This window comes from Methylobacterium sp. FW102-HT35C08, from assembly GCF_058790235.1.
The window spans coordinates 5,861,312-5,916,883 of sequence record NZ_JBYTCL010000002.1 but is presented as its reverse complement, the minus strand read 5'-3'; the positions used below and the strand labels follow the sequence as shown (position 1 = coordinate 5,916,883).

General features: G+C 68.7%; 50 protein-coding genes and 3 tRNA genes (1 of these 53 running past the window's edge). 30 read left to right on the top strand and 23 right to left on the bottom strand.

All coding sequences use genetic code 11. The annotated features are described in order from the left end of the window. On the bottom strand, positions 1-618 hold the 5' portion of the coding sequence (locus AC3WSN_RS28315; RefSeq protein ID WP_238193924.1) for an orotate phosphoribosyltransferase. 84 nt of this gene lie to the left of the window's left edge; only the first 618 of its 702 coding nucleotides appear in the window; it begins with the start codon at positions 616-618; its stop codon lies off the left edge, out of view. Positions 619-764: 146 nt separating this feature from the next. Then, complete coding sequence (gene aroQ, locus AC3WSN_RS28310) at positions 765-1,214, bottom strand: type II 3-dehydroquinate dehydratase (protein WP_492542482.1); 450 nt, start codon at positions 1,212-1,214, stop codon at positions 765-767. Positions 1,215-1,389: 175 nt separating this feature from the next. Here aroQ and AC3WSN_RS28305 point away from each other — a divergent pair, with 175 nt between their 5' ends. The 3 genes from AC3WSN_RS28305 (at position 1,390) to AC3WSN_RS28295 (ending at position 2,700) form a co-directional block, all read left to right on the top strand. Beyond that, a complete protein-coding gene (locus tag AC3WSN_RS28305; protein ID WP_192706507.1) occupies positions 1,390-2,232 on the top strand; it encodes a 3-oxoadipate:acetyl-CoA acetyltransferase in 843 nt (280 codons plus the stop codon). 44 nt (positions 2,233-2,276) lie between these two features. Further along, a tRNA-Gly gene (locus tag AC3WSN_RS28300) sits at positions 2,277-2,350 on the top strand. Between the two features lie 62 nt (positions 2,351-2,412). Continuing rightward, positions 2,413-2,700 carry an MTH1187 family thiamine-binding protein gene (locus AC3WSN_RS28295; protein WP_192706506.1) on the top strand — a complete coding sequence of 96 codons (288 nt, stop codon included), beginning with the start codon at positions 2,413-2,415 and terminating at the stop codon, positions 2,698-2,700. A 47-nt stretch (positions 2,701-2,747) separates the two neighbouring features. Here the strand turns inward: AC3WSN_RS28295 and AC3WSN_RS28290 are convergent, their stop codons facing one another. Beyond that, positions 2,748-2,921, bottom strand: coding sequence for a metallothionein (locus AC3WSN_RS28290; RefSeq protein WP_492542480.1), 174 nt, complete (start codon positions 2,919-2,921; stop codon positions 2,748-2,750). A gap of 154 nt (positions 2,922-3,075) precedes the next feature. Between AC3WSN_RS28290 and AC3WSN_RS28285 the strand changes: the two genes are divergently transcribed. Next, complete coding sequence (locus tag AC3WSN_RS28285; protein ID WP_492542478.1) at positions 3,076-5,394, top strand: FdhF/YdeP family oxidoreductase; 2,319 nt, start codon at positions 3,076-3,078, stop codon at positions 5,392-5,394. Between the two features lie 45 nt (positions 5,395-5,439). Further along, positions 5,440-6,801 (top strand): pentapeptide repeat-containing protein, encoded by a 1,362-nt coding sequence (locus tag AC3WSN_RS28280; protein WP_492542476.1) that lies wholly within the window; start codon positions 5,440-5,442, stop codon positions 6,799-6,801. Between the two features lie 30 nt (positions 6,802-6,831). Here the strand turns inward: AC3WSN_RS28280 and AC3WSN_RS28275 are convergent, their stop codons facing one another. Beyond that, entirely contained in the window at positions 6,832-7,302 is a 471-nt protein-coding gene (locus AC3WSN_RS28275; protein WP_192706502.1) for a MarR family winged helix-turn-helix transcriptional regulator, read from the bottom strand. Between the two features lie 114 nt (positions 7,303-7,416). Then, entirely contained in the window at positions 7,417-8,820 is a 1,404-nt protein-coding gene (gene selA / locus AC3WSN_RS28270) for an L-seryl-tRNA(Sec) selenium transferase (RefSeq protein WP_492542474.1), read from the bottom strand. Between the two features lie 249 nt (positions 8,821-9,069). Between selA and AC3WSN_RS28265 the strand changes: the two genes are divergently transcribed. The 4 genes from AC3WSN_RS28265 to AC3WSN_RS28250 all read left to right on the top strand — a co-directional run bounded on the left by AC3WSN_RS28265 (position 9,070) and on the right by AC3WSN_RS28250 (position 13,042). Beyond that, positions 9,070-10,500 carry a mannose-1-phosphate guanylyltransferase/mannose-6-phosphate isomerase gene (locus AC3WSN_RS28265; protein ID WP_492542472.1) on the top strand — a complete coding sequence of 477 codons (1,431 nt, stop codon included), beginning with the start codon at positions 9,070-9,072 and terminating at the stop codon, positions 10,498-10,500. A 130-nt stretch (positions 10,501-10,630) separates the two neighbouring features. Continuing rightward, complete coding sequence (locus tag AC3WSN_RS28260) at positions 10,631-11,644, top strand: SDR family oxidoreductase (RefSeq protein WP_492542470.1); 1,014 nt, start codon at positions 10,631-10,633, stop codon at positions 11,642-11,644. Positions 11,645-11,656: 12 nt separating this feature from the next. Further along, positions 11,657-12,556 (top strand): alpha/beta fold hydrolase, encoded by a 900-nt coding sequence (locus AC3WSN_RS28255; RefSeq protein ID WP_492542469.1) that lies wholly within the window; start codon positions 11,657-11,659, stop codon positions 12,554-12,556. Positions 12,557-12,841: 285 nt separating this feature from the next. After that, positions 12,842-13,042, top strand: coding sequence for a hypothetical protein (locus tag AC3WSN_RS28250; protein WP_492542467.1), 201 nt, complete (start codon positions 12,842-12,844; stop codon positions 13,040-13,042). Between the two features lie 41 nt (positions 13,043-13,083). On the opposite strand, the gene AC3WSN_RS28245 is transcribed toward AC3WSN_RS28250, so the two are convergent. Beyond that, the gene (locus AC3WSN_RS28245) at positions 13,084-13,512 is read right to left on the bottom strand and encodes a cupin domain-containing protein (protein WP_492542465.1); all 429 of its coding nucleotides are present in this window, start codon (positions 13,510-13,512) and stop codon (positions 13,084-13,086) included. A 98-nt stretch (positions 13,513-13,610) separates the two neighbouring features. Between AC3WSN_RS28245 and AC3WSN_RS28240 the strand changes: the two genes are divergently transcribed. Continuing rightward, complete coding sequence (locus AC3WSN_RS28240) at positions 13,611-14,234, top strand: ribonuclease D (RefSeq protein WP_492542464.1); 624 nt, start codon at positions 13,611-13,613, stop codon at positions 14,232-14,234. Positions 14,235-14,404: 170 nt separating this feature from the next. Here AC3WSN_RS28240 and AC3WSN_RS28235 read toward each other — a convergent pair whose 3' ends face one another. Then, the gene (locus AC3WSN_RS28235) at positions 14,405-15,043 is read right to left on the bottom strand and encodes a VOC family protein (RefSeq protein WP_492542462.1); all 639 of its coding nucleotides are present in this window, start codon (positions 15,041-15,043) and stop codon (positions 14,405-14,407) included. Positions 15,044-15,282: 239 nt separating this feature from the next. On the opposite strand from AC3WSN_RS28235, the gene AC3WSN_RS28230 reads away from it, so the two are divergent. Beyond that, complete coding sequence (locus AC3WSN_RS28230) at positions 15,283-16,203, top strand: methyltransferase domain-containing protein (protein ID WP_492542460.1); 921 nt, start codon at positions 15,283-15,285, stop codon at positions 16,201-16,203. Positions 16,204-16,300: 97 nt separating this feature from the next. Here AC3WSN_RS28230 and glnA read toward each other — a convergent pair whose 3' ends face one another. Then, positions 16,301-17,710 (bottom strand): type I glutamate--ammonia ligase, encoded by a 1,410-nt coding sequence (gene glnA / locus AC3WSN_RS28225; protein ID WP_192706492.1) that lies wholly within the window; start codon positions 17,708-17,710, stop codon positions 16,301-16,303. 337 nt (positions 17,711-18,047) lie between these two features. Between glnA and AC3WSN_RS28220 the strand changes: the two genes are divergently transcribed. Further along, a complete protein-coding gene (locus AC3WSN_RS28220; protein ID WP_192706491.1) occupies positions 18,048-19,082 on the top strand; it encodes a glutamine synthetase beta-grasp domain-containing protein in 1,035 nt (344 codons plus the stop codon). A 270-nt stretch (positions 19,083-19,352) separates the two neighbouring features. Here AC3WSN_RS28220 and AC3WSN_RS28215 read toward each other — a convergent pair whose 3' ends face one another. Both AC3WSN_RS28215 and AC3WSN_RS28210 read right to left on the bottom strand, forming a co-directional pair. Continuing rightward, the gene (locus tag AC3WSN_RS28215) at positions 19,353-19,532 is read right to left on the bottom strand and encodes a DUF2735 domain-containing protein (RefSeq protein ID WP_492542458.1); all 180 of its coding nucleotides are present in this window, start codon (positions 19,530-19,532) and stop codon (positions 19,353-19,355) included. Between the two features lie 185 nt (positions 19,533-19,717). Beyond that, positions 19,718-20,056: a P-II family nitrogen regulator gene (locus AC3WSN_RS28210; protein WP_003600526.1), complete on the bottom strand. Its 339-nt coding sequence runs from the start codon at positions 20,054-20,056 to the stop codon at positions 19,718-19,720. Positions 20,057-20,250: 194 nt separating this feature from the next. On the opposite strand from AC3WSN_RS28210, the gene AC3WSN_RS28205 reads away from it, so the two are divergent. Further along, positions 20,251-21,753, top strand: a complete 1,503-nt coding sequence (locus AC3WSN_RS28205) for an NAD(P)H-hydrate dehydratase (protein ID WP_492543311.1) — start codon at positions 20,251-20,253, stop codon at positions 21,751-21,753. Positions 21,754-21,757: 4 nt separating this feature from the next. On the opposite strand, the gene AC3WSN_RS28200 is transcribed toward AC3WSN_RS28205, so the two are convergent. After that, positions 21,758-23,236, bottom strand: a complete 1,479-nt coding sequence (locus tag AC3WSN_RS28200) for a multicopper oxidase family protein (protein WP_492542456.1) — start codon at positions 23,234-23,236, stop codon at positions 21,758-21,760. A 148-nt stretch (positions 23,237-23,384) separates the two neighbouring features. Here AC3WSN_RS28200 and AC3WSN_RS28195 point away from each other — a divergent pair. The 7 genes from AC3WSN_RS28195 to AC3WSN_RS28165 all read left to right on the top strand — a co-directional run bounded on the left by AC3WSN_RS28195 (position 23,385) and on the right by AC3WSN_RS28165 (position 30,820). Continuing rightward, a tRNA-Leu gene (locus tag AC3WSN_RS28195) sits at positions 23,385-23,469 on the top strand. A 132-nt stretch (positions 23,470-23,601) separates the two neighbouring features. Beyond that, the gene (tig, locus tag AC3WSN_RS28190; RefSeq protein ID WP_492542454.1) at positions 23,602-25,011 is read left to right on the top strand and encodes a trigger factor; all 1,410 of its coding nucleotides are present in this window, start codon (positions 23,602-23,604) and stop codon (positions 25,009-25,011) included. A gap of 124 nt (positions 25,012-25,135) precedes the next feature. Then, positions 25,136-25,762, top strand: coding sequence for an ATP-dependent Clp protease proteolytic subunit (locus tag AC3WSN_RS28185; protein ID WP_012322036.1), 627 nt, complete (start codon positions 25,136-25,138; stop codon positions 25,760-25,762). A 184-nt stretch (positions 25,763-25,946) separates the two neighbouring features. Further along, the gene (gene clpX / locus AC3WSN_RS28180; protein WP_091712519.1) at positions 25,947-27,218 is read left to right on the top strand and encodes an ATP-dependent Clp protease ATP-binding subunit ClpX; all 1,272 of its coding nucleotides are present in this window, start codon (positions 25,947-25,949) and stop codon (positions 27,216-27,218) included. 246 nt (positions 27,219-27,464) lie between these two features. Continuing rightward, positions 27,465-29,891 carry an endopeptidase La gene (lon, locus tag AC3WSN_RS28175; protein WP_192706487.1) on the top strand — a complete coding sequence of 809 codons (2,427 nt, stop codon included), beginning with the start codon at positions 27,465-27,467 and terminating at the stop codon, positions 29,889-29,891. A 70-nt stretch (positions 29,892-29,961) separates the two neighbouring features. Further along, entirely contained in the window at positions 29,962-30,684 is a 723-nt protein-coding gene (locus tag AC3WSN_RS28170) for an aspartate/glutamate racemase family protein (protein ID WP_492542451.1), read from the top strand. A gap of 60 nt (positions 30,685-30,744) precedes the next feature. Further along, positions 30,745-30,820 (top strand) — tRNA-Val (locus AC3WSN_RS28165). A 151-nt stretch (positions 30,821-30,971) separates the two neighbouring features. On the opposite strand, the gene yddG is transcribed toward AC3WSN_RS28165, so the two are convergent. Beyond that, entirely contained in the window at positions 30,972-31,883 is a 912-nt protein-coding gene (gene yddG, locus AC3WSN_RS28160) for an aromatic amino acid exporter YddG (RefSeq protein WP_492542449.1), read from the bottom strand. A gap of 99 nt (positions 31,884-31,982) precedes the next feature. Between yddG and AC3WSN_RS28155 the strand changes: the two genes are divergently transcribed. Then, positions 31,983-33,209, top strand: a complete 1,227-nt coding sequence (locus tag AC3WSN_RS28155; RefSeq protein ID WP_492542447.1) for a glycerophosphodiester phosphodiesterase family protein — start codon at positions 31,983-31,985, stop codon at positions 33,207-33,209. Positions 33,210-33,427: 218 nt separating this feature from the next. Here AC3WSN_RS28155 and AC3WSN_RS28150 read toward each other — a convergent pair whose 3' ends face one another. The 4 genes from AC3WSN_RS28150 to AC3WSN_RS28135 all read right to left on the bottom strand — a co-directional run bounded on the left by AC3WSN_RS28150 (position 33,428) and on the right by AC3WSN_RS28135 (position 36,552). After that, positions 33,428-33,667, bottom strand: coding sequence for a hypothetical protein (locus tag AC3WSN_RS28150; protein WP_492542446.1), 240 nt, complete (start codon positions 33,665-33,667; stop codon positions 33,428-33,430). A gap of 21 nt (positions 33,668-33,688) precedes the next feature. Next, positions 33,689-34,156, bottom strand: coding sequence for a hypothetical protein (locus tag AC3WSN_RS28145; RefSeq protein WP_492542444.1), 468 nt, complete (start codon positions 34,154-34,156; stop codon positions 33,689-33,691). A gap of 368 nt (positions 34,157-34,524) precedes the next feature. Next, positions 34,525-35,253 carry an acetoacetyl-CoA reductase gene (gene phbB / locus AC3WSN_RS28140; RefSeq protein WP_192706481.1) on the bottom strand — a complete coding sequence of 243 codons (729 nt, stop codon included), beginning with the start codon at positions 35,251-35,253 and terminating at the stop codon, positions 34,525-34,527. 114 nt (positions 35,254-35,367) lie between these two features. After that, on the bottom strand, positions 35,368-36,552 hold the full coding sequence (locus AC3WSN_RS28135; RefSeq protein WP_492542442.1) for an acetyl-CoA C-acetyltransferase: 1,185 nt from the start codon (positions 36,550-36,552) through the stop codon (positions 35,368-35,370). Positions 36,553-36,876: 324 nt separating this feature from the next. Between AC3WSN_RS28135 and phaR the strand changes: the two genes are divergently transcribed. Further along, entirely contained in the window at positions 36,877-37,467 is a 591-nt protein-coding gene (gene phaR / locus AC3WSN_RS28130; protein WP_492542440.1) for a polyhydroxyalkanoate synthesis repressor PhaR, read from the top strand. A gap of 452 nt (positions 37,468-37,919) precedes the next feature. Here phaR and rpmF read toward each other — a convergent pair whose 3' ends face one another. Further along, entirely contained in the window at positions 37,920-38,108 is a 189-nt protein-coding gene (gene rpmF / locus AC3WSN_RS28125; protein ID WP_003601373.1) for a 50S ribosomal protein L32, read from the bottom strand. 226 nt (positions 38,109-38,334) lie between these two features. Here rpmF and AC3WSN_RS28120 point away from each other — a divergent pair, with 226 nt between their 5' ends. Further along, positions 38,335-38,694 carry a helix-hairpin-helix domain-containing protein gene (locus AC3WSN_RS28120; RefSeq protein WP_238194898.1) on the top strand — a complete coding sequence of 120 codons (360 nt, stop codon included), beginning with the start codon at positions 38,335-38,337 and terminating at the stop codon, positions 38,692-38,694. 4 nt (positions 38,695-38,698) lie between these two features. Here the strand turns inward: AC3WSN_RS28120 and AC3WSN_RS28115 are convergent, their stop codons facing one another. Both AC3WSN_RS28115 and AC3WSN_RS28110 read right to left on the bottom strand, forming a co-directional pair. Further along, on the bottom strand, positions 38,699-39,337 hold the full coding sequence (locus AC3WSN_RS28115; protein ID WP_492542436.1) for a hypothetical protein: 639 nt from the start codon (positions 39,335-39,337) through the stop codon (positions 38,699-38,701). Beyond that, positions 39,334-39,636, bottom strand: a complete 303-nt coding sequence (locus AC3WSN_RS28110) for a hypothetical protein (protein ID WP_238194896.1) — start codon at positions 39,634-39,636, stop codon at positions 39,334-39,336. The genes AC3WSN_RS28115 and AC3WSN_RS28110 overlap by 4 nt, the downstream gene beginning before the upstream one ends. 195 nt (positions 39,637-39,831) lie before the next feature. Here AC3WSN_RS28110 and AC3WSN_RS28105 point away from each other — a divergent pair, with 195 nt between their 5' ends. After that, positions 39,832-42,711: a phosphoenolpyruvate carboxylase gene (locus AC3WSN_RS28105; protein WP_492542434.1), complete on the top strand. Its 2,880-nt coding sequence runs from the start codon at positions 39,832-39,834 to the stop codon at positions 42,709-42,711. A gap of 115 nt (positions 42,712-42,826) precedes the next feature. Here AC3WSN_RS28105 and AC3WSN_RS28100 read toward each other — a convergent pair whose 3' ends face one another. From AC3WSN_RS28100 to AC3WSN_RS28090, 3 genes are all read right to left on the bottom strand, one after another. Next, on the bottom strand, positions 42,827-44,299 hold the full coding sequence (locus AC3WSN_RS28100) for a PAS domain-containing protein (protein ID WP_492542432.1): 1,473 nt from the start codon (positions 44,297-44,299) through the stop codon (positions 42,827-42,829). A 215-nt stretch (positions 44,300-44,514) separates the two neighbouring features. Beyond that, a complete protein-coding gene (locus AC3WSN_RS28095; RefSeq protein ID WP_492542430.1) occupies positions 44,515-44,967 on the bottom strand; it encodes an NfeD family protein in 453 nt (150 codons plus the stop codon). A gap of 5 nt (positions 44,968-44,972) precedes the next feature. Further along, positions 44,973-45,950 (bottom strand): SPFH domain-containing protein, encoded by a 978-nt coding sequence (locus AC3WSN_RS28090; protein WP_192706472.1) that lies wholly within the window; start codon positions 45,948-45,950, stop codon positions 44,973-44,975. 351 nt (positions 45,951-46,301) lie between these two features. On the opposite strand from AC3WSN_RS28090, the gene AC3WSN_RS28085 reads away from it, so the two are divergent. Genes AC3WSN_RS28085 through AC3WSN_RS28075 form a run of 3 tightly spaced genes read left to right on the top strand, consistent with a single transcriptional unit; the run spans position 46,302 to position 49,526 of the window. Then, on the top strand, positions 46,302-47,396 hold the full coding sequence (locus AC3WSN_RS28085; RefSeq protein ID WP_492542428.1) for a glycosyltransferase family 4 protein: 1,095 nt from the start codon (positions 46,302-46,304) through the stop codon (positions 47,394-47,396). 1 nt (position 47,397) lies between these two features. Next, the gene (locus AC3WSN_RS28080; RefSeq protein ID WP_492542426.1) at positions 47,398-48,486 is read left to right on the top strand and encodes a glycosyltransferase family 2 protein; all 1,089 of its coding nucleotides are present in this window, start codon (positions 47,398-47,400) and stop codon (positions 48,484-48,486) included. Then, on the top strand, positions 48,483-49,526 hold the full coding sequence (locus AC3WSN_RS28075; protein WP_492542424.1) for a glycosyltransferase: 1,044 nt from the start codon (positions 48,483-48,485) through the stop codon (positions 49,524-49,526). Before AC3WSN_RS28080 ends, AC3WSN_RS28075 begins: the two co-directional genes overlap by 4 nt. Positions 49,527-49,940: 414 nt before the next feature. Here AC3WSN_RS28075 and AC3WSN_RS28070 read toward each other — a convergent pair whose 3' ends face one another. Beyond that, a complete protein-coding gene (locus AC3WSN_RS28070; RefSeq protein ID WP_160533674.1) occupies positions 49,941-50,123 on the bottom strand; it encodes a hypothetical protein in 183 nt (60 codons plus the stop codon). Between the two features lie 300 nt (positions 50,124-50,423). On the opposite strand from AC3WSN_RS28070, the gene AC3WSN_RS28065 reads away from it, so the two are divergent. The 3 genes from AC3WSN_RS28065 to AC3WSN_RS28055 all read left to right on the top strand — a co-directional run bounded on the left by AC3WSN_RS28065 (position 50,424) and on the right by AC3WSN_RS28055 (position 55,502). Continuing rightward, a complete protein-coding gene (locus AC3WSN_RS28065) occupies positions 50,424-51,584 on the top strand; it encodes an efflux RND transporter periplasmic adaptor subunit (protein WP_373622862.1) in 1,161 nt (386 codons plus the stop codon). 21 nt (positions 51,585-51,605) lie between these two features. Then, positions 51,606-54,743, top strand: a complete 3,138-nt coding sequence (locus tag AC3WSN_RS28060) for an efflux RND transporter permease subunit (RefSeq protein WP_492542421.1) — start codon at positions 51,606-51,608, stop codon at positions 54,741-54,743. Between the two features lie 201 nt (positions 54,744-54,944). Then, a complete protein-coding gene (locus AC3WSN_RS28055; RefSeq protein WP_192706466.1) occupies positions 54,945-55,502 on the top strand; it encodes a DUF4337 domain-containing protein in 558 nt (185 codons plus the stop codon). Positions 55,503-55,572: the final 70 nt, after the last annotated feature.

Sequence of the window (55,572 nt, the reverse complement as noted above, 5' to 3'; positions counted from 1 at the left end):
GGTCTTCGGATCGAAGGTGCCCATCTCCTTGGCCACCGCCAGCACGTCCCACCACGTCGTGAGATAGTGGAGCTTGATGCCGATCTCCTCCATCAGCGCGGCGCTGCCGGGGAAGATGTCGTAGTAGAACAACACGAAGCAGTGATCGACCTGGGCGCCGGAATCGCGCAGGGCCTTGCAGAAATTGACCTTGCTGCGCCCGTCGGTGGCGAGATCCTCGACCAGCAGGGTCCGGGCGCCCTCGACGATCTCGCCCTCGATCTGGGCGTTGCGGCCGAAGCCCTTGGGCTTCTTCCGGATGTACTGCATCGGCAGCATCATCCGGTCGGCGATCCAGGCGGCGAAGGGAATGCCGGCGGTCTCGCCGCCCGCGATGTGGGTCAGCTTCTCGTAGCCGATCTCGCGCACGATCGTGGCGGTGGCGAAATCCATCAGCGTCGAGCGCAGGCGCGGGAACGAGATGATCTTCCGGCTGTCGGTGTAGACCGGGCTCGCCCAGCCGGAGGTGAACTTGAACGGCTCGTCCTTGTAGAAGAGCACCGCGCCGATCTCGAGGAACATCTTGGCCGCCTCGCGGGCGATCACTTGCCGGTCGAGGGGCAGGAAGGGGCTGGTCATGCGGCGTGCGCGCTCCGCTTTGGTGCTCTCCGGGGCTTGAAGACCAGTCCGGCCGGAGAGAACGCGTTGAATAAGGGCCTGACCGCCCTCCTCCGCCCTGTCTCCGCCAGCGTCAACCCTGCGCGGCGCGCTATCCGCGCTTCACTTCAAGCGGTCTTGCCGGCCCGCAGATGCGCGAGGTGCCGGATCGCCAGAGCGTAGCCGTGCATCCCGAACCCCGCCAGCACGGCCGTCGCCGCGAGCGAGATGTAGGAATGGTGGCGGAAGGCCTCGCGGCGATGGACGTTCGAGATGTGGCACTCGATCACCGGCACCTCGCAGGTATTGAGCGCGTCGAGGATCGCCACCGACGTGTGGGTGTAGGCGCCGGCGTTGATGACGATGCCGGCCGAGCCGACCCGGAATTCCTGGATCGCGTCGATCAGCACGTGCTCGGCGTTGCTCTGGCGGCACTCGACCGCGAGCCCGAAGCCTGCGGCGGTCTCGCGGCACAGGGCCTCGACATCGGCCAGCGTCTCGCGGCCGTAAATCTCCGGCTGGCGCTTGCCCAGCAGGTTCAGGTTCGGCCCGTTCAGGACCAGGATCGTGTCGTTCATCGTGTGCCTCGCGGCCCGAGAGGTGCGGCAAGCGCCGGCAAGACACAAGGGCAGGATGTCATCCGGCCGGAGATGTCCCGCATACGGACCCGATGCGCACGCCGGTCGGTTCAGATCCGCGACCCGCGGCGCTATCCCGGACGGCGCGAGGGGATGAGGCAGGGAGAATAAACGGATGGCGGCATCCCGAAGCGACGCACCCGTGGTGATCGCGGTGGCGATCACGGGCTCGGTCCCTCGCAAGAAGGACAATCCGGCCGTGCCCGTCACAGTGGCCGAGCAGATCGAATCGACGCATCAGGCCTTCGAGGCGGGTGCCACGCTCTGCCACATCCACGTGCGCAACGACGACGAGTCGCCCTCCTCCGACCCGGACAAGTTCGCCGCCGTGCAGGAGGGGCTGCGCCAGCACTGCCCGGGGATGATCGTGCAGTTCTCCACGGGCGGGCGCGGGCGCGACCCGGCTGCCCGTGGCCTCTCGCTCAGGCACCGGCCCGACATGGCCTCCCTGTCCACCGGCTCGGTGAACTTCCCGACCATCGTCTACGAGAATTCCGCGAGCCTCGTGACCGAACTCGCCAGCCAGATGAAGCAGCACGGCGTCCGGCCCGAGATCGAGATCTTCGATCTCTCGCACCTGCACGGCGCCAAGCGCCTCATCGAGGCGGGCCTGATCGACGCGCGCCCGCACGTGCAGTTCGTGATGGGCGTCCAGAACGCCATGCCGGCCGAAGAGCACCTCCTCGACATCCTGCTCGCCGAGACGCGGCGGATCCTGCCCGAGGCGACCTGGACCGCCGCCGGGATCGGCCGCAATCAGGCGGTGGTGATGGACTGGGCGTTGGCTCGCGGCGCCGACGCGGTGCGCACGGGGCTTGAGGACAACATCCGGGTGGCGAAGGACCGTCTGGCGGCGAGCAACGCCGAGCTGGTCGGGCTCGCCGCCGAGGCCGTGGCCCGCCACGGCCGCCGTGTCGCGACGCCCGCCGAGGCGCGCGCAGCGCTCGGGCTTGGCTGAGCCACCTTCTCACGCGCGGGTCGGCGTGCTAACGCTCCGACCGCGCGGGTGTAGCTCAATGGTAGAGCAGCAGCCTTCCAAGCTGAATACGAGGGTTCGATTCCCTTCACCCGCTCCAGCCCGCGCCGCCGGCCGCGGTCGCCGCGCCGGGTCGCGCCTCTTCCGGATCAGGCACACATCATGAAGGTTTCGGCCGACCTCTGCATCGTGCCGATGGGCGTCGGTCCGTCGGTCTCGCCCTACGTACGCGCGATCAAGGCGATCATCGAGTCGAGCGGCCTGACCGCCACGATGCACCCCAACGGCACCAACATCGAGGGCGAGCTCTCCGAGATCTGCGCGCTCGCCGAGCGGTGCGAGGCGAAGCTCGCGGAACTCGGAGTCCAGCGGACCTTCTTCACGCTGATCTTCTCCACGCGCCGTGACAAGGACCAGTCCATGGCCGACAAGCTGACGGCCGTCTCCTGACGCGGCGCGCGGCGCTCCCGCCGCGCGGTCTGGACGCCCAATCGACCTCAGCCGTGGCAGCTGCAGCCGGCATGGTCGCAGCCGGCGTGATCCGTGTGCCCGTCGGCGCACGAGTCGCAGCAATAGGCCTTCCCGTCCCGGGACACCGCCTTCGCGACCGGGATCACGCAGACGCAGTCCTGGCAGGCACACTTCACCATCTCGACGTCGACGCTGGCCACGATCTCCTCCTGTGCTCTTATGTGGACGAGTCGACGTTAGATCCGGGACATCCATAAGCAAAGCCGGCCCGGCCGCGGTGACGCGCCCGTGATCCGTTTCCCGGCTCGCGCGTTTCCCTCGTCCGGTCGTTGGCGTGCCGGACGGGAGGACGGCATGGCTGAACAAGAAACCGGCGACGTACGGATCGAGCCTTATGACGGCCCGGCGGGCGGCTGGGGCTCGGCCCGCTCCCTCGTCGAGATCCTGACGCGTGAGGGTGTGCCGGTCACCGGCTCGGCGATGCTGCTGAAGCAGAACAAGCCGGACGGATACATGTGCGTGTCCTGCGCCTGGGCGAAGCCCGCCAAGCCGCTCGCCTTCGAGTATTGCGAGAACGGCGCCAAGGCGACCGCCTGGGAACAGACACGGCGGCGTGCGACCCCGGACTTCTTCGCGGCCCACACCGTCACCGAGCTGCTCGGCTGGAGCGATTACGCCCTGGAGGAGCAGGGCCGCCTCACCCATCCCCTGCGCTACGATCCCGAGACCGACCGCTATCGCCCCGTCTCGTGGGCCGAAGCGATGGCGGAGATCGGGCGGGAGCTGAAGGCCCTGCGCGCGGCCGACCCGAAATCGGTCGTGTTCTACGCCTCGGGCCGGGCCTCCCTGGAGACCAGCTACATGTGGGCGCTGCTGGCGCGTCTCTACGGCAACAACAACCTGCCGGATTCCTCCAACATGTGCCACGAGCCGACCTCGGTGGCGCTGCCCCAATCGATCGGCGCGCCCGTAGGCACGGTGCTCCTGGAGGATTTCGAGGACACCGACCTGATCCTCTTCTTCGGCCAGAATGTCGGGTCGAACGCGCCGCGGATGCTCCACCCGCTCCAGGAGGCACGCCGCCGCGGTGCGCAGATCATCACCTTCAACCCGCTGCGCGAGCGCGGGCTGGAGCGCTTCACCGATCCGCAATCGCCGGTGGAGATGCTGACGCGGTCCTCCACGAAGATCTCGACCCAGTACCATCAGGTGAAGGCGGGCGGGGATCTCGCGGCGATCACCGGCCTGTGCAAGGCGTTGCTCGCCATGGACCGGGAGGCTTCCGCGTCTGGCCGGCCCGGCGTGCTCGACCACGCCTTCATCGCCGAGCACACCCACGGGTTTGAGGATTTCGTCGCCTTCTGCGACGGGCAGGATTGGGCCGCGCTGGAGCGGCGCTCCGGGCTCACCCGGGCTGCCCTGGAAGCCGCGGCCGCAGCCTATGCCCGCGCCAAGGCGGTGATCGGCATCTACGGGATGGGCCTCACGCAGCACCGCAAAGGTACCGAGACCGTGCGGATGCTGGTCAACCTGCTGCTCCTGCGGGGTAATATCGGCAAACCCGGAGCCGGGATCTGCCCCGTGCGCGGCCATTCCAACGTGCAGGGTCAGCGCACGGTCGGCATCACCGAGAAGCCGGAACTGGCGCCCCTCGACAAGCTGAAGGAACTCTACGATTTCGAGCCGCCGCAGGAGAAGGGGCTCAACACCGTCGAGACCTGTGAGGGCATCCTCGATGACAGCGTGAAGGCCTTTATCGGGCTGGGCGGCAACTTCCTGCGCGCGGTCCCCGATACCGGCCGCATGGAGCCGGCTTGGCGCCGGCAGCGGCTGACCGTCCAGATCTCGACCAAGCTCAACCGCTCGCATCTCGTGAACGGGGCGGTGGCCTACATCCTGCCCTGCCTCGGCCGCATCGAGATCGACCGGCAGGCGAGCGGCCCGCAGGTGGTCTCGATGGAGGATTCGACCGCGCGCTTCCACGGCTCCCGGGGCGTCTCCGACCCGGTCGGCCCACACCTGCGCTCGGAGCCCTGGATCGTGGCGGAGATCGCGAAGGCGACCCTGCCGCCGAATCCGCGGATCGACTGGGATTCCTGGGTCGCCGATTACGGCCGGGTGCGCGTGGCCATCGAGGCAACCTATCCCAAGGTGTTCCACGACCTGAACGGGCGGATGTTCCAGCCCGGCGGCCTGACCAAGCCCCTGGGCGCCCGCGACCGGAAGTGGGAGACGGAGACCGGCAAGGCGAATTTCGCCGTGCCGGCGGGCCTGGAAGCCGACCCGGACCTGCCGGCCCGCGGCCCGGATGTGCTCGACCTGATCACCCTCCGGTCGAACGACCAGTTCAACACCACGGTCTACGGTTACGACGACCGCTTCCGCGGCGTGAAGGGCACCCGCGACGTGCTGTTCATGAACCGGCAGGACATTGCCCGGCTTGGACTGAAGGATGGCGGCGGCGTCGACGTGGAGACCGAGGCCGACGACTCGGTTCCGCGGCGTGTCGGCGGGCTCCGGGTCGTGGCCTACGATATTCCGGAAGGGAATTGCGGCGGCTACTACCCCGAGCTGAACGTCCTGCTGCCGCTCTGGCACCATGACGAGCAGTCCAAGACGCCCGCCGCCAAGGCGATCACCGTCCGGGTGACCGCAGCGGCCCGCTTGGGCTGAGAGGAGCGTCTGGCGCGCGGTCGCTCCTTCCGGCAAGGAACGATCATGGACCAGGCGACCCCACCCGACGCACGACCGGACGCTTACGCGGATCCGCGTCTGCTCGCCCTCCTGGACCGGATCGCGGCCGAGACGCCCCTGCGGGCGCCGGGGCTGGATCTCTCGCATCTGCGGGCGTGCCCCGATGTGCTGGCCGCTGAGGCGGGGACCGCCGATCCCGAGTCCGGCGGCCTGCCGCTCGCCGGGGCCGATCTCTCCGGCGCCCGGATGGAGGAGGCCGACCTCGCCGGGGCGAATTTGCGCCGGGCCACGCTCCGCGGGGTGGTCGGGCGCTCGACCCGCTTCACGGGCGCCATCCTGGAGGAGGCCGACCTCTCCGAGGCGGACCTATCGGGCGCGGATTTCACCGGGACGGTCGCGGGCCAAGTGAAGTTCGTCGGCGCCATGCTGGAGGATGCGCGCTTCGGCCAGGCCGCGATGCGGTTCGCCGACCTGTCCGGCGCGCTCCTCGACGGAGCGGATTTCGCGGGCGCCGATCTCTGGGGCACAGATTTCTCCGGGGCGGACGCCGACGACACGGTGTTCCGCGAGGCCCGCCTGGACGAAGCCAAGCTCGCGGATGCCAACCTCACCCACGCGGATTTTGCCGGCGCCAGCCTGACGAAGGCGAGTCTGGCGGGCTCGCGGCTGCGGGGGGCGAATTTCACCGGGGCGAAGCTCGACGGGGCCGACCTGTCGGGGGCTGACCTGTCGGATACCGATCTGGTGCGCTTGAATCTCGGCACCTGCCGCCTCCGGCACGCCCGCTTCTCCGGCGCGTGGCTGAACGGCACGCGGATGAGCGTCGAGCAGCTCGGCGGCGCGGTCGGCGAGGAGGTGGCCGGCGCCTACGAAGCCGCACAAGCGAGCTATCTGGCCCTGGAGCAGAACTGGAAGAGCATCGGCAGCCATGACGCGGCGAGCTGGGCCTACAAGCGGGGCCGCCGGATGGGACGTTTCCATGCCGGGCGGCAGGCGCTGGCCGCCTGGACCGAGCGGGACTGGACCGGCGTTCTGCGGCACGGCTACCGCTGGACCGCCGACCGCTTCGTCGAGTGGCTGTGCGATTACGGCGAGAGCCTGTCGCGCATCGCCCGGGCCTTCGCCCTGCTGATCGTCGTGTTCGCGGGCCTCTACGGGCTGACCGGCGGCCTGTTCATCCTGGACGGGCCGGAGGCGGGCCCGACCTACAATCCCCTCGATCTCCTGAGCTACAGCGCGCTCAACATGATGACCGCCAACCCGCCGGAGATCGGTTTGAAGCCCACCGGCCGCGTCACCAACCTGCTGGTCGGCCTCGAGGGCGCGGTCGGCATCATCCTGATGGGGCTCTACGGCTTCGTCCTGGGCAACCGCCTGCGCCGATGATGGGAGGCTGCGGCCCGCTGCGCGGAGCCGTCACTCGCCCACGCTCAGGCGGTCGATGACGAGGCTGAGGTCCTTGCGCAGGGCGCGGATCTCGGGCTCGCTCAGTTCGAGCTGGCACATCACGCTCTCACGGACGGAGACGGCCTCGGAGCGGAGTGCCGAGCCCTTCGGCGTCAGCGCGATCTCGACCTCGCGCTCGTCGGACTGACGGCGGGTGCGGAGCAGGAAGCCCGCGCCTTCCAGCCGCTTCAGCACCGGCGTGAGGGTCCCGGAATCGAGTCGCAGCCGCCGGCCGATCTCGGAAACCGTGACGCCGTCCTGCTCCCACAGGACCAGAAGGACGAGATATTGCGGATAGGTCAGGCCGAGCCGCTCCAGGAACGGGCGGTACGACTTGGTCATCCGGTGTGCGGCCGCATAGAGCGCGTAGCAAAGCTGATTATCCAGGAGGAGCGGGTCCGACTCTCGCTCCGCCTCTAACGTGTCGGCAGTGTACGCCATATCGTTCGCCCATCGCGGTCCAGGCACCGCCACTCTCGACCGCGACCGCGGGTTTGTCATCATACCATAACACGCGAAGCCGGCGCACAAGGTCCAGCCGAGCGTTACGATTTCCTAACAACCGGGTTGGGATCGTGACTCACTATTTGGCGACGCGAGCGCCGCCAGGGTGTCGAGGAGCCCGGTCTCGTCCTCCAGGGTCCGAAGGTCGAGGACGATCGTATCGTCGCTGATCCGGCCGATCACCGGTATCGGCAGCCCGCGCAGGCGCTCGGCCAGCCGCTTGCACCGACCGCCGGCGCCGCGCCGGCCCGCTCCGCCCCCCGGATCCGGATGGAGAACCAGCGCGGCGCTGGGCAGCGTCTCGACCGGCAGGGCGCCGGAGCCGATCTGGCTGATGCACGCTGCCACCGAGACCGTCGCGCTGCCGGCGAGCCGCTGCGCCACCGCGGGCGCGAGCCGCTCCGCCTGCTCGGCGATCGCCGCGCGGTCGCGGGTCAGCAGCCGCAGGGTCGGCAGCTCCGCCCGCAGCCGCTCGGGGTGGAGATAGAGGCGCAGCACCGCTTCAAGGGCCGCGTAGGTCATCTTGTCGACGCGCAAGGCCCGCTTCAAAGGGTTCTTGCGGACGCGGGCGATCAGGTCCTTCCGGCCGGCCACGATGCCGCATTGGACCGCACCGAGGAGCTTGTCGCCGCTGAACGTCACCACGTCGGCCCGCGCCAGGGCCGCCCGGACGGTGGGCTCGGCCGGAAGGCCGTAGGCGGTGAGATCGACGAGACTGCCGCTGCCGAGATCGTCGGCAAGCGGCACACCGCGCTCGCGGCAGAGGGCGTGCAGGGCGGCCGGGTCGGCGGCGGCGGTGAAGCCCGCGATCGCGTAATTGCTCGGATGCACCTTCATCACCAGGCCGGTGCGCGGGCCGATCGCCTCCGCGTAGTCGCCGAGATGCGTGCGGTTTGTGGTACCGACCTCGCGGAGACGGCATCCGGCGCGGATCATGACGTCCGGCACCCGGAAGGAGCCGCCGATCTCCACCAGCTCTCCGCGCGAGACCACCACCTCCTTGCGCGTGGCGAGCGCGTTCAGCACCAGCAGGACCGCGGCCGCGTTGTTGTTCACCACCACCGCGGCCTCCGCACCGGTCAGGCGGCAGATCAGGCCCTCGACGTGGTCGTCCCGCTCGCCCCGGCCCCCGGTTTCGAGATCGAATTCCAGGTTGCTCGCCTGCACCATCACGGCGGCGACCGCCTCGGCGGCCGAGCGCGGCAGCAGGGCGCGACCGAGATTGGTGTGGAGCACGGTCCCGGTGAGGTTGAACACAGGCCGCAGGGAGGGGCGTCGCTCGGCAGCGAGGCGCGCGCACGCGGCAGCCCGGATCTCCGGCTCGTCCGGCACCGGGCCACCCGCGGCGCGGAGGTCGGCCAGCACGGCCCGGATCGCGTCGGTGAAGGCTGTCCGCCCATAAACTTCCAGATCGGCCGCCGCCGCACTGCCGACCAAGCGCTCGACGGATGGCATCCGGCGGGGTGTTCCGACGGCGCTCGGGTGGATCTGGGCGGATGAGCTCATGCAGAAGAACAGATAACGATCCGCCGGCGCCGGGCCAGCCCGGCCGGACGCGGACAATCCGCGCAGGATTGTTCCGCCCCGGGTCCGACGTTAAGGCCACATCCGGAAAACGGTCGCCGATGGCGTGCCAAAGCTTTACGAAGCGGCCCGGGCCCAGGCCATGCGGGCTGCCCGCCGATCCTATCGGGAGACGTCATCATGTCCCGGGCCTCTGCTGTCATCCACCCGATGATCCTGTGCGGCGGGACGGGGACGCGGCTGTGGCCGGCCTCGCGGGAGAGCATGCCCAAGCAGTTCGCCCGGCTGGTGGACGCGGAGCGCTCGACGTTCCAGGCGACCCTCGCGCGGGTGTCGGACGCGGCCGTGTTCGCGAAGGCGACCGTGATCGCCTCGGCCGAGGCCCGGTTCATCGTCGCCGAGCAGCGCGATCAGCTCGGCCTTGCCGCCGACATCCTGCTCGAGCCCCAGGGGCGCGACTCGGCCGCCGCGGTGGCGGTGGCGGCGCTGCACGCGGCGGCGGCCGACCCGCAGGCGGTCGTGCTGATCATGGCCGCCGACCATGTCGTGCCCGACACGGCCGCCTTCGTGGACGCCGTGGTGCGCGCGGCCGCCGGCGCGCAGGCGGGCTACACCATGACGCTGGGCCTCGAGCCGGACCGCCCCGCCACCGATTACGGCTACATCCGCCGCGGCGAGCCGATCACGGAGGCGCCGGGCGCGGCCCGCGTCGCCCGCTTCGTCGAGAAGCCCGACCGGGCCGGCGCCGAAGCGCTGATCGCGGAGGGCGCGCTGTGGAACTCCGGCTACTTCCTCTTCCGCGCCGACCTGATGCTGGCCGAGCTGGAGGCGTTCGTGCCGGACGTGCTCGCGGCCGCGCGCGCGGCCCTGGAGGCCGCGGTCACCGACCTCGATTTCGTGCGCCTCGATGCGGCGGCCTTCGCCCAGGCCCCCAAGATCTCGATCGACTACGCGGTGATGGAGCGGACCGCCCAGGCTGGCGTGCTGCCGGTGTCGTTCCCCTGGTCGGATGTCGGCACCTGGGACGCGGTCTGGCAGGTCCTGGACCACGATGAGGCGGGCAATGCGGTGCGGGGCCGGGTGTCGCTGATCGAGACGAAGAACAGCCTGGTCCACAGCCAGGGCGACGGCGTGACCGCCGTGGTGGGCCTGGAGGACGTGGTGGTGGTGTCCACGCCCGACGCGGTGCTGGTGGCCTCTAAGGCGCGCTCGGGGCAGGTGAAGGAGCTGGTGACCGCGCTGCGGGCGAAAGGTGAGCCGGAGGCGGACGCGCATCTACGGATGTACCGGCCGTGGGGCTGGTACCAGCGGATCGACATCGGCGAGCGGTTCCAGGTGAAGCGGATCCAGGTGGTGCCGGGCGGACGCCTGTCCTTGCAGAAGCACTACCACCGGGCGGAGCACTGGGTGGTGGTGCGCGGCACCGCCGAGGTCACGATCGACGAGCGGGTGGTTCTGGTCCACGAGAACGAGGCGGTCTACCTGCCGATCGGGTCGATGCACCGACTGGCCAATCCGGGGAAGATCCCGCTGGAGCTGATCGAGGTGCAGGTCGGCTCCTATACCGGCGAGGACGACATCATCCGCGTCGAGGATATCTACGGGCGCTGACCGAAATCGCGCCCTGCGACGCAAACACCCTCCCAGTATCTGGAACCATGAAGCCCTCCCGGTGAATAGCAGGTGTGTGGTCGCGTCCCTCGCGGATGGCAGCCGCATATCGAGACACCGGGGGAGACTCATGAAGCACAAGCCGCTCCGCGAGCAGGTCATCGTGATCACCGGCGCATCGTCGGGCATCGGGCTGGCCACAGCGCGGATGGCGGCCGAGCGCGGCGCCCGCGTCGTCATGGCGGCGCGCAGCGGCGATGCCCTGGCGCGCATCCGGGCCGAGATCGAGGGAATCGGCGGCAAGGCGATCGACGTGGTCGCCGATGTCGGCCGCCGGGCGGACGTCCAGGCCGTCGCCGACCGCGCGGAGGCGACCTTCGGCGGCTTCGACACCTGGGTGAATGTCGCGGGCGGCTCGATCTATGGCCGGCTGCGCGAGATCAGCGATGCCGACCATGAGCGTCTGATCCAGACCAACTTCTGGGGCACGGTCTACGGGTCGCTGGTGGCGACCGAGCACCTGCGCCAGCATGGCGGCGCGCTCATCAACGTTGGCAGCATTGCCTCGGACCTCGCCTTCCCGTTCCAGGGCATGTACGCGGCCTCGAAGCACGCGGTGAAGGGCTTCACCGACGCGTTGCGCATGGAGCTGATGTACGAGAAGGACCCGGTCTCGGTTACCCTGATCAAGCCGGCCTCGATCGACACCCCGTTGCCCCAGCGCGCGCGCAACTACATGGACCGCGAGCCCAGCCTGCCACCGCCGATCTACCCGCCCGAGGAGGTCGCGAACGCCATCCTGCACGCGGCGGTGCACCCGCAGCGCGACATCTTCGTGGGCGGCGCCGGCAAGGCCTTTACGGCCGGCAAGGAGTTCGCGCCCGGCGCCTACGACTATCTCGCCCCGGCGATCATCGCGCTCCAAAAGCGCGCGAGCGCCCCCCGCAATCCGGATGGGGCCCTGCACGCGCCGGTGGCGGCGGGCGAGATGCGCGGCGACCCGCCGCTCCCCGTCATGCGGACCAGCGCATACACCCGGGCGACGCTGCACCCGCTCGCCGCGGCGGCAGGCCTCGTCGGCATTGGTGCGGCCACCGCGCTGGCCGTGCTCAGCAACGCGCCCGGTCGCCGTCGGCCTCTGTAGTTGACCCTTGTGATGGACACTCTGCCCGGTCCGAGCCGACCTGCGTCGGACGCGCAACGCGACCCGCGGGTCGTCCCGCGCCGGATCGTCCAGCTCTCCGAAGACCGGACCATCGCCTACGCGGAAACCGGGCGCGGCCCCGATCTCGTGGCGATCCACGGCACGCTGATGTGCCTGGAGGACATGTGGCTCGGGCCGGTGCCGGCGCTGGCGGAGCATTTCCGGGTGATCGCGGTCGACCGTCCGGGGCACGGCTTCAGCCTGCGCCCTCGCGGACGCGCGGCCGATATCTGGGATCAGGCCGCCCGGATCCGGGACGCGGTGCAGCGCCTGGATGTGCACCGTCCGGTGATCGTCGGCCACTCGTTCGGCGCGGCGGTCGCCCTCGCCTACGGAATGCTTCACCCGGAGGAGATTGCCGGCGTCGTCGCCGTCGCACCGATCTGCTTCCCCGAGCCCCGCCTGGAGCACGTGCTGTTCGGCCCACGGGCGCTGCCGTTCGGCGGCGATCTCCTGTCCAGACTCCTGAGCGCCGGAAGCGACAAGGCGCTGCTTCCGCTGCTCTGGAACGCGATGTTCTTCCCCAAGGCGATGCCGGACACGTTCGCCCGCCGCTTCCCCTTCGACCTCGCCGCACGGCCCGCGCAGATCACCGCGGAAGGCGAGGATGCCGGATGGCTCTGGCCGGCGCTCACGCGCAGCGTTCTGTCCTACCCGACCGCGCGCGCACCGGCGCGTTTCGTGTGCGGCAGCGCCGATCTGGTCGTGAACACGTTCGTCCACGGGCGGCGCGCCGCCGGCCTGATGCCGCCGGCCACGTTCGAGCTCCTGCCGGGAGCCGGCCACATGCTGCACCATTTCCACGCCGACGCGGTGGTGCGTGCGGCGTTGTCGCTGCGTCCGGCGGCATAGGTCTGCCGACGCTCCGGGGCTCCCGCGTGCCGCTGCATGCACGGCGCGGCGCGATCCGAACATCTCGACCCGACCCGGGCGCGATGCCGCGCCTCAGGTATGATCCTCGCGCGGCAGCGCCCCTGCGCGTGCCCGCGAGCGGCCGTATGCCCGCCTGTGCTCTGCGGGGATAGCGGGCACAAGCCTTCGCTTAGCCGACACAGGTTGTTGCGCAGGCCAAGCCATTAACGCGTCGAGCCTTTTCGCGGTGCATCATCGAAGCATGACGTAGCTCGCGAGCCCGCCATGCACTTCAAGATTCGCGCGACCGGCCGGCATCTCTGGACCTGGGTGCTTCTGGATGACACCGACGCGACGGTCGCCGAGTCGGACCGGGCGTTCCCGACGCAGACCCAGGCCTCGGCTGCCGCGATGGCGTTCGCGCAGCTCGTGGCGCGAGCAGGCCGATCGCTGAACGCGGGATCGCCCGGGGGAAGCCTGATCTGACCGGATCCTTCGGTCCCTTGTCTTTTGGTCTGCCTGGACAGCTATGCGCGCGGCGTCGGCCGCCAATCGGGCGCGGCCATCTCGAAGCCCGCGAAGTCGAAGCCCGGTGAGACCGTGCAGCCCACGAGCGTCCAGGCCCCGAGGCTGGTGGCCGTCTGCCAATGGCCGGCACGCACCACGCATTGCGGTCGCTGCCCGGCGGCGAGATCCGGCCCGAGATGTTGCGCGGCGGCGTCATGGCCGTTGGGGCTCGTGGTGATCACCAGCGGCGCGCCGGCATGCCAGTGCCAGATCTCGGTGGCGTCCACCCGGTGCCAGGCCGAGACCTCGCCGAGATCGAGCAGGAAATAGATCGCGGTTCCGACGGAGCGACCGTCCACGATCCTGGGGTCGCGAAAGGTCTCGCGGTAGTGGCCGCCTTCCGGATGGGGCTTCAGCCCCAGCATCGCGATCACCTCGGCCGCCGTCATGTCCGCCTCTCCGTCCTCGGGCCGGGCGCGAATTGCCTCGGGCTTGCCGGCACTTGGCACCGATGGTACCGGCCGAAAACCCTCAAGGTCTGAAAAACATGCCGAGCCCCACTGTACGCCTCCACCGCGGCGACCTGCCCGCCACCTACGACGCGGGTCGCGCGGTCGCCATCGACACCGAGACGCTCGGGCTCAATCCCCACCGCGACCGGCTCTGCGTGGTGCAGATCTCCACGGGTGACGGCACCGCCGACGTCGTACAGATCCCGCAGGCCGGCCCGGAGCCGGTCGTTCTCAAGCGCGTCCTGGCGGATCCGGACGTGCTGAAGATCTTCCACTTCGCCCGGTTCGACGTTGCGGTCCTGTACAAGGCCTTCGGGATCATGCCGCAGCCGGTCTACTGCACCAAGATCGCTTCGAAACTCGCCCGCACCTACACCGACCGGCACGGGCTCAAGGATGTGGTCCGCGAACTCGTCGGCGTCGATCTGTCCAAGCAGCAGCAATCCTCCGACTGGGGCGCCGAGAGCCTGTCTCAGGCGCAGCTCGACTACGCGGCCTCCGACGTGCTCCACCTCCACGCCGCCCGCGAGAGGCTCGACGCGATGCTGGCTCGCGAGGGCCGGACCGAGCTCGCCGCTTCCTGCTTCGCCTTCCTGCCGACCCGGGCGCGCCTAGACCTCGACGGCTGGCCCGAGACCGACATCTTCGCGCACACGTGACGTCGTTTCGGCGGGATCCGGCGCGATTCCCGTGCGGGGTGAGCCTTTCCTGCCACCGCATCGCGGAACGCCGCTGCTAGTTTGCCCGTGCCGCGGCTTTCGAGTCTCGGCCAGGCCCTCCTCGCCGGTCACTTTCCCGATCAGGCCGGCGAGGAGGGTCCGTCGACGCTTCAGGTCAGCGTCCGGACACCGGATGGTGTCGTGATCCGTGCGCTCCAGCGCGGGCCAGGACCTGCCACGACGGTCGGGGGAGCGGCGAGGCCGAGGGCGGCGTGAAGCTTCGCCACGCCGTCCGGCTCCGGATGCGTCAGGACGATGGCTTCGAGGCGGGCGCCGAGATCCGGCATAAAGGCGGCGGGGTTCCCGCGAGGCCCCCAATCCATCACGTACGGCGCGGCACCGCCCGCCGGCCAAGCCCCGTCCGGACGCACGCCGAAGCGCCACGACAGCGCGCCGCGGGTCATCGTGGCGGCCTGCCCGAGGAGGTCACCGTGGGCGGCGAGCACGCCGTCGAGCACGTCGGTGCGGGCGACGAACCCACGCAGCCGCCGGCCCGAATCCCAGTCCGCCCGTACCTGCGCGGCGTCGCCGAGGCCGAACCAGCGGGCGCGGGGCGGGACGGGTGCCTCCGGATCGACGGCGATCACCTCTAGGAACGTCGCCTCGCCGAGGCGCAGCAGGTGGTTGCGGGTGCCCATCTCGCGGTGGCGCCCGCCTTCCGGAATGCCGAGTCCGAGGCAGTCGCGGACATGCGCTACGCCCTTCGCAAGATCCGGCGCGACGACGACGAGGTGGTCGAGGGAGAGCATTTATAGATCAGGCCTCCAAGACGATTCGGCATTTAATCTTGCGCGAGTCTTACTGCATATAGTGCTGAAATCAGACAAAAGTATTCTGCGGATGTCTGTGCCGCCGCCGTGAAGAGGCATGTCTCATTGAGAACAACCGCGTCTCGCATAACCTGCGAAAGCTACGTATTATCGTAAAATTGTGCCGCCACACAAAAAGGCGGACGAATTGGCCCATACTGAACTCGGAAAATGCTTTAATGTCGGTGGAGTACGCGAAAAGTTCTCAACGTATACCAATAAAAATATGGCAAAATCCTCCGATTGTGCAAAATCCGCCCGCGGATAACGTCATAGTCGATATCATGCAGCGTTGGCAGCGCTATTCATCATCATTTATTGATCCTTCCGTCGCTCAAAACGACGACATGCATTTCAAATCTGATGATGGACTTGAAGAATATCTGAAGGTTGGCCGATCGGCGGTGAGAATCATTGCCGAGGCCATGCTGTTGGCGGGGCGGGGTGATTTTGGGTCTGTGCTCGACTTGCCCTGTGGCGGAGGACGCGTCACGCGGCATTTGACAAAATTCCTACCCGATAGCGAACTATTCGTGGCGGACATCGATCAAGAAAAAGAAAAATTTGTTATTGATAGATTTAACGTAAGAAAATTTTCTTTTCAGAAAGATTATGTAGGCATGTCAAGTCAAAAATTCGATCTGATATTTTGTGGATCATTGCTTACGCATTTCGACCGACCCATGTTTGATTGGGCCTTGAACTACTTCATAGAGGCGCTGAGCCCGTCGGGGCTCGCTGTCGTGACGCTCCATGGACGAAGCTGCGTCAGTCACGATCTGCTACAGTATAATCATGCTCATAGCTTGCGGAGGCAATATATTAGGCGACATCTCCTTAGGCACTTATTTATGAAATTTGAATACACAACTACGTTAGATCAGAAAAAGGCGATAAACAGGCATTTCATGCGTCGCGGCTTCGGCTATTTTTCTTGCCCGTTGTGGTCGCGGATGTACGGTCAAAGCTACGGTGGCTCCTACACAGCGCCGTCCTGGGCTATCAATCGAGTCGAGGCCCGAGCTGACTGCCGTATATTGGGCTACAAAGAAATGAGCTTTGCCGATTACCAAGACGTTCTGATTGTTCAGAAGATCTGAGATTGTCTGAGCCGTGAACCACGGTAGCCGAGCTATTTGCCAGACTCAGCGTCTTGACTATTAGAGGGGCCGAGCATCGCGCCCGGCCCCGCTCACCTCACAGCGAGTAGTACTGCACGAACTCGATCGGGTGCGGCGTCATCTCGTAGCGCAGCACCTCGGTCATCTTCAGCTCGATGAACGAGTCGATCTGGTCGTCAGAGAACACCCCGCCCTCCTTGAGGAAGGCCCGGTCCTTGTCGAGGCTGGTCAGCGCCTCGCGGAGCGAGCCGCACACGGTCGGGATCTTCTTCAGCTCCCGCGGCGGCAGCTCGTACAGATCCTTGTCCATGGCCGGGCCCGGGTCGATCTTGTTGCGGATGCCGTCGAGGCCGGCCATCAGCAGCGCCGAGAAGGCGAGGTAGGGGTTTGCCATCGGGTCGGGGAAGCGGACCTCGACGCGCTTGGCCTTCGGGCTCTTCGTCCACGGGATGCGGCAGGAGGCCGAGCGGTTGCGCGCCGAGTAGGCGAGCAGCACCGGCGCCTCGTAGCCCGGCACCAGGCGCTTGTACGAGTTGGTCGACGGGTTGGTGAAGGCGTTCAGCGCCTTGGCGTGCTTGATGATGCCGCCGATGTACCAGAGGCACTCCTGGGAGAGGCCGGCATACTTGTCGCCCGCGAAGACCGGCTTGCCGTCCTTCCAGATCGACTGGTGGACGTGCATGCCCGAGCCGTTGTCGCCGTAGACGGGCTTGGGCATGAAGGTCGCCGACTTGCCGTAGCTCTGCGCGACGTTGTGGATGCAGTACTTGTAGATCTGCATGTGGTCGGCGAGCAGGGTCAGCGTGTCGAACTTCATGCCGAGCTCGTGCTGGGCCGAGGCCACCTCGTGGTGGTGCTTCTCCACCTTCACGCCCATGGACTGCATGGCCGCGAGCATCTCGCCGCGCATGTCCTGCGCCGAATCCTGCGGCGGCACCGGGAAGTAGCCGCCCTTGGTCTGCACCCGGTGGCCGAGGTTGCCGCCCTCGTAATCCGTGAAGCCGTTGGTCGGCAGCTCGGTGGAATCGAGCTCGAAGCCGGTGCGGTACGGATCGGCGCCGAATTTCACGTCGTCGAACACGAAGAACTCGGCCTCGGGACCGACATAGATCGTGTCGCCGATGCCGGTCTGCTGCAGGTAGGCCTCGGCGCGCTTGGCGGTGCCGCGGGGGTCGCGGCCGTAGGGCTCACCGGTGGCCGGCTCCAGCACGTCGCAGACGATCGACATGGTCGCGGCCGAGAAGAACGGGTCCAGCGTGGCGGTCACCGGATCCGGCATCAGCAGCATGTCGGACTCGTTGATCGCCTTCCAACCGGCGATCGAGGAACCGTCGAACATGGTGCCCTCGTCGAAGATCTCCTCGTCGATGAGCGACACGTCGAACGTGACATGCTGCCACTTGCCGCGCGGGTCGGTGAACCGGAAGTCCACGTAGCGCACATCGTTGTCCCGGATCGTCTTCAGCACCTCGGCCGCAGTGGTCATCGTGGGCATCCTCCAGGGATCTTCGAAAAACGTCTCTCGTGGCGCACCCGCACGCGGTCAGGTGCGCAAGCAAGCGGGGCTTGATATCCGGCGCGGGCGTGCCTTGCCACCCGCCGGGAGCCGGAATCGGCTGTCGGATAGAACGATCGGCCCGCGATCCCGCGCGATCTCGAAAGCGTGATCGCGCACGAGCGTTTTTAGGGCATCGTTGTTCCCCGGCAATGGCCTGCCTGGCACGATCCATGCGAAGGCGGCCCCGGCCGTCTACGAGGCGGCAAGCCGTTCGCGTCTGCCCGGGTTGCCCAGGTCGCGCATTGATACGGACGAGAGAACCGGAATGACCAAATATAAGCTCGAGTACATATGGCTCGACGGGTACACGCCGACCCCGAATCTCCGCGGCAAGACGCAGATCAAGGAATTTGATAGCTTCCCGACCCTCGAGCAGCTCCCGATGTGGGGCTTCGACGGCTCGTCCACGAAGCAGGCCGAGGGCGGCAGCTCCGATTGCATGCTGAAGCCGGTGCGCCACTTCCCCGACCCGGCCCGCAAGAACGGCGTCCTGGTGATGTGCGAAGTGATGATGCCGGACGGCGTGACCCCGCACGAGTCCAACAAGCGTGCCACCATCCTGGACGATGCCGGCGCCTGGTTCGGCTTCGAGCAGGAGTACTTCCTGTACAAGGACGGCCGCCCGCTCGGCTTCCCGACCTCCGGCTACCCGGCGCCGCAGGGCCCGTACTACACCGGCGTCGGCTACTCCAACGTCGGCGACGTCGCCCGTAAGATCGTCGAGGAGCACCTCGACCTCTGCCTCGATGCCGGCATCAACCACGAGGGCATCAACGCCGAGGTCGCCAAGGGCCAGTGGGAATTCCAGATTTTCGGCAAGGGCTCCAAGAAGGCCGCCGACGAGATGTGGATGGCCCGCTACCTCCTGCAGCGCCTCTGCGAGAAGTACGGCATCGACGTGGAGTACCACTGCAAGCCGCTCGGCGACACCGACTGGAACGGCTCGGGCATGCACTGCAACTTCTCGACTGCCTTCATGCGCGAGCACGGCGGGAAGGCGTACTTCGAGAAGCTCATGGAGGCGTTCAAGAACGCCCGCGAGGAGCACATCGCCGTCTACGGCCCGGACAACCACATGCGCCTGACCGGCAAGCACGAGACCGCCTCGATCCACGAGTTCTCGTACGGCGTGGCCGACCGCGGCGCCTCGATCCGCGTGCCCCACTCCTTCGTCAACAACGGCTACAAGGGCTACCTGGAGGATCGCCGTCCGAACTCGCAGGGCGACCCCTACCAGATCGCCTCGCAGGTGCTGAAGACGATCGCTTCCGTGCCGACCGAGGCCGCTGCAGCCGCGTAAGACGCAGGGGGAGCCCTGAGCTTCCCGGTGTCATCAACGAAGCCGGGCCCTCGGGTCCGGCTTCGCCGTTTCTGGGACGGTCAATTATGTGGCCGACGGGAGGGCGGCCGCGACCCGCGCCGTCATTTTGGGACGCCGCAGGTGAACCCGGAACCTAGAACCGCCGCAGGTGCAAAGTCTTGCTTCATCGGCGCGTCTGGATCCCGGGCTCCGCTGCCCGGACCCGGGATGACGCCGGGGCTTGCAGCGCGGACGGCGCGCTGTCCGATGTCACGGCCGCCGCGGGCGCTCGTCCTCGCGGATGGCGGCCTCGTGGTACCACGCGCCGCCGCCGAAGCTCGGCACCGGCACTGGCTTCGCCTCCACGACGGCGCGGGGCGTCGCCCGTGCGCGCCGGAACGCGGACAGATCGTAGATCTTGGCGGTTTCGCGCGGGTCCATGGCGGCCATCGCACATCCTCCTCAACGGGTTCAAGCGGCCGATCAGGCCGGCCGTTCCCGATGATGTGGGGTGCGGAAGACGGCGCTCCAGAGCCAGAGACGCCATTGCCGGACATTCGCGCAGTGCGAAATCTTAGGCAGACGTCGCGCGGCCGGCTGCCGCCTGCAGTGCCGGGACCACAGGCGGAGGCGCGTCAGATCGCGTCGGTACCGGTCTCGCCGGTGCGGATGCGGATCGCTTCCTCGATCGTCGAGACGAAGATCTTGCCGTCGCCGATGCGCCCGGTCTGCGCCGATTTGCGGATCGCTTCCACGGCACCCTCGACGAGGGCATCGGACAGGACGATCTCGAGCTTCACCTTGGGCAGGAAATCGACCACATACTCGGCGCCCCGGTAGAGCTCCGTGTGGCCCTTCTGACGGCCGAAACCCTTCGCCTCGATGACGGTGATGCCCTGGAGACCGACCTCCTGGAGCGCCTCCTTCACCTCGTCGAGCTTGAAAGGCTTGATGATCGCTTCGATCTTCTTCATGCCGCTCGGGCCTGCGCTGCGGTGCGTGGCATTTCTAACATCCTCGTGACGCCTTCGCCATGCCGTTTTCGCGGCGTGTTCGACCATAGTGCCCATTTCGTGTGCGTTTCACGCACATCCTTCGGGCACTTCCCAGGATCCTGGCGCGGTTTTAGTCAGAGCTGATCGGCACACGGGCAGAGGCGGAGATGGATATGCATGTGCTGACGGTCGCGGCAATGAGGCAGGTCGATACCGCGGCGATCGACGGCGGTGTGCCGGGTCTTACGTTGATGGAGGCGGCCGGTGCGGCCGTAGCCGATCGCGCCCGGGCTCGGCTGCCGGCGGGCGGCCGCGCCGTCGTTCTATGCGGGCCGGGCAATAACGGCGGCGACGGCTTCGTGGCCGCGCGCCTGCTGGCCGAGGCGGGCTACGCCGTCGAACTCTTCTGTCTTGGCGAGGCCTCGAAGCTGACGGGAGATGCCGCCCAGGCGGCCAAGGCCTGGACGGGGCCGGTGCAGGCGCCCGATGGCGGCGCGCTGCCGTCCTGCGATCTCGTGATCGACGCCCTGTTCGGGGCCGGCCTGTCGCGCGACCTCGACGGTTCCGCCCGCGCGCTCGTCGAGACGGTGAACGCTTCCGGGACCCCGGTGCTCGCCGTCGATGTGCCGAGCGGGGTCGACGGCGATACCGGCGCGGTGCGCGGCGCTGCCATCCAAGCGGTGGAGACCGTGACCTTCGTGACCTTCAAACCGGGGCATCTGCTTCAGCCGGGCCGTGGCCTCTGCGGCCAGCTCAGCCTCGCGGATATCGGGACCGGCCCGGAGGCCTTGGCGGCCGGTCTCGCCGCCTGTCCGCGCCTCCATCGGAACGGGCCCGGCCTGTGGATCCGGGATTTTCCGCGGCTCACCGGAGCCAGCCACAAATACACCCGCGGCCACGCCCTGGTGCTGTCGGGGCCGGCCACCAAGACCGGGGCGGCCCGTTTGGCCGCCCGCGGCGCCCTGCGGGTCGGCGCCGGGCTCGTCACGATCGCGTCGCCGACCGCGGCGCTTGCCGAGAACGCCGCCCATCTTACGGCGATCATGCTGCGGCCCTGCGAGAGCGCCGACGACCTCGACGACTTGCTCACCGACGAGCGCCTGAACGTGATCCTGGCGGGGCCGGGGCTCGGCACCGGCGAGCCGACTCGCGAGCGCGTCGCCGTGGCGGCGGCGGCCGGGCGCGGTCTCGTCCTTGACGCCGACGCGCTGACGAGCTTCGCCGGGCAGGCGCCGCTGCTGGCCGCCCATCTCGCCGACGGGGATGCGCGGGCTGTGCTGACACCGCATGCCGGCGAGTTCGCGCGGCTGTTCGAGAACACGGACGCGATGGCGGAGGGCACCGACAAAGTCGCGCGGACCCGTGCCGCGGCCGAACTCACCGGCGCAGTGGTGGTCTTCAAGGGCGCCGACACGGTGATCGCGGCTCCCGATGGGCGCGCGGCGATCAACGATCACGGCAGCCCCTATCTCGGGACCGCGGGATCCGGAGACGTGCTGGGCGGCCTGATCGCCGGCCTGCTGGCGCAGGGCCTGGAGCCCTTCGCGGCTGCCGCGGCCGGCGTCTGGCTCCACGGGGATGCCGGCCTCAGCCACGGTCCGGGCCTGATCGCCGAGGACATCCCCGAGCTGATGCCGGCGGTGCTGCGCGACCTCGTCGCGTCGATCGGAGACTGATCGCTCAGGTGACCTCGAACATCGTCCAGAGGCCGGTGTCGAACCGCTCCAGCACCGTGGCGCTGATCAGCCAGCGCCCCGGGTTGTCCGCCAGGAAACCGATCCGGGCTGTCCGGCCCTCCAGAAGCTGGAACGTGTCGAGCCAGTAGGGCTCCCAGCCATCGTCGAGAGGGTGCAGGAGGCGGAAGCAGTGGCCGTGCAGGTGAAGGGCCTGCGGGAAGCCGGACTCGTTGCGCAGGGCCAAGACAACGACCTGGCCGCGCTTCACCGAGAAGATTGGCTGGAGGCCGACGGCGCCGCTCACGCCGTTCACCGACCAGATCTTCTGCGGGTCGCCGGTGTAGACGGGATCGGGTGCGGCGCCGTCCTTGGTCCCGTCCTTGGTCTTCGGCACGAAGGCGCCGCCGGTGATCACCACGTCGCGGCGCAGGGCATTCTGCAGCTTGATCTCGGCCGGCAGGCGCTTGTTCTCGCCGATCGGTCCGATCGGCGCACGCTTCTCGGTGATCCTGGCCCCCTTGGTGGTGACACTCGCGAGCGTCAGGCCTTTCCCGATCAGCGCCTCGATCGTGCACCGGGCGCCCTCCTCCTCCGGCAGATCGACCATCAGGTCGTAGCGGGTGCCGGGCGGGAACGGCAGGGTGGCCCGCAGCGGCTCGAACGTGTCGGTGGGCTGCCCGTCGACGGCCGCCACGTAGACCTTCACGCCCTCAAACTTTATGCGTGTTGCCCGGGCGTTGCAGGCATTGCCGAGCCGCAGGCGGACCCGGGAGCCCGGCCGGGCCTCGAAGGCGCCCGGCACTGGCTTGCCATTGACCGTGACGAGGTTGCCGAGCCGGCCATAAGCGGCCGCGAGCGCCGTCTGCCCGAAGGCCATCAGCGTGCCGTCGTCCTGGAGTCGCCAGTCCTGCAGGACAACGCTGACATCGGCGTCGACGGCGGGCGGGTTCGCCTCCTCGACGACCAGCATGCCCGCGAGCCCGCGGCCCGACGGCTCGCTCGCCCCGCCGACGATCAGGGGCCGGATCAGGTAGGAGCCGGCATCCGGCGGCGTGAAACTGTAGAGGAAGTCGCCGCCCGGCGGGATCGGAGCCTGGGTCACCCCGCCGACGCCGTCCATGGCGTTGATATTGCGCACGCCGTGCCAGTGCAGCGACAGCGGCTTGTCGGTCCGGTTCTCGACCTTGAGACGCACCGCCTGCCCGAGCTTCACACGGACGACGGGCGGCAGGGCCTTGCCGTCGAAGCACCAGACCGGAATCTCGGGCGCGGGCTCCGGCCTGAACCGCGCCTTGCCGGGCGCCGCTTGCAGAACGGCGGGTTCCGATTGAGCGGCGGCCGGCGTATCCGGCGCAGCCCCCGGCGCCTGGGCCCGCACCGCCTCTGGGGCGAGTCCGAAGGCGGCCGCGGCCGCGATCAGGGTCCGTCGCGACGGCCCACCGGCGTGCGAATCGGTCGGCGGCACGGGGCGGGATGGCGGCATGGGAACTCGGCTGCGGCTCGCGACGGGCCCGCTCCTTAGCGGCGTGCGGGCTTGCGCGCCACAGGGACAAGTTTTTTGCTGCGGGCCGGCTGGCCCATGCTATAGGGCGCGCTTCCGGCGGCCGGCGATGCGCCGGATGTCGGCGCGCGCGGGCGTGGCGGAACTGGTAGACGCGCTGGATTTAGGTTCCAGTGTCGCAAGACGTGGGGGTTCGAGCCCCTCCGCCCGCACCAGGACGTCTCCTGAGGGTGCGGTCCCAGCGGACCGCCCTGTCTTCGTACCCGACGTCTCGGCATCCCGAACCGCGTGAGCACGATGCCGGCCCGGCCGGCGACCCCAGGTTTCTTTGAAGAGCGACGACGACGATGCAGGTGACCGAGATCAACGCCCAGGGGCTGAAGCGCGAGTTTCAGGTTCTGCTGGCCGCCCAGGAACTCGAGGAGCGCCTGACCAACGAGCTATCCGGCATGAAGGACAAGGTGCAGCTCAAGGGCTTCCGCCCGGGCAAGGTGCCGGTCGCGCACCTGCGCAAGGTCTATGGCCGCTCGGTGATGGCCGAGGTGGTGCAGAACGCCGTCAACGAGGCGAACCGCCAGATCGTCACCGATAACGGCCTCAAGCTCGCCCTCGAGCCGCAGGTCGAGTTCCCGACCGACCAAGCTGAGGTCGAGAAGGCGCTGGACGCCAAGGGCGATCTCGCCTTCAAGGTCGCCCTGGAGGTGATGCCGAGCTTCGAGCTCGCCGACCTCTCCGACGTCAGCCTGACCAAGTTCGTCGCCAAGCCCTCCGATGAGGAGGTGAACGACGCCCTCGAGCGCATGGCCGGCCAGAGCCGTCCGTTCGCCGAGCGCGACGAGGGTGCCGAGGCGCAGAGCGGCGACCGCGTCACCATCGACTTCGTCGGCCGCATCGACGGCGAGGAGTTCCAGGGCGGCAAGGGCGAGGGCATCGACCTGGAGCTCGGTTCCGGCTCGTTCATCCCGGGCTTCGAGGACCAGCTTGTCGGCGCCAAGGTCGGCGACAAGCGGCTCGTGAAGGTTACATTCCCGGAGGCCTACGGGGCCGAGAACCTCGCCGGGAAGGATGCCGAGTTCGACGTGACGGTCACGAAGATCCAGGCGCCGGGCGAGGCCAAGATCGACGACGAGCTCGCCAAGTCGATGGGTATGGAGTCGCTGGAGAAGCTCCGCGAGGCCGTATCCGAGGCGATCGGGCGCGATTTCGAGGCCGCCACGCGCCGCCGCCTCAAGAAGGACCTCCTCGACGCCCTGGACGGCAAGTACGCCTTCGAGCTGCCCCCATCCCTGGTGGCGCAGGAATTCGCCGCCGTGTGGGCCCAGGTCGAGCAGGATCTCAAGACCCGCGGCAAGACCTTCGCGGACGAGGACACCACCGAGGAGAAGGCCCAGGCCGAGTACAGGAAGATCGCGGAACGGCGCGTCCGTCTCGGTCTCGTGCTTGCGCAGGTCGGCGAGAGCGCCGATATCAAGGTCTCGGATGACGAGGTGAACCAGGCCCTCATCGCCCGGGTCCGGCAGTTCCCGGGCCAGGAGCAGCAGGTCTGGGACTTCTACCGGAAGAATGCACAGGCGCTCGCGGAACTCCGCGCGCCCCTGTTCGAGGAGAAGGTCGTTGACCACGTCCTCGGGCAGGTCAAACTCGTCGAGGAGCCCGTCTCGAAAGAGGCGCTTTTCGCGGACGAGGATGAGGACGACACGACCGGCGAGAAGCCGGCAGACAAGGCCGGGGCCGAGACCGAGCCCAAGGCCGACTGAGTCCCGCTCTGTCCCAGGACGGCGGGCAAGGGTTAGGCGATGGTTAAGCATCGCCGGTGTTCGCTGACATGTCCGGGGCTGCCCTGATTCGCGGCAGCTCCGGGCCTCACTTGGGCAGGACGAGATGAGAGATCCGATCGACGTCTACAACAACGCGCTCGTGCCGATGGTCGTCGAGCAATCGAGCCGCGGCGAGCGCGCCTTCGACATCTACTCCCGCCTGCTGCGCGAGCGCATCATCTTCCTCACCGGCCCCGTGGAGGATTACGGTGCGTCGCTGATCGTGGCGCAGCTGCTGTTCCTCGAGGCGGAGAACCCGAAGAAGGAAATTTCCTTCTACATCAACTCCCCCGGCGGCGTGGTCACCTCGGGCCTGTCGATCTACGACACGATGCAGTTCATCCGCTGCCCGGTGACGACCCTCTGCGTCGGCCAGGCCGCCTCGATGGGCTCGCTGCTGCTGACCGCCGGCGAGCCCGGCCACCGCTTCGCCCTGCCGAACGCCCGGATCATGGTCCACCAGCCATCGGGCGGCTTCCAGGGTCAGGCGACCGACATCCTGATCCACGCCCGCGAGATCGAGGCGCTGAAGCGGCGCCTGAACGAGATCTACGTGAAGCACACGGGCCGCGACTATGACACGATCCACACGGCTTTGGAGCGCGACAACTTCATGACCGCCGACGCGGCCAAGGAGTTCGGGCTTATCGACGAGGTGATCGAGAAGCGTCCCGAGCCGGCTGCCGCCTGAGCGGCATGCGGCGCCTGACCGCCGCGGCGCGGCCTTGATCCCGCCGCGGCAGCGTGTTTGCATCCGAGATTGGGCCCTTCGGTCAAACGCGCGCAGCACACTGTTTCTTTAAACGGGCCCCCTACATTCATGCGATGCGCGTCCGCCCCTAGCCGGCTGCGGATGCGAGCAATCGGAGACCGATATGAGCAAGACTGGCGGCAACGACTCGAAGAGCACGCTGTATTGCTCGTTCTGCGGCAAGAGCCAGCACGAGGTCCGCAAGCTGATCGCCGGCCCGACGGTGTTCATCTGCGACGAGTGCGTCGAGCTGTGCATGGACATCATCCGCGAGGAGTCGAAATCCTCGCTGGTGAAGAGCCGCGACGGCGTGCCGACCCCCAAGGAGATCCGCCGCGTCCTCGACGACTACGTCATCGGCCAGGACTTCGCCAAGAAGGTCCTCTCGGTCGCGGTGCACAACCACTACAAGCGGCTCGCCCACGCGACGAAGCACAACGACGTCGAGCTGGCCAAGTCCAACATCATGCTGATCGGGCCGACCGGCTCGGGCAAGACCCTGCTCGCGCAGACGCTCGCCCGGATCCTCGACGTGCCGTTCACCATGGCGGACGCCACGACCCTCACCGAGGCCGGCTATGTCGGTGAGGACGTCGAGAACATCATCCTCAAGCTGCTCCAGGCCTCGGACTACAACGTCGAGCGGGCCCAGCGCGGCATCGTCTACATCGACGAGATCGACAAGATCTCGCGTAAGTCCGACAACCCGTCGATCACCCGCGACGTGTCGGGCGAGGGCGTGCAGCAGGCGCTCCTGAAGATCATGGAGGGCACGGTCGCCTCCGTCCCGCCCCAGGGCGGCCGGAAGCACCCGCAGCAGGAATTCCTGCAGGTCGACACCACCAACATCCTGTTCATCTGCGGCGGCGCCTTCGCGGGGCTGGAGCGGATCATCTCTCAGCGCGGCAAGGGCACCTCGATCGGCTTCGGCGCGACCGTGCAGGCCCCGGACGACCGCCGCACCGGCGAGATCTTCCGCTCGGTCGAGCCGGAGGACCTGCTGAAGTTCGGCCTCATCCCCGAGTTCGTCGGCCGCCTGCCGGTCCTGGCGACGCTGGAGGATCTCGACGAGGCCGCGCTGAAGAAGATCCTGCAGGAGCCGAAGAACGCCCTGGTCAAGCAATACCAGCGGCTGTTCGAGATGGAGAACGTCGACCTGACCTTCCAGGACGATGCCCTGTCGCTCGTCGCCCGCAAGGCGATCGAGCGGAAGACCGGTGCTCGCGGCCTGCGTTCGATCCTGGAGACGATCCTTCTCGACACGATGTACGACCTGCCGGGCCTTGAGTCCGTGGAGCAGGTTGTGATCGGTCCGGAGGTGGTCGAGGGCAAATCGCGCCCGCTCTACATCCACGGCGACCGCAACAAGGACGCGCCCGCCAGTGTCAGCGCCTAAGCGCTTGGTAGGGTTGCATTAAGCGCCCGGCTCCGGCCGGGCGCGCTGCGGGGAACATCTTGAAAACGCTGCGCCCCGCAGCCACCTCAGGCTCAGCGCGGTGGCCGCACGCTCCTTCGAGGTTCGGTCCGCGTCGCCAGCCGCAAAGTTAGCGAAATCCGACCCTCGCGGCCCGGTCGGCCCCTGGCTGTAGGCGCGCTCCGTGCATGGAGGCGCCGAACCCGGGCGTCCTGAGAGGAAGTCAGCATGTCACAGTCGAAATCGCGCCAGCCGGTGGTCCCGGGTTCGACGGGCTCATACGCCGTCCTCCCCCTGCGCGACATCGTCGTCTTCCCGCACATGATCGTCCCCCTGTTCGTGGGCCGCGAGAAGTCGATCCGCGCCCTCGAGGAGGCGGTCCGTACAGATCGCCATATCCTGCTCGCCACGCAGATCAACGCGGGCGACGACGACCCGGCGACCGATGCGATCTACAAGATCGGCACTCTCGCCTCCGTGCTCCAGCTCCTGAAGCTGCCCGACGGCACCGTGAAGGTGCTGGTCGAGGGCGTCGGCCGGGCGAAGGTCACGGGCTTCACCCGCTCGGACGAGTATTATGAGGCTACCGCGGAAGCCCTGCACGACGAGCTCGGCGATCGCGTCGAGGCCGAGGCGCTCGCGCGCTCCGTGCTCTCGGAGTTCGAGAATTACGTCAAGCTGAACAAGAAGATCTCGCCCGAGGTCGTCTCCGCCGTGACCCAGATCGACGAGCCGTCCAAGCTCGCCGACACGATCGGCTCGCACCTGCTCGTCAAGATCTCCGACAAGCAGGGCATCCTGGAGACGCCCACGGTGGCGCAGCGCCTCGAGCGCGTGCTGTCGCTGATGGAGAGCGAGATCTCCGTGCTCCAGGTGGAGAAGCGCATCCGGACCCGCGTGAAGCGGCAGATGGAGAAGACCCAGCGCGAGTACTACCTGAACGAGCAGATGAAGGCGATCCAGAAGGAGCTGGGCGACTCCGAGGATGGCCGCGACGAACTGGCCGAGCTCGAGGAGAAGATCGAGAAGACCAAGTTCACCAAGGAAGCCCGTGACAAGGCGACGGCCGAGCTGAAGAAGCTGCGCCAGATGTCGCCGATGTCGGCCGAGGCGACTGTTGTGCGCAACTACCTCGACTGGATGCTCGGCATCCCGTGGGGGAAGCGCTCGAAGATCAAGAAGGACCTGCTCGGCGCCCAGGCGCTGCTCGACGAGGACCATTTCGGCCTCGACAAGGTGAAGGAGCGGATCGTCGAGTACCTCGCCGTGCAGCAGCGGGCGAACAAGCTCACCGGCCCGATCCTGTGCCTCGTCGGCCCCCCCGGCGTCGGCAAGACCTCGCTTGGCAAGTCCATCGCCAAGGCGACGGGTCGCGAGTTCGTCCGGATGTCGCTCGGCGGCGTACGTGACGAGGCCGAGATCCGCGGTCACCGCCGGACCTATATCGGCTCGATGCCCGGCAAGATCGTGCAGTCGATGCGCAAGGCCAAGACCTCGAACCCGCTCATCCTGCTCGACGAGATCGACAAGATGGGCATGGATTTCCGCGGCGATCCGTCGGCGGCGCTCCTCGAGGTGCTCGACCCTGAGCAGAACAGCACCTTCAACGACCACTACCTGGAGGTGGATTACGACCTCTCGAACGTGATGTTCGTGACCACGGCCAACACCCTCAACATCCCGGGCCCGCTCATGGACCGGATGGAGGTGATCCGGATCGCCGGCTACACCGAGGAGGAGAAGGTCGAGATCGCGCGCAAGCACCTGATCCCGAATGCCCTGAAGAAGCATGGCCTCGGGACGCACGAGTGGTCGATCGACGACGACGGGCTGATGATGCTGGTCCGCCGCTACACGCGGGAAGCCGGCGTCCGCAACCTGGAGCGCGAGCTGTCCAACCTGATCCGCAAGGCGGTGAAGGAGATCCTGATCACCAAAACCAAGTCGATCGCGGTGACGCCGGAGAACCTCCCCGTCTTCCTCGGCCCGCCGAAGTTCCGCTACGGCGAGATCGATGCGGACGATCAGGTCGGTGTGGTCACGGGTCTGGCCTGGACCGAGGTCGGCGGCGAGTTGCTGACGATCGAAGGCGTCATGATGCCCGGCAAGGGCAAGATGACGGTCACCGGAAACCTGAAGGACGTGATGAAGGAGTCGATCTCGGCGGCGGCGAGCTACGTCCGCTCCCGGGCCATCGACTTCGGCATCGAGCCGCCGCTCTTCGAGCGCCGTGACATCCACGTCCACGTTCCGGAGGGGGCGACCCCGAAGGACGGTCCGTCGGCCGGTATCGCCATGGCCACCGCGATCATCTCGACGCTGACCGGGATCCCGGTCCGTCGCGACGTCGCGATGACCGGCGAGGTGACGCTCCGTGGTCGGGTTCTGCCGATCGGCGGCCTGAAGGAGAAGCTGCTCGCGGCGCTGCGCGGCGGCATCAAGACGGTGTTGATCCCCGAGGAGAACGCCAAGGACATCGCCGAGGTGCCCGACAGCGTGAAGAACGGCCTGGAGATCATCCCGGTCTCGCGGATGGACCAGGTGCTGGAAAAGGCGCTGGTCCGCCAGCCCGAGGCGATCGAGTGGGAAGAGCCGCTGCCGGTGGCCAAGCCCGCCCGGACCGAGGAAGACGGTGCCGCCTTCGTGGCGCACTGATCCATCGGGTCGAATGAGACAAGCCCCCGGAGCTTCGCGCGCCGGGGGCTTTTTTATGCGCGGAGGTCGGATGCGCATCCTGCTGATCAACCCGAACACCAGCGCGCACGTCACCGACCTCGTCGCCGGCCATGTCCGCACGCAGCTCGACGGCCGGGCGGAGTTGCGCGCCGTCACCGGCCGCTTCGGAGTCCGCTACATCGCGAGCCGGGCCGCCGCGGCGATCGCAGGCCACGCGGCCCTCGACGCCCTCGCGAAGCACGGGGCCGACTGCGACGCCGTCTATCTGGCCTGCTTCGGCGATCCCGGATTGTTGGCGCTGCGGGAGCTGTCACGGGTGCCGGTGGTCGGCATGGCGGAGGCCTCCTGCCGCGAGGCCGCCGCGCGGGGCGGTTTCGGCATCGTCACCGGCGGCGCAGCCTGGGAACCGATGCTGCGGGAGTTCGTGGCGGCCCTCGGCCTGTCCGACGCCCTTGCAGCGCTCCGAACCGTGGCTCCGAGCGGCGGCGCCATCGCCAGCGACCCGGACGCGGCGCTGGCGATGCTGGTCGAGGCCTGCCGCGCCTGCGTAGCGTCGGGATCCGAGACGGTCATCCTGGGCGGTGCCGGTCTTGCCGGGCTGGCGACGCGGATCGCTCCGCAGGTCCCTGTTCCGATAATCTGCTCGGTCGAGGCGGGGACCCGCGCGGTTCTGGCGGCAGCGGGCAGATCCGACTCGGCTTCGTTCAAGCCGGACCCGGTCGAAAGCGTCGGCCTGGCACCAGCCCTGGCGGCGCGGCTGATGGATTCCTGACGCGGATCCGGAATGCGGACCTTGCACCGAACCGGCGCCATGCCGTAACGGTCGCCGTCCGGGCGGTTAGCTCAGTTGGTAGAGCGTCTCCTTTACACGGAGAGGGTCGGGGGTTCGAGTCCCTCACCGCCCACCAGACAATGTATCGGTCTCATGCGATCCCGATGACCGCGCCTCCTCGCATGCAGGTCGGTCGCGGCTGAATCTGTGGCTCAGCCGGGGTCGGTGATCGGCCCCGGTAACCGCCCTGAGGCCACCTGGCCAACGCGACCTCTCGGCAACGGATGCTAGCCTCTTGGCGCGGCCCAGGACGCTCGCACCGCCGCGAGCGCCCCGGCCACGATAAGCAAGCAGGCGAGCGCCAGCGCAGGGCCGGGCTTGGCATAGCCGGCCGCCACCAGGATCAGCGTCGAGAGGACCGGCGCCGCATAGGCCGCGACGCCGAGAAGCCGGACGTCGCCGCGCTTGCAGCCGATATCCCAGAGGTAGAAGGCGGCGCCGACCGGCCCGAGGCCGAGCAGCAGCACCGCACTCCACTGAACCGCATCGACCGGCCAGACCGTCGCCTCGACGGCTCGATGGCATGCGAGGCTGAGCGCGGCGGTCGCGAAGCAGAAGCCCACGACCGCATCGGTCGGAACGGCCCCGACCCGGGCTGAGAGTACCGAATAGCCGGCCCAGACGAAGGCGGCAGCCAGGGCCGCCGCGTAGCCCGGCAGCGCCCCCGTGGCGAAGCCGAGTTCGCCGCGGCCTGCAAAGAGAGCCGCGACGCCGGCAAGCCCCAGCGCGGCGCCGGCGAGGTGGCCCGGCTGCAGGCCGCCCGATCCCGGCAGGCGGGCCGAGAACAGGACGATCAGCAGCGGCCAGAGATAGTTGATCAGCCCGGCCTCGGCCGGCGGCGCGAGGCGCAAGGCGCTGAAGTAAAGGGCGTGATAGCCGAACAGGCCGCCCACCCCGAGCATCCAGACCGGCCAGGGCTGGAGGAGCGCGCGGGCGCGCGCCGGTCGGGCGATCCAGGGCAGGCCGCCGCACAGGCCGCTGACCAGGAAGGTCATGGCGGCGAGCTGGAACGGCGGCACCGCGCCGGAGGCCGCGGTGAACAGCGCGAGCAGCGACCAGAGCAGGATGGCGCCGAAGCCCGCGAGGGTCGCGGCCGAACGTGGCGCGCGGCGGGACAGGGATGACGCGGTTTCACGCATGCGCCGCGGCTATCACGCGGATCCCGAATCGGCGAGACGTGCGGTCATGTGCCTGTCATTGGGGCGTCCTACCGGCGGGCAGGGATAGGGAGAGCGGTGATGCGTGCGATTGCAGCCGGGCTGGCGTTGATCCTCGCAGGCGTTCCGGCACAGGCGGGAGACGCCGCCCAGCTCGGACCGCGGCCGTTCTACCTCGTCGATCAGTTGAAGCCCGGCCCGCTGAAGGACACGCTCGCCGCCTGCGGGACCGACCGCACCTACACGCCTCGGACCTTCTCGATCTCGCATCGAGGCGCACCCTTGATGTTCCCGGAGCATACCCGCGAGGGCCTGTTCGCCGCCGACCGCATGGGCGCCGGCATCATTGAGTGCGACGTCGCCTTCACCAAGGACCGCCAGCTCGTCTGCCGCCACAGCCAGTGCGACCTGCACACGACCACCGACATCCTGGCCCGGCCGAACCTCGCGGCGAAATGCACGCAGGGCTTCCAGCCCGCGGACCCCGCGACCGGGCGCAAGGCCTCCGCCAAGTGCTGCACCAGCGATCTAACGCTCGACGAGTTCAAGTCGCTCAACGGCAAGATGGACGCGGCCGATCCGGACGCCACCACGGTGTCCGCCTACATGAACGCGACGCCCCGCTGGCGGACCGATCTCTACGCCAGCAAAGGGACCTTGATGTCCCACAAGGAGTACCTCGCGCTGGTGAAGGGCATGGGCCGCAAGTTCACCCCCGAGTTGAAGGCACCGCAGGTCACGATGCCGTTCGAGGGCACCTATAGCCAGGACATGTACGCCCAGCAGTTGATCGATGAGTATCGGGAGGCCGGCATCCCGTCCTCCGACGTCTATCCCCAGAGCTTCCAGCTGCGCGACATCCTCTATTGGCTGGAGAAGGATCCGGATTTTGGCCGTCAGGCGATCTTCCTCGACGACCGCGACGAGACCGTCAAAGGGTTCGACCCCGAGAAGCCGGCAACTTGGACCCCCGGCATGTCGGAGCTTGCGGCCAAGGGCGTCCGGATCCTGGCACCGCCGCTGTGGATGCTGGTCCGGCCCGGGCCGGAGGGCGCGATCGAGCCCTCGACCTATGCCCGGGAGGCGAAGAAGGCCGGGCTCGGCCTGATCGCCTGGTCGCTGGAACGCTCGGGCCCGCTGAAGGACGGCGGTGGCTATTACTACCAGTCGATCAAGCCGGTGGTGACCGGGGATGGCGACATCCTGCGGCTCCTCGACGTGCTGCACAGGCAGGTCGGCGTCATGGGCGTGTTCTCCGACTGGCCGGCCACCACGACGTTCTACGCCAACTGCGTGGGCGCGCCGTAGGGGCGCCGCTCAGTCGGCCCACAGGGCGACGAGCGAGAAGAGACCGGCCATCGCGAAGTTGACGATGAGGATGCCGGTGATGATCAGAGCAAGCGTCATGGTAGCCTCAGCGGCGGGGCGTTGTGCCGGGAAGGGATTGAGGAGCGACGCGGCGGTCAGACCCGCGCCGCCCGGGATGGCCCCGCGGATCGTCCGCGCGGGCCGAGTTTGGCGTCGCCTCAGGGCGGGCTGATCACCCGGACGAGGTCGAACAGGTAGTCGCCATCCAGCGGCTTCCAGCCCAGCGACCGCCGGACCAGGGCGTAGCCGCCGCAGAGCAGGGTGGCGCTGGCGACGACAGCCAGCATGAACCACGCGATGTCCCGGGTGCCGAACCCGACCGCGATGCTGAACAGGGCCGTCGTCACGAAGATGATTTTGCTTGGGTCGCGCGGGCCGCGCGTCGTCACGTCAGACATGGGAACCTCCTTCGGACCAGGTCAGCGGGCGCGGCAGTTCGGGCCGTACCAAGTCATGGTCCGGCGATCCATGCCGCCGTCGGTCGAGGCTCCGCAGACAGGGAAGCGCGGGTCGCCGCTGCGCTGAAGGCTTGCGAACTTGTAGAGATCCTGCCGGGCCTCGCGGCGGCGATTCTGCTCGGCGAGTTGGGCCTGCCAGTACAGGTTGCTGTTGGCCTGGGCCGCGGCGCGCTGCTGGTGAAGCCCCATCATGCACTCGGCAAATGCGTCGGTCTCGGGCTCGAACCCGAAGGCGTAGCACTGGTTCTGATCCATCGCGTGCCGTTCCTGCGGTGTGACGCAGGCGGCGAGGCCGAGCGCGCAGGCCGCTGCGAGACCGAGCTTGAAGGCGGCCGGAAGCCCACCCCGAACGGCGGCGGCGCGCGAAGAACAGTTCCGATCGTCGCTAACAGGGTGAACGTCGAACTTACCGTCAAACCAGGTGTTCATGATGCCCGCGGTCTCGTTTTTCTGTCCGCGCGAACATCCGCGACGCGACAGAACGGGACCTATACGAGGTGCATCGATTTGTTCGTGTTTCAGAGCACGCGCGCGATTGTGCCGTTCCCTGCCCGCAATGCCCGTTTTCCCCGGACATTGAACACCGTGAACCGGGAAGGGATTTTCTCACACGTGCGGGGATGAGCGCGGGGCGCGCCAATCCGGCCGACCTGGATCGGCCCTCATCCGCGGGACGTCATCGCATCGGGCGTGCAACAGAACGGGTGCAGCGGGACAGGTTCGCTCGAAGGGGCGATGCGGCGTACCGGAGCAGGTTTATGGACGCGCCGGGCCGAACCCGGCGCGCCCGGTCGCAATCAGACGAAGTGCTGCCCGCCGTTGATTGTCAGCGTCGAGCCGTTGACGAAGCCCGCCTCGTCGCTGGCAAGATACTCGACCGCGTGGGCGATCTCGTCGGCCTCGCCGAGGCGGCCGGTCGGGATCGTCGAGATGATCTTGTTCCGGATGTCCTCCGGCACCGCCATCACCATCTCGGTGGCGATGTAGCCCGGCGCGATCACGTTGACGGTGATGCCCTTGGCGGCACTCTCCTGGGCCAGCGCCTTGGCGAAGCCGATCACGCCGGCCTTGGCGGCCGAGTAGTTGGTCTGCCCGGCCTGGCCCTTCTGGCCGTTGATCGACGAGATGATGATGATGCGGCCGAAGCTGCGGCTGCGCATGCCCTCGATCAGCGGACGGGTGCAGGTGAACATCGAGTCGAGGTTGGTCTTGATGACCGCCTGCCACTTCTCGAAGGTCATCTTGTGGAAGGCACCGTCGCGGGTGATGCCGGCGTTGTTGACCAGGATGTCCACCGGGCCGAGCTCGGCCTCGATCGCCTTGATGCCGGCCTCGCAGCTGGCAAGATCACCGACGTCGAACTTGAAGACCGGGATGCCGGTCTCGGCCTTGAAGGCGTTGGCCGCCTCGTCGTTGCCGCCGTAATTGGCAGCAACCTTGTAGCCCTTGTTCTTGAGCCGCTTGGATATAGCCGCGCCGATACCGCGGGTGCCGCCCGTCACGAGGGCGACGCGTCCTTGGGTCATTGTTTCCTCCTGTTCGCATCACGTGATGCCGCGTGCGGATGGCGTCCGCACGCGATTTTTTCTGACTTCGGCCTTAAGTCTATGTTGTTGGCCGAGACAGACGTTCCGGACGAATCAGGTCCGCTCGATACACATCGCGACGCCCATGCCGCCGCCGATGCAGAGCGTGGCGAGGCCCTTCTTGGCGTCGCGCCGCTTCATCTCGTGCAGCAGGGTGACGAGCACGCGGGCCCCGGAGGCGCCGATCGGGTGACCGATGGCGATGGCGCCGCCATTGACGTTCACCTTCGCGTCATCCCAGCCCATGTCCTTGTTCACGGCCAGCGCCTGCGCCGCGAAGGCTTCGTTGGCCTCGATCAGGTCGAGGTCGGACGGCTTCCAGCCCGCCTTGTCCAGCGCCTTGCGCGAGGCCGGGATCGGGCCCGTGCCCATCACCTTCGGGTCGACGCCCGCGGTCGCCCAGGACTTGATCCGCGCGAGCGGGGTCAGGCCACGGCGCTCGGCCTCCGAGGCCGACATCAGCACGAGCGCGGCGGCGCCGTCGTTGAGGCCGGACGCGTTGGCGGCCGTCACTGTTCCCTCCTTGGCGAAGGCGGGCTTCAGCTTGGCCATCGCCTCGATGGTGGCGCCGTCGCGGATGTACTCGTCGGTATCGACGACGGTGTCGCCCTTCTTGCCGGGCACCGTGACGGGGACGATCTCGTCCTTGAAGCGGCCCTCCTTGCGGGCGGCCTCAGCCTTGTTCTGCGAGCGCGTCGCGAACTGGTCCTGCTGCTCGCGGGTGAGCTGAAAGGCCTGGGCGACGTTCTCGGCGGTCTGGCCCATGTGGTAGCCGTTGAAGGCGTCCCAGAGCCCGTCCTTGATCATGGTGTCGACGAGCTTGAGGTCGCCCATTTTCTGGCCGCCGCGCAGATACTGCGCATGGGGCGAGAGCGACATGGATTCCTGGCCGCCGGCCACGATGACCTTGGCGTCGCCGTTGGCGATCTGCTGCATGCCGATGGCGACCGTGCGCAGGCCCGAGCCGCAGACCTGGTTGAGGCCCCAGGCAGTGGCCTTCTCGGGGATGCCGGCCTTGATGGCCGCCTGACGGGCGGGGTTCTGGCCGGCGCCCGCGGTGAGCACCTGGCCGAAGATCACCTCGTCCACGTCGTCGGGCGAGACCTTGGCGCGCTCCAGAGCGGCCTTGATCGCGGTCGCGCCGAGCTCGTGGGCCGGCACCGCCCCGAAGGCGCCGCCGAACGAGCCGACCGGCGTGCGCGCGGCCCCGACGATGACGATCTCTTCGCTGCCTGCCATGTGAACGTTCTCCTCTCACGAGCCGGCGCGCCTTCCTCTTCCCGGGCGCGCTCTGTGCCGGTCTTGGGATGAAGGGCGTGAGAGAGGCGAAGTCAAGGTTGTGCATCGGCGGCGTGAAGCCCCCGATGACGTGTCGAAGAGACTGAAATGATCTCGCCGGCGGGCGGGCTCTGCATTATTCTGCGTTGAAGACGTGCAATTTGCTGTTTTCTGCGCCCGGAGAAGGCTTTAAGGATCGTGCTGCGGGCGCGAAGACGGCCCCCGCCAGGCCGCACCGCGCGCCTGCAACGCCCCTAGGTCCCGAGTCCAGAAAGGCCGTTCCCGATGGCGGATACCGTCAAGGCCACCCAGACCGTCATCAAGAAGTACGCCAACCGGCGCCTCTACCACACGGGCACCTCGACCTACGTGACGCTGGAAGACCTCGCCACGATGGTCCAGAACGGCGAGGACTTCGTCGTCTACGACGCGCGGACGGGCGACGATATCACCCGCTCGGTGCTCACCCAGATCATCTTCGAGCAGGAGAACAAGGCCGGCGCGGAAAACCTGCTGCCGGTGGCCTTCCTGCGCCAGCTGATCCGCTTCTACGGCGACAGCATGCGCACGATGGTGCCGAGCTTCCTGGAATTCTCAATGGCGAACTTCGCCAAGGATCAGGACGGCCTGCGCGAGAAATTCGCCCACAGCTTTGGCCCGGCCGCGTTTCAGAACGCGATCGAGCAGCAGGTCCGCACCAACATGAGCTTCTTCGGTGATGCCATGAAGATGTTCACGGGCTTCGCACCGCCCGCCGCCGGGTCGCACCCACAGGCAGCGCCCGCGCCGACTCCCTATGCCGGCGGCGAGCTGGACGACCTCAAGCGCCAGATGCTCGAGATGCAGCAGCGCCTGGAAGCGCTCGCAAAGAAATAATTATCGCCGGTGCGGCGGTATCGAAGGTTGACGATTAGTAAACATCGGCCCCACCTTTGCGACATCGGCACGGAAACGTGCGGAGGATGTCGCGATGATGCGGATCGGAACAGGCAGTCGTCCCGAGCCGGCACAGGTCCGGCCCGTGCGGGACGTGCCAGGGTCGACCGAAGGCACCCGTCAGGAGGGCACGCAGCCGCCACGGCGCGCGCCACCCGCGTCCGAGGCACGCGCGCTCGTCCTGATTGAAGGTGGCCAGTCTGAGCGGTCCGAAAGGGTCGCATCGGCGGAACACCCGGCCGCGGGAAAACCGCGCGCGGGCTTCATCGCACACTTGCTGACGGCCGGAGACCCGGCGCTGCTTCCGTCGCGTCTGGAGCGAACCCGTATGGCCGCCGCGTGCTACGCGGAGGCCGCGCGGCGCCTCGCCTGAGGCGCCGCGCTCGCGAGGCTCAAGCCTCGGCGGACTTCACCTTGAGCACCTGACGGCCGCGGTACATGCCGGTCTTCAGGTCGATGTGGTGCGGACGGCGCAGCTCGCCCGAATCCTTGTCCTCCACGTAGGTCGGCGCCTTGAGGGCGTCGGCCGAGCGGCGCATGCCGCGGCGGGAGGGGGAAGTCTTTCGCTTCGGAACGGCCATGACTGGATCCTTCGTGACGCCGCGGACAAAGCGGCGCGCGGGCGGCTCCTCGATCGAGGATCGCCACGCACACCGCGGGATACGGATGAGGGCGCGCTTATAGCGCCGGCGCCGGCCCCTGGCTAGAGGCGCCCGACCACAACCGTTAAGCGCGGGTTCAAGCGAAGCCGTGCAAACCTGACGCGACGGTGCCGCGGAGCGGGCCGTGCCTCTCGGGAGAAACGCCATGGCTTCCTCCACCAAGACCCTCGCCCTCCTCGCCCTGTTGTCGAGTCTCGTCGGCGCCCCTGCCCTGGCGCAGGCGCCGCAGACCCCGACGACCGCGGCGCCGACCGCCCCGGCCAAGCCGACGGCGCCGAGCGCCCCCGTCGCCGGATCGCCCAATGCCGCCAAGGGTGCGCTCCTCGACCTCAACAGCGCGAGCACCGAGGAGCTCGACGCGCTCCCCGGCATCGGCGCGGCCCGCGCGGCGGCGATCATCAAGGGCCGCCCCTATCGCGGCAAGGACGAGCTGGTTTCCAAGAAGATCATCCCGAAGAACGTCTACGACGGCATCAAGGACAAGGTGATCGCCAAGCAGAAGTGACCGCCTACTCGGCGATCGCGCCCTGAGGCATGGAGAAGCCCGGGGGTGTCTTCTCGGCCGCGGCCTTCGGGGCCGCGTTCCGGGCCGGGCTCTTCTTCCGTGCCACGGGCTTCGGCGCCGCCTTCACGGCCGGTGGATCCTCGCAGGCCCGGAAGGTGAGCTCCGCCAGAGGGCTGCCCTCCTCAGAGACGATGGCGATGGGATCGGGCAGCGTCGGCAGGGCCGCCTGCCAACGGATCGGGCCGCCGAGCATCGCTTCGATCGCCGCCGGGGCGCTGCCGCGCCGCAGGGTGCTGAAATCCGGCCCGTAGGCGGTGGCGACCTTGCCGCCCACCACCACCAGCAGGACTTCGTTGACCTCGGGCGTCAGGGGTCGGAGCGGGTTGGTCGTCCGGACCTGCCCGGCCCGGGTCACCACCATCTTGAAGCCCTTCGCGCCCTCGAAGCGAGCGGCCCGCGCGCCGCAGGGCTGCTCGACCGGCGGAGCGGCGGCCGGCGTGGGCGTCCCCGCCTGCGACGTTGACGGATCCGGCGTCGGGCTCGGCGCAGCCGGTGCGGGCGCGTTCTGGGCCAGGGACGGCTGAGACGGCACGGCCGAAAGGCAGGCCGCACCAGCCAGCAGCAGCCACGCGAATGCCCTCATCGCCCGGACTCCGGCCCATCGCGCCGCGGCCGCTCGATCCGCTCCGTCCTGTCGAGTGCTCTGATCGGTTCCAATTCGATCGCGTCCAAATCCAAGACACGCGGATCCAGCACCTGTGCCGTGCGATCGATCGGGCTCCGGCGAGCGCCGACCGAGCCGATGAGCAGGTGCTCGTCATCCACGTCGAGTTCGGAGTCCATGCGGAGGGGCTCGCGCCGCGTCCTCGCCGCCATGGCAAGAACAGTCACGATGGCGACGGCGAAGACCAGTACGGCCAGGATGATCAGCAGGCGCTCCATGCTGGTCGAAGCTCTACTCTGCCTGGAGGGGCGCCGTCACCCCGTCGCGCGCGACGGCCTGCGCCCGGTGTCCGGAATCGACTCTCGCGGGGCCGGATCCCGCACCGCCTTCCTGCGCTGCCGACGACGCGGAACGCTCCTTGCGTGGAGCGGCGGAGCGGGTAGATGCGGGCAGACCCGAGGCGGAATCGATCGATGCAGCACCAGCCGAGCCGCAAGCCTGAGGAGCTGGAGGGCCACCTCCTCGGCCTGATCGAGGCAGCCCGCGACCAAGCCCGGGAGGATCCGTTCCGCAACCCGGTCCTGGCGGTCACCCTGGCGATCACGCGCCGCTTCGACCGGAACGAGATCTCAGCGGCCGATCTCGACAGCCTGTTCGTACGGCTGCGCGCCGCGTCCCTGGACTCGCGGGCAGCGCGGCTGCGGGCCTATGTCGGGCTGGAGGCTGGGCCGGCCGACCCGCAGGCAGCCATCCCGGCGCGCTTGGTCGCGGCGGTTCCCGACCGGCCCGACGCCTTCGAGGGCTTCGCGGACTTCATCCGCCGCACCGCCTTCGCGGTCGTCTTCACGGCCCATCCGACCTTCGGCATGCCGCGGGCCGTGGCGAGCCTGCTTGCGGAGGCGGCCAGCCTGCCCGACGAGACGGCCCGCACCGGCCTGATCGCGCAAGCCGCTTCGCACTCGACCCGTCCGGACGCGCCGATCACCCTGGATGTCGAGTTCGAGCAGGCCTGCGCGGCCGCCAATAACGGCCGGCTCGCCCTCGACGCGTTCAACGGTGCGGTGCTCGACGCCGCCCGCGCCCGCTGGCCCGACCGCTGGACCGAGCTGACCCCCCGCCCCTTCGCGATCGCCAGCTGGGTCGGCTGCGACACTGACGGCCGCACCGATATCGGCTGGTGGGACACCCTGCGCTACCGGCTGATCTCGAAGCGCATGCAGTTCGACCGGGTGATGCGCGAGCTGCCCGAGATCGGGGCCTGCCGCGAGGTCCGCGCCCTGGCTGAGGGCGCCCTGGCGGCCGTGAACCGCCAGCTCGCCGTCGCGCCCCGCCTCGGCGACAAGCCCTCCCTCGAAGCGGTGCACCGCTTCTCGCTGGCGCTGATCATTGAGCGCGAGCGCGCCCAGACCGATGCGGGCCAACTGATCGCCGGTCTCACCGCGGCGCTGGAGGCAGCCGGGGATCCGGCCGACCAGCGCAGGATCGCCGTCCTGCGGGCTGGCGTCGCCACGCACGGCCTGTCGAACGCGCTGCCGCATTTCCGGCTGAACGCCAGCCAGATCCACAACGCGGTCCGCCGCGTCGTCGACCTGGAGGGCGAACCCACCGACGCGGCGCGCCGCCGCTCGCATCTGGCGACAGTTCACGCGCTGCTGAACGACGTGCGGCCCGTGGCGGTGGATTTCGGCGCGCTGGCCGCCGAGCGCGCCTCGGCCGCCCGGCTGATGATGACGATCGCCCAGATCCTCAAGCACGTCGACGGCACGCACCCGGTCCGCTTCCTGATCGCCGAGACCGAGACCGGCTACACCCTGCTCGCCGCCCTCTGGCTCGCCCGCCACTACGGCATCGCCGACCGGCTGGAGATCACGCCGCTCTTCGAGACGGCGAGCGCCCTGGAACAGGGCATTCGGGTGCTCGACGATGCCCTGCGCAACCCGCACTGGCGTCAGTACCTGAAGCGCATCGGGCGGCTCACCGTGCAGTTCGGCTACTCGGATTCCGGCCGCTACGTCGGGCAGCTCGCCGCGACCTTCTGGATTGAGCGGCTGCGGCTGCGCATCACTGAGATGCTGGTGCAGAACGGCTTGGCCGATATCGAGCTCGCGATCTTCGACACCCACGGCGAGTCGATCGGGCGCGGCGCCCATCCCACCTCGCTGCGCGACCGCCTCGCCTATCTTGCCCCGGAGGATGCCCGGGACCGCGCCCGCAAGGCCGGGATCAGGGTCCGGCTGGAATCGAGCTTCCAGGGCACCGACGGCTACCTGCTCTACGGCACCGAGGCGCTGGCAGCGGCAAGCGTCGCCCGCATCGCCGAGCACGTCTACGCACTCGATGTGGCCGAAGACGACACCTTCTCGGACTACGCCCTCAACGACGTGCAAGCGAACGCCGACGCCACGGACGACCCGATCTATTCCGAGCCGGATTTCGCGCTCGAGTTCTTCACCGCGGCCCGCCAGGACATGGAGGCGCTGGTGGACGATCCGGGATACGCCGCTCTGCTCGGCACGTTCGGCCCGAACCTGATCGATCGCACCGGTTCACGGCCCGTCGCGCGCCAGAGCGACAATGGCGGCCCGGCCCGCATCACCCATCCCCGGCAGATGCGGGCCATCCCCAACAACGCGATTCTGCACCAGCTCGGCTTCCTGGCGAACTCGCTGCATGGGATCGGCCGCGCCGCCCAGCGCGGCCCGGACCTGTTCCGGGATATGCGACGCGACTCCGTGCGGTTCTCGCGCGCCTTCCGGTTGGTGCAGCATGCCGCCTCGGTGGGCGATCTCGACGTGCTGCGCGCCTATATCGACACGCTCGATCCGGCCGTGTGGCTGGAGCGCGCCCGGCGCACGCAGAAGGACTTCCGCCGCGACGAGTTGGTGGTGATCTCGGGCGCGCTGGAGCGCCTCGATCTCGCGTCCGCTCTCCGGAGCCTGTTCGGTCGACTGACCCGCGACTGGCTGGCCCTCACCGCGGCTGCCCCCGACCTGCCGGCGATGTCGGCACGGCTGACGCTGCTGCACGCCCTCCGGCTCGCGCTGATCCACCGGATCTGGTTCCTGGCGGTCCATATCCCGGGCTTCCGACCGCAGGCCGGCATCTCCCGCGAGCAGCTCTTGGAGCGCTTCCTGCGGCTCGACATCGACGGCTGCCTGAAGCTTCTCGACGAGATCTTTCCGATCACGCCGGATCCGACCCTCGGCCTCAACTTCGGCGAGCCGGCGGGCCCGCGCGATGTCGGCACCTACGAGGCGGAGCACGCTAACCTGTTCCAGCCGATCCGGCGCATGTTCGACCAGGTGCGCGAGATCTCCGGCATGATCCAGCACGAGGTCGGGGCGTTTGGGTAGAAGCGGCGCGCTCGGCTGGCGGCGCCTGTCGGCGCTGGCGCGATCCAGAAGCGTCTCGACACCCAATCAGCGCGACGAACGCGGGCTGTGATGGGCTGGCCGTCAGACCGCGGGCCTACGGGCTACGGCCTTGATCCGGCAACGGCGCCTCCAGCGTGAACACCACGCCGCGGCGGCGGTAGTCGATCGCCGCCGTGCCGACCATCTCGGCGGCCAGGGCTCGCTCGATCAGGCGCGAGCCGAACCCGCGGTGCGTCGGCGCGACGACCGGCGGCCCGTCGACCTCCTCCCAGCGCAACCAGAGCTGGGCAGGTTGCGATCCGTCCACCATGTCCCAGTTGAGGATTACGCGGCCTCTGTCGTTCGACAAGGCACCGTATTTCACCGCGTTGGTCGCCAGTTCGTGCAGCGCCATGGTGAAGGCGAGGGTCAGGCGCGGCGGGAGCCAGACTTCGGGACCGCTGACGACGAAGCGTCGCGCAGCGCCGCTCTGAAACGCCAGCAACGCCTCGTCCACGATCTGCCCGAGCGGCGCGCCCTCCCAATCCTTCCGGGTCAGCACATCGTGGGCGGTCGCGAGCGATTGCAGCCGGGCATCCAACGTCCGGTACGCCTCCTCGAGTGAGGCCGCATTGCGGAGTGTCTGGTGCGCGATCGACTGCAGGGTCGCCATCGCGTTCTTGACCCGATGGTTGAGTTCCTCGGCCAGAAGCGTCCGATGCTCCTCGGCACGCTTGCGATCGGTGATGTCGATGGTGACGCCGGCCATTGTCAGGGGCTGGCCCTCGGCGCCGTAGAAGGGCTGCCCGCGGGCCTGCAGCCAGCGGACCTCACCGCGCGGCATGCGCACCCGGTACTCGATGTCGTAGTCGGCCCGCGTCGCAATCGAGGCTTGGACGGCGGCCTGCATCCGTGCACGATCCTCCGGCAGGATCGCCTCGACCAAGTCCTCGTACGTGCACGGCTCGTCGGGTTCGCGACCGAGATTCCGCTTGCAGCTCTCCGAGGCCAGCAGGCGCATCTCCGTCAAGTCGAGGGTCCATGAGCCGAGCCGCGCGGCCGAGAGGATGAAGCGCAGGCGCTCCTCGCTGCGCATCAGGTCGTTGGTGCGGCGCTCGACCGCCTGCTCCAGGGCGTCGCGATCGCGCTGGATCCGGGCCAGCTTGTCCCGTTCCAGCGTGACGTCGAACTGCGAGGCGAAGAAGTAGGTCAGCTCTCCGTCCCGGTCGAAGACAGGGGAGATCAGCAGGCGGTTCCAGAAGACCTCGCCGTCCTTCTTATGGTTCAGCAGCTCGATCTCTATGGGAACACGCCGGGCTATGGCGGACCGGATCCTGGCGATATCGTCCCTGTTGGTCTCCGGACCCTGCAGGAAGCGACAATTCTGGCCGACGATCTCGTCGTGGCCGTAGCCGGTCAGCCTCGAGAAGGCCGCGTTCACGAAGACGATCGGATTGTCGGGCTGATTGGGGTCGGTGATCAGCATCGGCATCCGCGTCGCCCGGACGGCGGATACGAACGGATCCGTGCTGGCGTCCGTCCGTGCAAACTCCGCCTCGAAGCGGCTGCGCTCTTGGTGATCTGTCACTATCCGTCGCCCACGCCGCGACCACCGGCATGCGTCCTCCGCATCCGTTCCAGCCTGACCGTAACACCGGATAACTCGCTTGCGCGCAACTCACTCTTTGTCGCAGCTGGGCCTCGGGACGGACTCGCGCGAAGATTTCCCGCGCAGCCCCTACAGGTCGCTCTTGACGCCGCGCGAACACACGGCGGTGGCGAAACCATCCCCGCAGAGGGGCATCACGCCGCCTCGACCCGCAGCACGGTTCCGCTGATGCCCGTGACCCGCACCCGCTCGCCGACGGCCAGATCCGGTCCCGCGATCCGCCACAGCGTGTCATCGAAGCGGATGCGACCCGCACCCTGCACTATCGGCTCCTCCAGGATGGCCTCCCGCCCGATCAGGCCCCGATCGGGACGGTTCAGCGCCGGCCCGCCCGCGCCGCGCCTGTGCAGGCGGCTGGCGATCCCGACCAGGATGACGGCCAGCCCCGCGAAGAGCAGGGTCTGGCCCTGCCAAGGCATCGAGATCGCGGCCGCGGAGAGCCCGGTGGCGAGCGCCGCCAAGCCGAGCCAGATCAGGAACACGCCGGGAATCAGGATCTCGGCCGCCGCTAGGACGAGGCCGGCGATCACCCAGATCCAGGCAGCTCCGACAGACTCGACGGCGCCGAGGACGGACGTGAGTGTCATAGGTATCACGCCCGTGGCGACGCCACGTTGGGCGGGGTTCCCGCGCGGCGCGGCGGCGCACCGTCGCCGAACACGCTGCGGGTCAGCTCCCCGATGCCCCCGAGGGTCCCGGCCAGCGCGGCCGCCTCGATCGGCACCACGACGACCCGCTGGTTGGGTGCGGTGGCTATAGCGCGGACGGCATCGACGTATTTCTCCGCCACCAAGAAATTCGCCGCCGCGATATCACCCTCGGCGATGGCCCGGCTGACCATCCCGGTCGCCGCCGCCTCGGCTTCGGCGGAGCGCTCGCGTGCCTCGGCGTCGCGGAAGGCCGCTTCCCGCCGGCCCTCCGCCTCAAGGATCGCCGATTGCTTGCGCCCCTCCGCCCTCAGGATCTCGGCGGCGCGCTGCCCCTCCGCCTCGAGGATCGAGGCGCGCTTCTCCCGCTCGGCCTTCATCTGCCGGGCCATGGCCCCCGCCAGATCGGGCGGCAGCACGATGTCCTTGATCTCGATGCGGTTGATCTTGACGCCCCAGGGCGAGGCCGCAGCATCCATGACCCGGAGCAGGCGCTCGTTGATCTCGTCGCGATGGGCGAGCAATTGATCGAGATCCATCGAGCCGACCACGGTTCGGATGTTGGTCATGGTCAGGGTCGTGGCGGCAAGGTCGAGGTTCGAGACCTCGTAGGATGCCCGTGCCGCGTCGAGCACTTGGTAGAAGACCACCGCGTCGATGGTGACGCCGGCATTGTCGCGCGTGAAGGCCTGCTGGCTCGGCACGTCGATCACCTGCTCCATCACGTTGACCCGCCGGCCGACGCGCTCGACGAAGGGCGTGATCAAGCCCAGGCCGGCATCCAGGCTGCGCGCGTAGCGACCGAAGCGCTCCACCGTGAAGACATAGCCCTGCGGCACGATCTTCACGCCGGCCGCCAGGGTGATGACCGCCAGCGCCGCGGCGCCGACCGCGAAGACGCTCAGCCCGAGCGGAAGATCCATCGATGGCCCCCTAATCCGCCGCGCGCGGATACCGGCCGACGGTCTGAAGCGCAGCCTATCAGTTGAGCCGCGTGCCCGCGAGCGCCGCCCATCCGCGGTGGCGCGATCCACAATCCGGGGATGGACCGAGCGCTGCGTGAACGCGCGCCCTGCGGATCTGATCATCAGCGGTTCAGGCCGCCGCGCTTAGGACAGACGAAAGCGTCGCGCTTGTCGTCGCTCAGGTCCTCTCATCGCAACGCTTGTTGAAGAAACAATCGGCATGATCCCTGCCACGCTTGCCGCGGAAAGAAGTCCTTTCGCGCCACGGTGGGCGGCAGATTTCCCCATCCTCCCGGACTTGGTGCGCGCGTGAAGATCGCTGTCCTCGCACATCTGAAATACCCGATCGGTCAGCCCTATGCCGGCGGGTTGGAGATGCACACGCACCTCCTTACCGTCGCCCTGAAGCGGCACGGGCACGAGGTGACGCTGTTCGCGAGCCGCGGGTCAGACCCGGCTCTGGACCCGGTGATGCTCTGCGATCCGACCGGGGATGCGCTGCTTGACCCGGAGCGCGAGGACGCGATCGACCGCGCCGAGCACGATGCCTACCGGCGGATGATGGATATGGTCGCGGCCGGCGGCTTCGACCTCGTGCACAACAATTCCCTCCACGCCCTGCCCTTGCGCGAGAGTGCCCGGCTCGGCCTGCCCTGGGTCACGGTGCTGCATACGCCGCCGTTCGACGCCCTCACGGCCGGGGTGGTCGAGGCCGATCCCGACATGGCGTTCCTGGCCGTCTCGCCCTCGCTGGCGCAGGAATGGGCCTCGCTCGTGCCGGGCGCACAGGTGGTCGATAACGGCGTCGATCTCTCGACCTTCGCGTTCTCGGAACGGTCCGACGATCCGGCCTTCGCCTTCTGGTCCGGGCGGATCGTGCCCGAGAAGGGGCTGCACCTTGCCATCGACGCCGCCCGCGCGGCCGGGCTGCCGCTGACCTTCGCGGGCCCGAAGCTCAACCCCGGCTACTGGGCCGCCGAGATCGCGCCGCGCCTCGGCCCGGACCTGACGCATCTCGGGCATCTCTCGCACCGGGATCTCGCACATCATCTCGGGCGCGCCCGGGTGGCGATCGTCTCGCCGCGCTGGGAGGAGCCCTTCGGCCTCGTCGTGGCCGAGGCGCTCGCCTGCGGCACGCCGGTGGCCGCCTTCCGCCGGGGTGCCATGCCGAATATCCTCGACGCCCGGTGCGGCCGCCTCGCCCGGCCGGACGATGCACAGGATCTCTCGGTGGCGATCCGCGAGGCGGCCGGCCTGTCGCGCCGCGCCTGTCGCGATCGGGCCGAGGCGCTCTACGATGCCGCCGCCATGACCGACCGGTACCTCGATGCCTACGAGGCGGTGATCGCGCGCTGCGCCGAGCGGGCGCGGCCGGCCCTGCGCATCGCCGGACGGCGGGCCTGACATGAGCGCCGACGCGGACCGCACCCTGCCCTGCGCCGTCTGTATCCCGGCACGGAACGAGGCTGACCGCCTGCCGCGGCTGCTCGCCTCCCTGGCCGAGCAAGACTGTATTCCGCTGCGGAGCGCCTTGCGGGTCGTGGTCCTCGCTAACAACTGCACCGACGGGACCGTGGCGGCGATCCGCGCCCTCGAAGCGTCCGGCGCCCTGGCGCCGCTCGCGCTCCGGTTGATCGAGGTGCGGCTTGCCGGTGCGGAGGCGCATGTCGGCACCGCGCGGCGCAGGGCGCTCGACGCCGGGGCCGAATGGCTCGCCGCGGACGGGATCTCAGACGGCATCCTGCTGACCAGCGATGCCGATGCGCGCCTGCCGGCCGACTGGGTCGGAGCCAATCTCCGCGCGCTGGAGGCGGCCGACGTGGTCGGTGGCCGGCTCGTCATCGACGATGACGGCGAGGCGGATCCGGCGCTCGCGGCGCTGCATGCCCGGATCGAGCGTTACTGGGCCGGCGTCCGGCGGCTGGAAGACATCCTCGATCCGCCGCCGCACGATCCGGCGCCGCGCCACGGCGACCATACCGGCGCGAGCCTCGCTGTCCCAGTGGCTCTCTACCAGGCCGTGGGCGGCCTGCCGCCCCTGCCCTGCGGCGAGGACAACGCCCTGGTCGGGCTGTTGCGCGCGCGCGGCGCCCGCCTGCGTCACTGCCCGGCGGTGCGGGTGATGGTCTCGTCCCGCCACCAGGGCCGGGTCTCGGGCGGCATGGCCACCGAGATGGCCCGCCGCGCCCGGGCGATCGGCGGTGAGGCCTACCTGCTGCCGGAAGCGGCCCATTGGCAGACGCTGATCCTGCGCCGGGCGGCCCTGCGCCGGGCGTTCCACCTCCAGCCTCCGGCCCGTGCCGCCGCCTACGCGCGCCTCGGCCTCGGCCCAGACGACCTCGCCGCTGTCGGCGACTGTCCCAACGACATCGCTTTCGTGGAGCGGGCCGACCAAATCCTCCAAGCGCGCGCCGCACCGGCGCGGGAATGCCCCCTCGACCGGGCCATCGCCGATCTCGACGCGCTGGCTCTCGCCCTGCGGGATGCCGCGTGACCCGGGGGATCGGCTGGTACGTCCATCACCAGGGCGCCGGCCACCTCCAGCGGGCCCGGGCGGTGGCGGCGCATCTGCCCCGCCCATGCACGATCCTGGGCACGCTCGCCGGCTTCGACACCACCGGGCTCGCCATCCTCGACCTGCCGGATGACCGGCCGCTCGGCGATGCCGCCTTCGATGGACGGGACGGCGCGGCCGGCCGGCCGGAGGCGCTGCATTACGCCCCTCTGAACCATCCCGGCCTCCGCGCAAGGATGGCGCGCATCGCCGACTGGGTGGCGCGGACCGATCCGGCGCTCCTCGTGGTCGATGTCTCGGTGGAGGTGGCGCTGTTCGCGCGCCTGCTCTCGGTGCCGACTTTGGTGGTGCGGCTCTCCGGTACCCGCACCGACCAGCCGCATCTCGAAGCCTTCCGCAGCGCCAGCCGCCTCCTCGCGCCCTTTCCCGAAGCGATGGACGGCGGGGGCGTGCCCGAGTGGGTTCGCGCCAAGACAATCTACGCGGGTTTTCTCACCGGACCGACCCTGTCCAACACCGAGGCGAGCCGCGATATCGTGGTGGTGTTTGGCCAAGGCGGCGCGGGCGGCGCCGTTCCCGCTCTGGCCGCGGCGGCGCGGTCCGTACCCGACCGAGCCTGGCACGTGCTGGGCCCGGTCTCTGGCTCGGGCGCGATCCCCGACAATCTGCACCTGCACGGCTGGGTCCCCGACGTCGCGGCCCATGTGTCGCGGGCTGCCCTGCTGGTCGGGGGCGGGGGCGACGGGGTCGTGTCGCTGGCTGCGGCGCAGGCCAAGCGCTTTCTCTGCCTGCCGGAGGCGCGGGCCTACGGCGAGCAGACCGAAAAGGCGGCAGCCCTGGCTCGACTCGGTGCCGCTGTCGTGCAGGAGGGCTGGCCTGAAGCCTCCGCATGGCCGGGCCTGATCCAGGCGGGACTCGCACTTGATCCGGCAGTGATCGGCGGCTTGCATAGTCCGACCGCGGTCGCCGAGTGCGCGGCGGGGATCGATGCGCTGGCCGCTTCATTCGAGCGAACCTGAACGCGGCATCCGCACGCTGCTTTGCGCGCCCGCAATGCGCTCAAGCCGGAGCAGGCCACTCCGAATTTCGGCATTAACCCCCACCGGCTGGAAGCCGTAGTCGAGTCGCAATGGGAGCGAGGACGTACACGATCGGAAGAAGTGGGTCTGTGCGCTGGACCATTCGCCCGACCGGGCGTTTCTGCAATGGCACTTCGACCAGTATGAGAAGAACGCCGGCAGTCTCGGGCGATGTCGCGCCCTACTGGCCACGCTGAACAAGCTATCGCCGACCGCGTCGTATGGGGTTGGTTGAACGCCGCGCTCGAACGCTGTCGTCCGCGCTCTGACGCGTCAGGTCCGGCCGACTCAATCGGCCGAGACTTTCATCGTCGAGGCGCGCCGAACCGATATGCGGCTTCGACGCACGGATCGTTAAGAGATCAGGTCGAGCTTAGCCGCCTCGATCCCGTCCGCCCGGATCGCGTCCGGGATCGCGGAGAAGTCGCGGTATCCGGCTTCACGCGCCATCGCGTCCAGGGCCGTCTGCTCGTCGTCGGCCGCGCCGGTCCAGAGCACCGCACCACTCTTCTTTTGCTTGATCTGAAAGATGCTCATCGATCCATCCCCCATCCTGAGAAGACCATCGCGGAGACAACGTCGCTATTCTCCGCCGGTTGCAGGCCGGGACAGTCAAAGAGCGGTCATCGTCGCCGTTCCGGGACATGCGGCGTGACATCCGGCGACGGGAACGTGCGGCGGCGCTATGCTGGCTTCCGTGAAGGACAACGCGCCATGAAAACGCCGGCCTGCACAATGATAGAGGTGCGTCATCAATCCAGCACCGAGCGCGAGGCCCCCGTCGTGAAGTACGTCCGTTGGCGCGCGTCCCGCCTCAGCGTCCTGTGCGGGCTCGCGATGCTCGCCGCGGCACCGGCCCAGGCCGTCGAGACCGCCTCCGTTCCCGATGCCGCCGCCATTGCGCCCGCGGTCACCGTCGTACCGGCCGATAGCCGCGAGATCGTCGAGCGGGCGGTGGTCACCGGGACGCTGGTTCCACGTGACGAGATCCTGGTTTCTCCGGAGGTCGAGGGCCTGCGCATCACCGAGCTGCTGGTCGAGGAAGGCGACCGCGTCAGCAAGGGCCAGGTGCTTGCCCGGCTGTCGCTGGAGATGATCGCGACCCAGGAGGCCTCGAACGCGGCGGCGATCGCCCGGGCCGAGGCGGCGATCGTCCAGGCTCAGAGCCAGATCGTTCAGGCGGAGGCCGCCAACGTCGAAGCCAAGCAGTCGCTGGAGCGGGCCCAGGCGCTCGCCAAGACCGGCAACGCCACGGCGGCGGTGCTGGAACAGCGCGTCTCGGCGGCGCAAGGGGCGGAAGGGCGCCTCGCCGCCGCCAGGGGCGGCCTGCAATCCGCCCAGGCCGACCTCGCCACCGCCCGGGCGGCCGGCTCCGAGATTGCCCTGCGGCGTGCCCGCACCGACATCCGGGCGCCGGAGGCCGGGATCATCAATCGCCGCACCGCCCGGATCGGCGCCACCGCGACCGCGGTGGGAGAGCCGCTGTTCCGGCTGATCGCCCGGGGCGAGATCGAGCTGGAGGGCGAGGTGCCCGAGACGTCGCTGGCCCGTATCCAGGTCGGCAACCCGGCGAGCCTCGACCTCGATGACGGCCGCCGCCTCGCCGGCAAGGTGCGCCGGGTCTACCCGGAGGTCGATCGTGCGACGCGACTCGGCAAGGTGCGCATCCGGCTCGGCGACGATCCGGTCCTGCGGATCGGCGCCTTCGCGCGCGGCAACGTGGAAGTGGCGCGCCGCACGGGCGTCGCGGTCCCGGTCTCCAGCCTACTCTACGCCGCCGACGGCCGCGCCAGCGTCCTCGTCGTGAAGGACGGGCGCGTCCAAGCGCGGCCCGTGACGACGGGACTCTCCGCCGAGGGCTTCACGGAGATCCGCTCCGGCGCCGCCGCCGGCGAGAGCATCGTGGCCCGCGCCGGCAGCTTCCTGCGCGACGGGGACCGGGTGCGCCCGGTCCCGGCGAACACCAGCACGCCGATCGCCGACGCGGCCCCGCGGTAGGACGAGTCGAAGGATCCGGCCATGCGCCTCAACGTCTCCGCCTGGGCGATCCGCAAGCCCCTGCCGTCGGTGGTCCTGTTCCTGGTCCTGATGATCCTGGGGCTGGTGAGCTTCCGCGCCCTGCCGATCACGCGGTTCCCGAACATCGACATCCCGATCGTCTCCGTGACGATCACGCAGTCGGGCGCGGCCCCGTCCGAGTTGCAGACCCAGGTCACCAAATGGGTCGAGGATTCGGTCGCCGGGGTGAAGGGCGTCAAGCACATCCTCTCGACGATTACGGAAGGCACCTCGACCACCACGATCGAGTTCCGCCTGGAGGTGAACCAGGATCGCGCGACGAACGACGTCAAGGACGCCATCGCCAAGATCCGCCAGAACCTGCCGCGCACCATCGACGAGCCGATTGTCTCCCGCGTCGAGATCGCCGGCCTGCCGATCATGGTCTACGGCGCCTCGGCGCCGGCCATGACGCCTGAGGACCTGTCGTGGTTCGTGGACGACGTGGTCGCCCGCGGCCTGCAGAGCGTGAAGGGCGTCGGCGGCGTCGAGCGGCTCGGCGGCGTCGCGCGCGAGATCCGCGTCACCCTCAAGCCCGACCGGCTGCTCGCCCTCGGCATCACGGCCGCGGACGTGAACCGGCAGCTGCGCCTGACCTCGGCCGACATGGCCGGCGGCCGCGCCGAGGTCGGCGGCCAGGAGCAGTCGATCCGGGCGCTCGCCGCCTCGGCGAGTCTCGACACGCTGGCCAAGACCTCCATCGTGGTGCCGGGCAACCGCAAGGTCCGCCTCGACGAGCTCGCCACCCTGTCGGACACCGCCGAGGAGCCTCGCACCTTCGCGCGCTTCAACGGCGAGCCGGTGGTCGCCTTCGCCATCTCCCGCGCCAGCGGCGCCAGCGACGCCGACGTCTCGGTAGGCGTCGCCAAGAAGATCGCGGCGCTCCACGCGGCGAACCCCGACGTGCGCTTCGACCTGATCGACACCAGCGTCGACAACACGATCGGCAACTACCACTCGGCCATGATGGGCCTGATCGAGGGCGCGGCCCTCGCCGTCGTGGTGGTGCTGCTGTTTTTGCGCGACTGGCGCGCAACGCTGATCGCCGCGGTGGCGCTGCCGCTCTCGGTGCTGCCGACGTTCTGGGTGATGAGCGCGCTGGGCTTCTCGCTCAACGCGGTCAGCCTCCTCGCGATCACGCTGGTCACCGGCATCCTGGTGGACGACGCGATCGTGGAGATCGAGAACATCGTCCGGCACATGCGAATGGGGAAGTCGCCCTATCGCGCGTCGCTGGAGGCCGCCGACGAGATCGGGCTCGCGGTCATCGCCATCACGGCGACGATCATCGCGATCTTCTCGCCGGTCTCGTTCATGGGCGGGATCGCCGGCCAGTACTTCAAGCAGTTCGGCCTGACCATCGCGGCGGCGGTATTCATGTCGCTGCTCGTGGCGCGGCTTATCACGCCGCTGCTCGCCGCCTATTTCCTGCGCGACCACGGGCCGGATCACGAGCGCGATGGCTTCGTGATGCGCGGCTACACGCGGCTCGTGGCGTGGTCCGTGCGGCACAAGTTCATCACGCTGGTGCTCGGCATCGCGTGCTTTGCCGCCTCCATCGCCTCCACGGGGCTGCTGCCGGCGGGATTCCTGCCGGCCGAGGATCAGGCCCGCACCCTGTTCGTGGTCGAGCTCCCGCCGGGCGCCCGGCTTCCGGATACGGTCCGGGTCACAGACCGCATCGAGGAGAAGATCCGCGCGCTGCCCGAGGTGAAGAGCGTGTTCGTGGATGGCGGCCGCCAATTGCCGGCCAAGAAGGAGGTGCGGCTGGCGAGCCTCACCATCAACCTCGTCCCCAAGAACACCCGCCACAGGACCCAAAAGCAGGTCGACGCGGAGGTCGCGGCAATCCTTCGGGAAGAGCCGGACCTGCGCTTCTGGGCACTGCGCGAGGGCGGTCAGCGCGATCTGGCCCTGATCATCGCCGGCCCCGACAAGGCGGTGGTGGCCGAGACCGCCGCCAAGCTGCAGCGCGAGGCCCAGCAGGTCCCGCACCTCGTCAACGTCATGTCGACGGCGCCGCTGGACCGGACCGAGGTCCGGATCCGGCCGAAGCCCGCGGTGGCGGCCGATCTCGGCGTCACCACCGACACCATCGCCGAGACCGTGCGGGTCGGCACGATCGGCGACATCGGCATGAACCTCGCCAAGTTCAACGCCACCGACCGGCAGGTGCCGATCCGCGTGCAGCTGCCAGAGAGCCTGCGCGGCCGGCTCTCCGACCTCGAGACCCTGAAGGTCCCGGTGAAGGGCGGGACCGCCGTTCCGCTCGCCACCGTCGCCGATATCAGCCTCGGCCAGGGCCCGGCCGGCATCGACCGTTACGACCGTTCCGTGCGCGTCGCGCTCGAGGGCGACATGCAGGGCACCGACGCGCTGGCCGAGCTGATCAGCCAGGTGATGAACCTGCCGGCCGCCAAGAACCTGCCGCCCGGTGTGACGATCAGCCAGACCGGCGACGCCGAGGTGATGGGCGAGGTCTTCGAGGGCTTCGCGCTCGCCATGGGCGCCGGCCTGATGATGGTGTTCGGCGTCCTGATCCTGCTGTTCGGAAACTTTCTTCAGCCGCTGACCATCCTGTTCTCGCTGCCGCTCTCCATCGGCGGCGCGATCCTGGCGCTGCTGATCTGCCACATGCCGATCTCGATGCCGGTGGTGATCGGCATCCTGATGCTGATGGGCGTCGTGACCAAGAACGCCATCATGCTGGTGGATTTCGCCGTCGAGCAGATCCACGCCGGCGTCGACCGCAACACCGCCATCGTCGATGCCGGCCGCAAGCGGGCGCGGCCGATCGTGATGACCACGATCGCGATGGCGGCCGGCATGGTGCCGTCCGCGATGGCCTACGGGATCGGCGGCGAGTTCCGCGCGCCCATGGCGGTGGCGGTGATCGGCGGCCTGATCGTCTCGACGGTGCTGTCGCTGGTCTTCGTGCCGGCGATCTTCGTGCTGATGGATGACTTGTCGCGCCTGATGAAGCGCCTGTTCGGCCGCTTCGTCGGCGAGCGCGACGATCCGGAGGATGCGGTCGACTTCGACTCGGTCCATCCGGCCAATGACGGGCATCCGGCGCCGCCGCGGATCGCCGCGGAGTAGGACGGAGCGGCCGGAATGTCGTCCGTTCCGTCATCCCGGGGCCGCGCAGCGGGCCGCGGGATGATCCCGGTGCGTGCAGCGCCAGCAGGCAAAGCGGTCGGGCCCGGGTTCTCAGCCCTGTGTATCCGCCGTGCGCATTGCGCGCGACGCCGCGATGGGCTGTGACTCCCGGCAGCGAATCGAACGAGGACACGAGAAGCGATGTCGGGTGGTCACGGGGCGGTCGAGGGTTCGAACAAGCGCGTCGCGCTGCTGATCTCGGTGCTGGCACTGTTCCTCGCCTTCAGCGAGACCCTGGGCAAGGCGGCCCAGACGGAGTCAATCGGCGCGAACGTCGAGGCCGCGAACCAGTGGGCCTATTTCCAGGCGCGCACGATCCGCTCGACGGTGCTCAAGACCGCCGACGAAGCGCTGGCGCTGGTTCCGCCGGGCCCCAACCAGGATGCGATCGCGGCCAAGCGCGCCGAATGGGCCAAGACGCTGGCGCGCTGGGAATCCGAACCCGCCACAGGCGAGGGCCGCAAGGAGCTGACCGCGAAGGCGAAGGCCTCGGAGGAGCGGCGCGACCTGTCGCTGCTGCGCTACCACCATTACGAACTGGCCTCGGCGGCCTTCCAGATCGGCATCGTCCTGGCCTCGGCCGAGGTGATCACCGGCATCACCCTGCTGGTCTTCGCCGGCGGCTTCCTGGGGCTCGCAGGCGCGGTGCTCCTCGGCTTCGGCTACCTCGCACCGCACGCGCTGCCGTTCTTCCATTGAGGATCGCATGGAGGATCGTTCGGGCGGGACAGCGGCGTAACGCCACGATCGCTGGCGATTGATCGACCAC

Excerpts from the sequence above, each read along its gene's own strand:
- aroQ (WP_492542482.1), bottom strand. The coding sequence starts at position 1,214 with ATGAACGACACGATCCTGGTCCTGAACGGGCCGAACCTGAACCTGCTG.
- AC3WSN_RS28305 (WP_192706507.1), top strand. The coding sequence starts at position 1,390 with ATGGCGGCATCCCGAAGCGACGCACCCGTGGTGATCGCGGTGGCGATC.
- AC3WSN_RS28295 (WP_192706506.1), top strand. The coding sequence starts at position 2,413 with ATGAAGGTTTCGGCCGACCTCTGCATCGTGCCGATGGGCGTCGGTCCG.
- AC3WSN_RS28285 (WP_492542478.1), top strand. The coding sequence starts at position 3,076 with ATGGCTGAACAAGAAACCGGCGACGTACGGATCGAGCCTTATGACGGC.
- AC3WSN_RS28280 (WP_492542476.1), top strand. The coding sequence starts at position 5,440 with ATGGACCAGGCGACCCCACCCGACGCACGACCGGACGCTTACGCGGAT.
- AC3WSN_RS28275 (WP_192706502.1), bottom strand. The coding sequence starts at position 7,302 with ATGGCGTACACTGCCGACACGTTAGAGGCGGAGCGAGAGTCGGACCCG.
- selA (WP_492542474.1), bottom strand. The coding sequence starts at position 8,820 with ATGCCATCCGTCGAGCGCTTGGTCGGCAGTGCGGCGGCGGCCGATCTG.
- AC3WSN_RS28265 (WP_492542472.1), top strand. The coding sequence starts at position 9,070 with ATGTCCCGGGCCTCTGCTGTCATCCACCCGATGATCCTGTGCGGCGGG.
- AC3WSN_RS28260 (WP_492542470.1), top strand. The coding sequence starts at position 10,631 with ATGAAGCACAAGCCGCTCCGCGAGCAGGTCATCGTGATCACCGGCGCA.
- AC3WSN_RS28255 (WP_492542469.1), top strand. The coding sequence starts at position 11,657 with ATGGACACTCTGCCCGGTCCGAGCCGACCTGCGTCGGACGCGCAACGC.
- AC3WSN_RS28250 (WP_492542467.1), top strand. The coding sequence starts at position 12,842 with ATGCACTTCAAGATTCGCGCGACCGGCCGGCATCTCTGGACCTGGGTG.
- AC3WSN_RS28245 (WP_492542465.1), bottom strand. The coding sequence starts at position 13,512 with ATGACGGCGGCCGAGGTGATCGCGATGCTGGGGCTGAAGCCCCATCCG.
- AC3WSN_RS28240 (WP_492542464.1), top strand. The coding sequence starts at position 13,611 with ATGCCGAGCCCCACTGTACGCCTCCACCGCGGCGACCTGCCCGCCACC.
- AC3WSN_RS28235 (WP_492542462.1), bottom strand. The coding sequence starts at position 15,043 with ATGCTCTCCCTCGACCACCTCGTCGTCGTCGCGCCGGATCTTGCGAAG.
- AC3WSN_RS28230 (WP_492542460.1), top strand. The coding sequence starts at position 15,283 with ATGTCGGTGGAGTACGCGAAAAGTTCTCAACGTATACCAATAAAAATA.
- glnA (WP_192706492.1), bottom strand. The coding sequence starts at position 17,710 with ATGACCACTGCGGCCGAGGTGCTGAAGACGATCCGGGACAACGATGTG.
- AC3WSN_RS28220 (WP_192706491.1), top strand. The coding sequence starts at position 18,048 with ATGACCAAATATAAGCTCGAGTACATATGGCTCGACGGGTACACGCCG.
- AC3WSN_RS28215 (WP_492542458.1), bottom strand. The coding sequence starts at position 19,532 with ATGGCCGCCATGGACCCGCGCGAAACCGCCAAGATCTACGATCTGTCC.
- AC3WSN_RS28210 (WP_003600526.1), bottom strand. The coding sequence starts at position 20,056 with ATGAAGAAGATCGAAGCGATCATCAAGCCTTTCAAGCTCGACGAGGTG.
- AC3WSN_RS28205 (WP_492543311.1), top strand. The coding sequence starts at position 20,251 with ATGCATGTGCTGACGGTCGCGGCAATGAGGCAGGTCGATACCGCGGCG.
- AC3WSN_RS28200 (WP_492542456.1), bottom strand. The coding sequence starts at position 23,236 with ATGCCGCCATCCCGCCCCGTGCCGCCGACCGATTCGCACGCCGGTGGG.
- tig (WP_492542454.1), top strand. The coding sequence starts at position 23,602 with ATGCAGGTGACCGAGATCAACGCCCAGGGGCTGAAGCGCGAGTTTCAG.
- AC3WSN_RS28185 (WP_012322036.1), top strand. The coding sequence starts at position 25,136 with ATGAGAGATCCGATCGACGTCTACAACAACGCGCTCGTGCCGATGGTC.
- clpX (WP_091712519.1), top strand. The coding sequence starts at position 25,947 with ATGAGCAAGACTGGCGGCAACGACTCGAAGAGCACGCTGTATTGCTCG.
- lon (WP_192706487.1), top strand. The coding sequence starts at position 27,465 with ATGTCACAGTCGAAATCGCGCCAGCCGGTGGTCCCGGGTTCGACGGGC.
- AC3WSN_RS28170 (WP_492542451.1), top strand. The coding sequence starts at position 29,962 with ATGCGCATCCTGCTGATCAACCCGAACACCAGCGCGCACGTCACCGAC.
- yddG (WP_492542449.1), bottom strand. The coding sequence starts at position 31,883 with ATGCGTGAAACCGCGTCATCCCTGTCCCGCCGCGCGCCACGTTCGGCC.
- AC3WSN_RS28155 (WP_492542447.1), top strand. The coding sequence starts at position 31,983 with ATGCGTGCGATTGCAGCCGGGCTGGCGTTGATCCTCGCAGGCGTTCCG.
- AC3WSN_RS28150 (WP_492542446.1), bottom strand. The coding sequence starts at position 33,667 with ATGTCTGACGTGACGACGCGCGGCCCGCGCGACCCAAGCAAAATCATC.
- AC3WSN_RS28145 (WP_492542444.1), bottom strand. The coding sequence starts at position 34,156 with ATGAACACCTGGTTTGACGGTAAGTTCGACGTTCACCCTGTTAGCGAC.
- phbB (WP_192706481.1), bottom strand. The coding sequence starts at position 35,253 with ATGACCCAAGGACGCGTCGCCCTCGTGACGGGCGGCACCCGCGGTATC.
- AC3WSN_RS28135 (WP_492542442.1), bottom strand. The coding sequence starts at position 36,552 with ATGGCAGGCAGCGAAGAGATCGTCATCGTCGGGGCCGCGCGCACGCCG.
- phaR (WP_492542440.1), top strand. The coding sequence starts at position 36,877 with ATGGCGGATACCGTCAAGGCCACCCAGACCGTCATCAAGAAGTACGCC.
- rpmF (WP_003601373.1), bottom strand. The coding sequence starts at position 38,108 with ATGGCCGTTCCGAAGCGAAAGACTTCCCCCTCCCGCCGCGGCATGCGC.
- AC3WSN_RS28120 (WP_238194898.1), top strand. The coding sequence starts at position 38,335 with ATGGCTTCCTCCACCAAGACCCTCGCCCTCCTCGCCCTGTTGTCGAGT.
- AC3WSN_RS28115 (WP_492542436.1), bottom strand. The coding sequence starts at position 39,337 with ATGAGGGCATTCGCGTGGCTGCTGCTGGCTGGTGCGGCCTGCCTTTCG.
- AC3WSN_RS28110 (WP_238194896.1), bottom strand. The coding sequence starts at position 39,636 with ATGGAGCGCCTGCTGATCATCCTGGCCGTACTGGTCTTCGCCGTCGCC.
- AC3WSN_RS28105 (WP_492542434.1), top strand. The coding sequence starts at position 39,832 with ATGCAGCACCAGCCGAGCCGCAAGCCTGAGGAGCTGGAGGGCCACCTC.
- AC3WSN_RS28095 (WP_492542430.1), bottom strand. The coding sequence starts at position 44,967 with ATGACACTCACGTCCGTCCTCGGCGCCGTCGAGTCTGTCGGAGCTGCC.
- AC3WSN_RS28090 (WP_192706472.1), bottom strand. The coding sequence starts at position 45,950 with ATGGATCTTCCGCTCGGGCTGAGCGTCTTCGCGGTCGGCGCCGCGGCG.
- AC3WSN_RS28080 (WP_492542426.1), top strand. The coding sequence starts at position 47,398 with ATGAGCGCCGACGCGGACCGCACCCTGCCCTGCGCCGTCTGTATCCCG.
- AC3WSN_RS28070 (WP_160533674.1), bottom strand. The coding sequence starts at position 50,123 with ATGAGCATCTTTCAGATCAAGCAAAAGAAGAGTGGTGCGGTGCTCTGG.
- AC3WSN_RS28065 (WP_373622862.1), top strand. The coding sequence starts at position 50,424 with ATGCTCGCCGCGGCACCGGCCCAGGCCGTCGAGACCGCCTCCGTTCCC.
- AC3WSN_RS28060 (WP_492542421.1), top strand. The coding sequence starts at position 51,606 with ATGCGCCTCAACGTCTCCGCCTGGGCGATCCGCAAGCCCCTGCCGTCG.
- AC3WSN_RS28055 (WP_192706466.1), top strand. The coding sequence starts at position 54,945 with ATGTCGGGTGGTCACGGGGCGGTCGAGGGTTCGAACAAGCGCGTCGCG.